The organism is Mycobacterium sp. UM_CSW, assembly GCF_000455205.1.
Taxonomy (GTDB): domain Bacteria; phylum Actinomycetota; class Actinomycetes; order Mycobacteriales; family Mycobacteriaceae; genus Mycobacterium.
Map to the genome: position 1 here is coordinate 1 of NZ_AUWQ01000081.1, position 57,671 is coordinate 57,671.

Sequence of the window (57,671 nt, forward strand, 5' to 3'; positions counted from 1 at the left end):
GCAACCTCAACCTCGGCGCCGGAAACGCGGGGAACGCCAACGTGGGCGCCGGCAACGTCGGCAACACGAACGTGGGCATGGGGAACCTCGGCAACGGAAACGTGGGCAACGGCAACGCCGGCAACAACAACTTCGGCAGCGGCAACAGCGGCGCCGGCAATCTCGGCAACGGCAATCTCGGCAGCGGAAACGTCGGCAGCGGGAACCGCGGCCAGGCCAACATGGGCTTCGGGAACCGGGGAAACAACAACGTCGGCGCCGCCAACACCGGCAACCACGACTTCGGCTTCGGCAACACCGGAAGCAACGACATCGGCTTCGGGCTGACGGGCGACAACCAGATCGGCTTCGGCGCGCTCAACTCCGGCAGCGGCAATCTCGGCTTCGGCAACTCCGGGACGGGAAACGTCGGGTTCTTCAACTCGGGAACCGGGAACATTGGCTTCTTCAACTCGGGCAGCGGCAATTTCGGCTTCGGCAACGCGGGCGACACCAACACCGGGTTCTGGAACTCGGGCGTCACGAATACCGGATTCGGCAACGCCGGCGAGGTGAACCTCGGCTTCGGCAACGGGGCATCCTTCAACTTCGGCGCCGGGAATGCCGGCAACTCCAACTTCGGCTTCGGAAATTCCGGCGGCAACAACACCGGCAGCTTCAACACGGGTTTGGACAACACCGGCGACTTCAACACCGGCATGTTGAACACGGGATGGGCGAACGCGGGGAACACCAACACGGGCGCCTTCAACACCGGCGACCTCAACACCGGCTTCTTCAGCGCGATTACCCCGGCCGGCATCACCAGCTCCGGCTTCGGTAACACCGGCGCGGGAAGTTCAGGGTTCTTCAACGGGGGTTTCGACAACTCCGGCTTCATGAACACTGGCGCGGGCTTCAACTCCGGCATCCACAACACCGGCGGCGGCGTCGACGCGGGCATCAACAACTCGGGCGTCTTCGCCGTGGGCATCGGCAACGCGGGCGCCGACGTCACCGGCATCGGGCTGGCGGGCCTGCTCTCCTCGGGCATCGCGAACCTGGGCAACTTCAGCTCCGGCGGCTTCAACCACGGCAGCTCCCAGGCCGGGTTCTTCCACTAGAGGCGTTCCGGCAAATGACGATCTACGACCCCGCACTTCGCGGATCTACGAGTTTTGACCGACGTAGTTCCGTTCACCGCTTCGCATAGTTGGGACCGTGATGTCGGACTTTTCGTTGTTGCCGCCGGAGATCAATTCGGCGCGAATGTATGCCGGCGCGGGCGCGGGTCCGCTGTTCGTGGCGGCGACGGCCTGGGATGGGCTGGCCGCCGACTTGCGGTCGTCGGCGTCGTCGTTCGCCTCCGTTGTCTCGGCGCTGATCGGCGGCCCGTGGATGGGCCCTGCGTCGCAGGCGATGGCGGGCTCGGCCGCGCCCTATGTGTCGTGGTTGGCCGGGTCGGCGGTGCAGGCGGAGGGCGCGGCGGCGCAGGCACGGGTCGCGGCGACGGCGTTCGAGGCGGCGCAGACGGCCACCGTGCATCCGGTCGCCGTCGCGGCGAACCGCGCGCAGCTGATGACGTTGGTGGCCACCAACTTTCTGGGCCAGAACTTCCCGGCGATCGCGGCCACGGAGTTCCACTACATGGAGATGTGGGCCCAGGACGTCGCCGCGATGGCCGGCTACCACGCCGGCGCGATGTCGGTGGCGTCGTCGTTGACGCCGTTCGCGGCGCCGCCGGTGGACCTGGCCGGAATGGCGGCGCAGGGCGGCGGGGCGGCGGATCCCCTTTCGGCTCTGGTGGCCGCGCTGCAATCACTGGTGTCCGGGGCGCCGCTGTCGTCGTTGTCGTCGCTGGCCCAGGTCGCGACCTTGCCCGTCAGCATGCTGATGTCGCCGATCATGTCGCTCGCGCAGGGGGCGAACGCCGGCACCGCGGGATTGGCCAACGCCGCGGCGGTGGGGGCCGACGTCCCGAAGTTCGTCGGGAGCACCGCTCCGACGGCGACCCCACTTGGCGGCGGGGGCGCGGGTTCTGCGATGGCGGCGGGTTTGGGCAAGGCGCGGCTGGTGGGGTCGATGTCGGTGCCTCCGACGTGGCAGGGGTCGATGCCGGCGCGGATGGTCAGCGCGGCCATGTCGGGGCTGGGCGGCGAAATCCCCGGTGGCGCTGGGGGAGTCGGTTCTGCGGCGGGCGGCATGCCGATGATGCCGATGCCGATGGGCGGCATGGGCGGCGGAGCGGCGGGTGGGATGTTGGGCCGCGGCGGGGCCAGTCCGCATGTGGTGCAGTCGCGGCCCAGCGTGGTGCCGCGGGTCGGGGTCGGATAGGGCGGGGGTGAGCGGTAAGGCTGTCGAGATCCGCCACCGCGTGTGACGCGGCGGCACAAAGAGATTGATCACTTCTTGAAAGGAGCAAACCGGTGGCTACTCGGTTTATGACCGATCCGTATGCGATGCGGGAAATGGCGAGCCGTTTCTCGGTGCACGCGCAGACGGTCGAGGACGAGGCGCGACGCATGTGGGCGTCGTCGCAAGACATTTCGGGCACGAGCTGGAGTGGGGCGGCCCAAGCGACGTCCTACGACACGATGGGACAGATGAATCAGGCGTTTCGCAACATCGTGAGCATGCTGCAGGGCGTGCGCGACGGGCTGGTCCGCGACGCCAACAACTACGAGCAGCAAGAGCAGGCTTCGCAGCAAGCGTTGAGCAGCTAGGAGATTTGGCAATGACGATCAATTACCAATTCGGTGATGTGGATTCGCACGGGGCGCTGATCCGGGCCCAGGCGGCGTCGCTGGAGGCCGAACACCAGGCGATCGTGCGAGACGTGTTGGCGGCGGGGGATTTCTGGGGCGGCGCCGGATCGGTGGCCTGCCAGGAATTCATCACGCAGCTGGGTCGCAACTTCCAGGTGATCTACGAGCAGGCCAATGCCCACGGCGCCAAGGTTCAGTCCGCGGGCAGCAACATGGCCAGCACCGATTCGGCAGTGGGATCCGGCTGGGCGTGACCGGTGCCCCCAGGCGCGGGTAGCACAACGGCGTGCTGCCCGCGTCCTGTCGCAGGCCTAAGTGACTGCGGCCGCGGCGGTTTCGGTTGCCATCACCTCGGCGGCCGCGCGCTCGCCCGAGCGGATCGCGCCGTCTATCCACCCGCACATGACTGCCGAGCTCTCGGTGCCGGCCCAGTGCACGCGGCCGCAGGGCTCCCGCAGGGTGTAGCCGAATTCGGTCAGCACGCCGGTCGGGGCGTGGCTGATCATGCCGCCACCGGAGTAGCGTTCGGTGGTCCAGTTCTGTTCGTGGAATTCCAGCGGCGATTTGGCCTTGCCGCCGAACCGATCGACCAGCTCGGCGATCACCGCCGCTTTGCGATCGGACTCGTCCATTTTTGTCAGCCGACGCGCGGCTGGCCCCTCGGTGATCACGCACATGATGCCGGGGTCAGCGGTGTTCGTGCAGGCGTCGATGGTGAGCGTGGCCGGCGACCCGGGCGCGGCCGACTGGCCGCATAATCCGTCGGCACGCCAGAACGGCTCGTCGTAGATGATTGAGATCTTGATGACGGCGCCACTTGGCATGCGCTGGTGTAGAAGTGCCCGGTCCACCGGCAACATCGGTTCGTACACAATCGAACTGGCGATGGCAAGCGGGATCGCGACAATGGCCCGCCGCGCCCGCACCGTCAAGCCGTCGGCCGCGACCGTCACGCCGCCGTCGTCCTGGGTGATCTGCCGGACGGGGCGCGAAAGGTGCAGCGCGTCACCGAGTTCGGCGGCGATCTGCCGGTAGATGGCACCCATCCCGCCGACGGGCCGGGCGTCCTGGGCGCCGCCCTTGCCCGAGATGACGAAGGTGGGCCCGCCACCCGAGCCCATCTGTAGCAGCGCCCACAGCAGCGACGTCTCCGAACCGGCCGAGGTGTACACGCCGGACAGCGCCATGTCCAGCATCTCGCGGGCCTGCTGGGACATGGTGTTCTTGTCGATCCATTCGCCCAGGCTGATGCGGTCCCACTCGGCGGCGTTCTTCGCCTCCCACGGCGCTTCGCGCGGAATCGATTTGCACATGTTCTCGATCGAGAGCAGACCGACGCCGAGGTTGGCGACCGCCCACGGGCTCATCGACCAGGGGATGGTGCCACCGTAGCGGTGCTTCTTGCCGTCGAGGACCATCATCGCGTCGCCGTCGTTGTGTTGTTTGTATTCGGGCACGCCGAACTCGTCCATCATCGCGTAGATGCGGTCCTGGCCCGGCCCTACCCAGGCGCCGCCGCGGTCGATCCAGGTGCCGTCGTCGCGGGTGACCGTGAACGTGCGACCGCCGACTCGGTCACGCGCCTCTAGCAAGGCCACCGAGCGACCGGCTTGCTTCAGCCGCAGGGCGGCCGTCAAACCCGCGAACCCGGCTCCGACCACGCAGTAATCGACGTCCGACACGACTGGCTCCTTCACCTGGCCCGCCCCAGCAGCAAACTACACCGATAGCCGTGCCGGCAGTAGCGTGTTCACCCCGATTTCTCGGGCGATTCAGCGGCTGCTGACCGGTCCGGGCCCGGGGTCTGACCGAGGCGGCTCGGCAAAGCCCTTGTCGCGCTTGGTGGTTGGCGTCAAAGATGATGGGCCTGATTGCCGCCGCGGCGTTTGGCGGTGTACATCGCGCTGTCCGCGACGTCGATGAGTTTTTCGATGAGCCCGGGAATGTCGGACGTTCCCATCGGGGACAGCTCGGCGGTGGCCGTGCCGATGCTGGCGGTCAGCCCCTGCGGAAGGGCGGCGATGGCGCCGCCCAATCCCGCCGAGATCGCCTCCGCGTCCGGCGACGGGCCGATGGTGGCGATGAGAAACTCTTCGCCGCCCGCGCGGCACAGCACCGCGGTCGGCGCCGCCTGCTGTTGCAGCACCTCGGCGACGGCGACCAGCGCGCGGTCGCCCGCCGCGTGGCCGAGGGTGTCGTTGATGCGCTTGAACGCATCCAGGTCGACCATGGTGATGGTCAGATGGGTGTCGTCGGCGTGCGGATCGCGGAGTCTGCGGGTGAGGGCGGCGATGAACGCCCGGCGGTTGAACAGCCCGGTCAGCGAGTCTTCGTCGGCGAGTTCGGCATAGGTTCCCATGGCCCGCGACATCCCTCGCATCGCCACGGGGAACGACACATTGAGCATCGCGATCACCCAGAACGCGGCAAGCCCGGTTCCGACGTCCACCTCGCGGGCCAGGTGCACCGCGGTCGCGACGGTGACGATGCCCGCCAGGCCCGCGCTGAACGCCAGCAATCTGTTGTTGTGGAAAAGGGCGACGTACCCGCTGTTCATGGCCATGGCGCAGCAGCCGACGGCCGCCAGGGCGGCGGTTGGCTGGGTCAGGCTCCACCCCGCGATGCATGTCGCCGCGATAACCCCGAAAATCTCCGATTGGACCCGCGTGGGCCAGCGCGTCAACCAGTAGACGCTCAGCGCGACGACGAAGACCGCCGCGCCGGCGTCGACGAGCACCACCTCGGCCGTCGGGCGACGGGTGCTGAGCATGGTGGCCACCGGTACCAGCGCCGATATCGAGGAGATGACAGCCAGGGTCACCTGTGCCGCGCGAAGCAGTCCGCGCTCGCGCAACGTGGCCGTGATCCAATCGTAGTGATCGGGCTCGCCGAGCCATGACGTGAACCGGGACACGCTGCACCTCCCTTCAGGGGATAGCTCAGCACCAAACCGCGCGCAGCGTTGCAAATCTGACGAAACGGCGACCGCGACCCGTCAACCCGATCGATCTTGGCGTAGCAACGCCGCGAGCTCGTCGCGGCTGGTCACGCCCGTTTTTGCCATCGCCCGGTAGATGTGCCCCTCGACCGTACGGACGGACAGTGTCAGCCGCTCGGCAACCGCTCGGCTGGACAGCCCCTGCCCGAGCAGCATCACGATTTCACGCTCGCGATCGGTGAAGGGCAACCGTTCGGTGCCCTGGCGTTGCGCCGGAGTGCGGGCGCCGCCGCACCGGTCGGCCAGCGCGTCCGCTCGAGCCGAGCACTTCAACGCCGATCCCCGCAAGTCGCCCTTGCGATAGGCGATGGCCGCGTGCGCGGCCGCGTCAACCGCGGCGACCAAGTCCCCTATTTGTTCGAATTGTTCTGACACCGCCAATAGCTCGGCCCCGTCGCCGGTCCGAAGGGCGTCCGCGAACCGCGCCGCGACGCCGACGCGCGGGCCCTCCACGATCGCCTCCAGGTCGCGTAGCCGAGACGCACACCTGGTGTCACCGAACTGGGTGGCGGTCTGCAGACACACCACTTCCGCGGCGAATTGCCCATTGACACACGCTATTTCGGCCGCGGACCGCGCGCCCTTGATCGCTGCACTGACCTCGCCCTGGCATGCGGCCACCCAGGCGTGCGCCAGTTGGCGCTCGTATTCGACGAATCCATAGCTCCGGTGGTGTTCGGCTTCGACGGCGCCGAGCGCGGCCACCGCGTCGGCGGTCGAGCCGCGCATTGCCAGCGCCGTGGTGAGCGGGACCAGGTATCGGTACCGAAGACCGTTGGAATCGCCGGCAAAGAACTCGACTACGGTCGTCAACAGTGGCGTGGCTTCGTCGAGTCGGCCCGATCCGACCGCGACCCGGCCCGCGATCGCCGTGCTGATCAGCTGAGCGACGCCGGGAATGTCCACCGTCTCCGCGAGCGCCCGCTGCGCCAACGAATTCGCCTCACCCAACCGGCCGCACTGCAGAAGCGCGCCGACATGGCGGTCGACGATGAGGAGTCGCATGTGAGCGGCGACCCCGCTGCGCTGCGCGTATGCATAACCGATTTCGGCGGTCCTGTCCGCCTCGGCGGCGCGCCCCGCATCCCCGTTGGCCACGACCAGCGCCCACGCTGCCGCCGAGCTGATGATCCCGGGCAGCCGCTCGAGATCGACGCGATCGCCCGAATTCCGTGCCTTTTCCGGCTGGCCCATGGATGCCCAGTAGACGGTCAGGTAGGCGTCGCTCCAGCTGCGGGTGGACGTCGTTGCGATGCGCGCGGCTTCGTCGAGAAGCTCCTTCGCCCCCTCGGGATCGGCGAGCCCCCACAGCTTGTTGAACCCGCGATTGCCGAGCAGGTACACCCGGTCGGCCTCGGTCAGACCCTCGGTGGGCGTCGCGGCGACCATGGCGTCGGCCTCCTCACCGCGGCCCTGCCATGCCAGCGCGAACGAACGGATGTTGTACGCCGGCGCGCCCGCGCCCGCCCGAATGGCGTCGGCCGCGAGCCGATCTGCCAACGGGGCGTCCGCCAGGAACATGGCGCCTTCGGCGGCTCTGACCAACAAGTCCGGGTCTGGTCTGAGATCGGAATCAACGGTTAATACCGCTCGTCGCACCAGTGTTCGCACCTCGTCGCGATCTTCCGACGCGGCCAGCTCCTCGGCTACCCGGCCCCGTAACCGGCGCAGCCTGGTCGAGGGAACCCGATACCGGCGCAGCTCGCCGTACAGGGGATGAGCGAGCCGAACTTCCAGACGTCCGTCGACCTTGCCGAGCGCGATCAAGCCACGCACGTCAGCGTCCTCGATCGCCGCCGGGTCGGCGATTCGCGCCAACGACGCCAGTTCGATCGGCTCCCCAACCGCGAGCGCGTCCACAACATCGCCGACCGCGTCGGGAAGCGTTCCGATCCGCGACTCGATCAGTTCGGCCAGGCTGGGCGGCACGATGGGATCGCCACTCCATCGCCAGTAGCCGTGCCGTTGCGCCAGCCTTCCGTCGGACACCTCCTGCTCGACGATGTTGCACAGATACAGCGCGTTGCCGCGAGTGAGCTTCCACAGGCGCTGGACGGCGTCTGGATCCACCGGGCCATCCAGCGCCGCTGACAACAGGGTTGCCGTCTCATCGGCCGAAAGGGGCTGCAAGTCAAGGCGTTCGAACTGGGCGCTGCGCCACACATCTTGCACCGCGGCGGGAACGGGCTCGCCGCTGCGAATCGTCAATACCACCGTGGCCGCTTGCCGCTGGACGATCTGATGGAGGACGAAGGCCGATAAGTCATCGAGCAAATGCGCGTCGTCGATGGCGACGGCCACCGGGGCGTGCGGTGGTGCGGCGGTCACCGACTCGATCACGTCGCGGACGAGATGAACCAACTGGCTGTTGTCGGGAGGCGGCGAGTTCGTCCATGCGGCGAACGATCCCAGCGGCAGTGACTGCGCCGACGAAGTGCCTACCGCCCAACGAGTTTCACACCCGCGCGAGGCCGCGGCCTCCAGTGCCTCCCGCGCCACCCTGCTCTTTCCGACGCCGGCCGCGCCGGAAACGATGATCCCGGCAGTCGTCGACTCGGCGATGGCGGCTTCGATGACCGCCATTTCCTGCGCCCGGCCGATCAGCGGCCACGTCAAACGCAACTGTCAACTCGATCGATCTGGGCGCAGCAGTCCCGCGAGTTCGTCGCGGCTGGCGGCGCCCGTCTTGGCCATGGCGCGGTAGATGTGGCCCTCGACGGTACGAACGGACAAGGTCAGCCGCTCGGCAATCGCTCGGCCGGACAACCCTTGTCCGAGCAGCATCACGATTTCGCGCTCGCGATCGGTGAGCGGCAGCCGCTCACTGGCTTGGCGCAGTGCCGGAGTGTGGGCGCCGCCGCACTTTTCGGCCAGCGCGTCCGCTCGGGTCGAGCACTTCAACGCCGATCCCCGCAAGTCGCCGCGGCGATAGGCGATTGCCGCGTGTGCGGCGGCGTCGAGGGCCGCCACGACGTCCCCGATCTCCTCGAAGTCCGATGACACCTTTTCCAATTCGGCTCCGTCGCCGGCGTGCAAGGCGGCCGCGAACCGCGCCGCGATACCCGCGCGCGGACCTTCCACGACGGTTTCCAGCTCTCGCAGTCGGGGCGCGCGCCGAGTGTCACCAAACTGGGTAGCGGTCTGTAGGCACACCACTTCCGCCGCGAATTGCCCATTAGCACAGGCAGTTTCGGCCGCCGACACCGCAATGTCGATCGCTTCACTGACCGCGCCCTGACACGCGGCCACCCAGGCCTTGGCGAGGCCGCGCTCGTAGTCCAAGTACCGCCAGCTGGGGTGGCGGTGTTGCTCCAGCGTGGCGAGCGCGGCGGCGGCGTCGTCGCCGAGCCCTTGAATGGCCAGTGCGGTGACGATCGGCAACCGGTACCGGTAGGTGAAGCCGTTTTGTTCGCCGACGGCGACCAAGGTGTCGACGACCGGCGGCAGCAGCCCGCTCGCCTCGACGAGGCGGCCGGCGCCGAGGGCGGCGCGGCCCGCCAACGCGGTGCTGATCAGCGACGCGGCGCCAGGCAGGTTGGCGGCCTCCTGACCCAGGTGTTCGGCCAGGCACGTTGCCTCGTTTATCCGGCCGGCAAGCAGGAGTGCTCCCAGGTGCGCATCGGCGATCACGAACCGCATGTGGGCGGCGTCGAACGAGCGGACCGCAATGGTGTACGCGCGCTCCGCGCCGGCCACCGCCTCGGAGACGCGACCGATGTCGCCCGCGGCGGCGACAATCCCCCAACTTGCCACTGCCCCAACGACCGCGGGCAGGAGATCGATATCGAGGTTCCGCGCCGATGCCATGGCCCTGTCCGGCTGGCCCATCGCCGCCCAGTACATGGTGCAGGCCGCGTCAAGATTTCCCTGGGCGCGCGGGGAGGTAGTGGCCCTGGCGTCGTCGATGTGCTGTTTGGCGCCGCCGCCGTCCGCCAGTGACCACAACATGTTGACGGCGCGCAGGCACGCGCGGCGAGACCGGTTCACGTCATCGAGCTGCGCCAGCGGTATGTTGGCAAGGACATCGTCGGCTTCCTGGCCGCGACTGAGCCACGAAAGCGCGTGCGCACGAACGAAGTTCGCTTCCGCCCCCGCGCCGGAGCGGATGGCGGCCTCCGCCAGCCTGTCCGCCAGCGGCAGGTCCGCGAGCCACACGGCACCCTGTGCCGCGCGGAGGAGCAGATCGGCGTCGGGCGGCAGATCGGAGTCCAGGCTTAACGCCGCCCGGCGCACCACCGTTCGCATGTCATCGCACCACTCCGATGAACCGAGTTCGGCGGCGACGAGACCCCGCAAGCGGCGGAGCCTCGTCGGGGCGGTGCGTTGCCGCCGCACCTCGGCGTAAAGGGGATGAGCGAGCCGCACCTGTGTCCGGTCTTCGACGGTTTCCAGGGTGACGAGGCTGCGCAGGTCGGCCTCCTCGACCGCCGCGGCATCGGTGATTCGCGCTAGTGAACCCAACTCGATTGGTTCACCGACGGCGAGCAGGTCGACGACGTCGCTGACGGCGGGCGGGACCGCGCCGATCCGGGAGTCGACCAACTCGAGCAGGCTCGGCGGCAGCACCGGTTCGCCGGTCCAGTGCCAGCAACCGCGCTCGGCCACCAGTCGGCCGTCGGCGAGTTCTCGTTCGACGATGTTGCGCAGATACAACGGATTACCGCGGGTCAGCCTCCACAACCATTCGGCCGCATGCGGATCCAGCGGACCGCCGAGGGCGGTCGACACCAGCGCGGTGGTCTCATCCTCCGACAACGGCTGGACGTCGAGCCGGTCGAACGCGCTTCCCGTCCACAGTTCTTGCGTCGCCGGGGGGATCGGTTCACCGCTGCGAGCCGTCAGGACGAGTTTCGCGGCGGCCCGCTGGACGATCTGCTGCAACGCGAATGTCGAAAGGTCATCGAGCAGATGCGCGTCGTCGACACCGATGACCACCGGAGCGCCGTTCGGGGAGGTGGTGAGCTCCTCGATCACCGCGCGGACCAGTTGGAGGCTGTCGACGCCGGCCGGCGTCGTCCACGACGAGAGTGCGCCGAAGGGCAATAACCGGCCCGCGGTGGTGCCCACTACCCAACGGACGACGCAGCCCTGCGACGTAGCCCCGGCAAGCGCCTCCCCGGCGACTCGGCTCTTGCCGACGCCCGCCGCGCCGCATACGAGGATGCCTGCAGAGTCAGGATCCGCAATCGCGGTCCCGATGCTCCGCAACTCCTCGGCGCGCCCAGTTAGGGGCCAGGACAAACGCATCGGGACAGCATAGGAACACCGGGCCAAGGCCGCGGCGAATTTCAACCATTTGCTTTAAAACATGAGTAATAGGTGACGGCGGTCAGCGAAGCGGCCGTGAACTACTCCGGGTGGATTCGTGTCACGGCAGACGGATCCCAGTCAGGAGCCAGTTAAACCCTGCCCCATTGAGTAGCTGGACTATCAGCACGGCCGCCACGATTATCGCGATAATCGCGATGAATGCGGTGATCGCCAAAACGGGCGTCAATGCCGTGACCAACGCACCTCGGAAGGTGCCGATCGTATTGAGTAGCTGGCTCCCGACGGTATTGAACAAGCCGATCGCCTGGCCCGGCAAACCCCCGACGGCACCGATAGACCCCGCAACATCGGTGATTGGCGCTAACAACGCGACGTTGGCGGCCTCGCCGGTGGCGTACGCGCCCGCGCCCGCGGTCAGGTGCTGCACGAACTGATCATGGAATGCCGCGGCCTGCCCGGCCAGCGCCTGATAGCCCTGTGCGTGCTGGGCGAACAGCTGCGCGACACCCGTCGAGATTTCGTCCGCGGCGGGCGGCAGCACCGCCAGGGTCGGCGTCGCCGCCACCGCATGGGCCGCGTTGAGATTCAAACCAATGTTTACCAGATCCGTTGCGGCCGAGGACATTGCCTCGGGAACGGCGATTACGGCCGACATCGCTATCCTCCTTTTTGCTTTCCCGCTGCTACTCAGCTGAATTCAGGTAGCACACCGATCTGCGTCAACAGCGTGGCGAAGTCCATGTAGACCTTTTCGCACAGCAGTTTGTCGCCGTCGAACTCGAAGATTCCGGCGACCGGAATTTCTACGCGGCGTCCGGTGGCCGGGATGCCCGCCCATTCCCCGTCGTGGGTGCCGGTGATCAGCGTCTCGCCGAATACGGCGTCGTCGGCGTGGCGCAGCCTGCCGACTTCCGCGTGCAGATCCGGCAACGCGGTCATCAAGCCCTGCAGCAGTTCTCGGACGGCGGACTCGCCATCGCTGGCTTGCCCGTTCACCTCGTAACGCGGGTGGTGGAATGTGGCGATTGTCGCCTCGATGTCGTGCCGGTTTTCCGCCTCGGCGTGCCGCATGACGATTTCTTCGCGGCGCTGACGAAGGCTCGTGATTTCGTCGATCGCGGTCATGGGGGCGCTCCTATTCCTGGATACTTGCGAATGGGGTATCGGTGCGGTCGACAACGGCGGATCGCGAATGTCGTTGTGCGCCGCGCCGATTGACGGTTGCGACCCGGTAGAGGAACGACGGACGAAGCAGGCGGGTTGGGGGATCGAGAAGCCCGGTGACTCTGAAGAACTGGGTGCCGACCATGGTGTCGGATTCGGACGCCGCCAGCACGCTTTCCACTAGCCGGTTGGTGATGCGCATCGACGGCGTCCTGCGCCCTTGGACCTCCGGGAACGTCAGGTCGGAGGTAGCCCCGGTGCGCCAGGCCTGGCCGATTGTTTTGGCCGTGTCGCGAAAGTACCGGCGGGGCAGGTCCCTAACGCCGCGCCGCAGGCAGTCCCGCAGCGCCACGGCATCCAGCGCCGCCACCGTCATTCCCTGCCCGTAGATCGGGTTGAAGCTGCATATCGCGTCACCGCAGGCCAGCAGGCCGTCGGGGAGTCGCCGCATTTTGTCGTAGCGCCGCCACTGGCTGGACGGCATCCGATGCTGCACCACCGGCCCCAGCGGTTCGCCGGCGCGCACCGCCGCGAGCAAGTGAGCCGGGCCGTAATCCTCGGCGTACGAGAGCATCCCGGGCAGGTCGTGCGGCGGCTCATGCCCGGCCAGCGCGTAGACCGTGAATATCCAGGTGTCGCGCTCGTAGCCGACCAAGAACATGCCCCTTGGCCGGCCCGGCGCGGGGCTGATGACGGCCATCTTTTCCCTCAGGGTGCCGGGCGGGATCCGCAGCGGTTGGCTGACGTAGGTCGTATGCATGGTGATGTGGTCCTCGGCCGGTCGCCCGTAGCCGAGGTTCTCGAGCAGAGCCGGCGTGTGGGCCCCGCGCCCCATGGCGTCCATGACCAGGTCTGCCGCAAATTCCTGTGGGGCACCGCCGGCGCGGTCCACCACCCGCACCCCGGTGATGCGACTGCGGTCCGCGGCCGCCGTCAGTTCGCTGACGTCGTGGCCGGCGTGGATCGTCACGTTGCCGAGCCGCCGCAGGCGCCGCCGAACGTGGCACTCCAAGAGCGGCCGGCTCGGCATGTACAGGGCCATTTCCGCGTAATCGCCGGTTACGACTCCAGACGACAACATCCGGTGGCCGCTGTAGGACAGGTACGCCTTGGACAGGTCGCCGTCGTTCCAAACGGGCGCGCCCGCCGCAAGCAGCTCGTCGAGGAGCCCGGGGAAGAGCTCGTCCAGGACACGAGCGCCGCGCGGCAGGAGCGCGTGAACGTGCCGACCCTGCGGCACCCCCCGCCTGTTGACGGGATCGTTGGTTAGCTCGTCCCGCTCGAACACCGTGACGGTCTCGAAGAAATCGGCCAGCACCCTCGCGGCGAGCAGTCCGCCCATGCTCGCCCCCAAAACGACCGCGCGCTCACCCAATACCTGCATTGCGGATCCCTTTCTCGAGTGCGGGCTCGCGTTGCTGTTGCAGCGCGGTGAGTTTCTGTTCGGCGATCCGGTAGAAGCCGTCCAAGGAAGAGTCATCGACGCCGACGTATTCGCCGATGACCTCGCGCGCCACGCCCGCCTCACGCAGTCGCAGTGCCAGCGAGTACGGCACCGGCAATCGACGCAGCGCGGCTTCGCGGTCGCTGAGATCATCGGTCACCCGATCAGCATCCGATGATGCGGCGGGTCGGGATTGAGTACCGGAGTACTCCATTTGTCGTGGACTGCGCCGTCACGTACTCATTGGTCATGCTGGTGCACACGGTCCGGGCGCGGCTCAGCTCCGACGACTTCCCGCGCGGGGAACACCTGGCCGCCAAGATCGCGGAGGTCGCGGCCGACCCGGTGGCCGTCGAACCGGCGCCGGCGCAGATGTGGCCAACCGGATCATCGACAACGCCGCCGTCAGCGCTGCAGCCGTGCTCCGGCGGCCGGTCACCGTGGCCCGCCGGCAGGCGCTGGCGCATCGCACCCAACGGGGGGCGCGTGTCTTCGGTGTCGCCGGCGCCTATTCGGCGGAATGGGCGGCGTGGGCCAACGGCGTCGCGGTTCGCGAGCTCGACTTCCACGACACGTTTCTGGCGGCCGAGTATTCCCATCCCGGCGACAACATCCCCCCGCTCGTCGCCGTGGCGCAGCAGCTCGGCGTGGGTGGCGCCGACCTGATCCGCGCGGTGGCCACCGCGTACGAGGTGCAGATCGACCTGGCCCGCGGAATCTGCCTGCACGAGTACAAGATTGACCACGTCGCGCATCTGGGACCCGCGGTGGCCGCCGGCCTCGGCACCATGCTGGGCCTGGACACCGAGACCATCTACCAGGCGATCGGGCAGGCTCTGCACCTGACCACCAGTACTCGCCAATCGCGCAAGGGCACGATTTCCACTTGGAAGGCGTTCGCGCCGGCGCATGCGGGGAAGGTCGCCATCGAGGCGGTCGACCGGGCGATGCGCGGCGAGCGGTCGCCGGCCCCGATCTGGGAGGGCGAGGACGGGGTGATCGCCCGGCTGCTGGGCGGGTTCGAGCGCGAGTACCGGGTGCCGTTGCCGGCCCCCGGCGAACCCAAGCGCGCCATCCTCGACAGCTACACCAAGGAGCACTCGGCGGAATACCAGAGCCAGGCACCGATCGACCTGGCCCGGCGGATGCGTTCCCGGATCGGCGACCTGGACCAGGTCGCGGCGATCGTGCTGCGCACGAGCCACCACACCCACGTGGTGATCGGGACGGGATCCGGCGATCCCCAGAAGTTCGACCCCGACGCGTCGCGGGAGACGCTCGACCACTCGCTGCCCTATATCTTTGCCGTCGCGTTGCAGGACGGCACGTGGCACCACGAGCGCTCCTACGCCCCGGAACGGTCCCACCGGCGCGACACGGTCGAACTGTGGCGCAAGATCTCCACCGTCGAGGACCCGGAATGGACCCGCCGCTACCACTCGACCGACCCGGCCGAGCAGGCGTTCGGGGCCCGCGCGGAGGTGACGCTCAAGACCGGCGAGGTGATCTGCGACGAGCTGGCCGTGGCCGATGCCCACCCGTTGGGCTCCCGGCCGTTTCGGCGCCCGCAGTACGTGGGCAAGTTCACCGAGCTCGCCGACGGGATCGTCGATCCGGCCGAGCAGCGCAGGTTCCTGTCCGCCGCGGAATCGCTGGCCGACCTCGAGTCGGTGGATGCGCTGAATATCGTGATCGACCCAGCCGTGCTGGATGCAGCGCCGGACACTCCGCCGGGGATCTTCGGCTGAGTTGCATTGCGGCGTAACCGCCCGGCGTGTCGTCGCCGTGAGTGCACACGCAAAAGCCGTCAGCTCACACGCGCACCCGGCTAAGGCGTGGCGGGCCCACCGTACTGCCACACCAGAGAATGGACGCCAGTCATGGTGGGGTTGCACCACATCGTGCGGCCGTTGGCGTCGGTGGTGGTGGCGTGCAACACGGTGCAGGAATCACCCGGCGCGGGCGCGTCGGCCCGGGCCACACCGACGCCGGCGATCGGTGCGGAGGCAGCCATCAACGCCGCGACGAGGTATCGAAGTCTGCTCATGGTGGAGTTCTCCTAGCGACTTCACGGTATCCGCCGGTTAACTTGCGGGCAAAAGATTCTTTGCCCCTACCCAAGCCATACGCCTAGAACGCGTTCTAACCTGTCAAACCATGGGATTTCTCAAGCCCGAGCTGCCCCAGCTCGACATGGAGGAATGGAACAAAGGCACCCGCAGCGAGAAGATCCGTCCGATGGCCCGGCACTGGGCCGAGGTGGGCTTCGGCACGCCGGTCGCGCTGCACCTGTTCTACGTGCTCAAGATCCTGCTCTACATCCTCTTCGGATGGCTGTTCGCCTCGGCCACCAAGGGACTCGGCGGGTTCACCAACGTCGCGCACTGGTGGTCCGAGCCGATCGTCTTCGAGAAGGTCGTGCTCTACACGATGCTGTTCGAGGTGATCGGGCTGGGCTGCGGCTTCGGGCCGTTGAACAACCGGTTCTTCCCGCCCATGGGCTCGATCCTGTACTGGATGCGGTTCGGCACCATCCGGCTGCCACCGTGGCCGGATCGCGTCCCGCTGACCCGCGGCACCACCCGCAAGCCGGTGGACGTCTTCCTCTATGCGGCGCTGCTGGTGATGACGCTGTGGACGCTGTTCGTCGACGGGACCGGCCCGGTGCCGGAATTGGGCACCAGCGTCGGGCTGCTGCCGACCTGGCGCATCGTGGTGATCCTGCTGATCCTCGCGGCGGCGGGCCTGCGCGACAAGGTCATCTTCCTGGCCGCCCGCGGCGAGGTGTACGCGGCGATGACCGTGACCTTCCTCTTCGGCGGGGCCGACATGATCGTCGGGTCCAAGGTGGTGTTCCTGGTCATCTGGATGGGCGCGGCGACGTCGAAGCTCAACAAGCACTTCCCGTTCGTGATCTCCACAATGATGTCCAACAACCCGCTGGTGCGGCCCCGCTGGCTGAAGCGGCAGTTCTTCGAGAAGTTCCCCGAGGACCTCCGGCCAGGGCGGCTGTCCCGGTTCCTGGCCCACGTGAGCACGGCGATCGAGATGTTGGTGCCGCTGCCGCTGTTCTTCTGCCACGGCGGCTGGCCGACGACCGTGGCGGCGTTCGTCATGGTCTGCTTCCATCTGGGGATCCTGTTGTCCATACCGATGGGCGTGCCGCTGGAGTGGAACGTCTTCATGATCTTCGGTGTGCTGTCGTTGTTCGTCGCGCACGCCCGGCTGGGGTTGGCGGACCTGAAGCATCCCGTGGTGGTGGCGATCCTGTTCGTCGTCATCGCGGGAATCGTGGTGCTGGGCAACCTGTTCCCGCGCAAGATCTCGTTCCTGCCGGGCATGCGCTACTACGCCGGCAACTGGGACACCACGCTGTGGTGCATGAAACCGTCGGCCAACGACAAGATCGGCCGTGGCATCGTGGCGATCGCCAGCATGCCGCAGGCCCAGCTGGAGCGGTTCTACGGCAGCCCGGAAGCGGCCCAGATCCCCATCTACATGGGGTACGCGTTCCGCGGGTTCAACACGCACGGCCGGGCCCTGTTCACGCTGGCGCATCGCGCCATGGCGGGCCACAACGAGGACGACTACATCATCACCGACGGCGAGCGGATCTGCAGCACCGCCATCGGCTGGAACTTCGGTGACGGCCACATGCACAACGAGCAGCTCATCACCGCCATGCAGCAGCGCTGCCACTTCGCGCCCGGTGAGGTGCGGGTCGTGCTGCTCGACGCGCAGCCGATCCACAAGCAGACCCAGGCCTACCGGTTGGTGGACGCGGCCACCGGCGAGTTCGAGCGCGGCTTCGTGCGGGTCGCCGACATGGTGACCCGCCAGCCCTGGGCCGACGACGTGCCGGTCCAGGTGCTGTCGGATGAGGCGCCGAGCGTCACGCCAGAGTGACGCTCGGCCTCGAGCGCCACGCCAGCGTGACGTTCGCGCGTAGACCCGCGGCCTAGGCGCCCGCCCGGACCTCCCGCGCCGCGGCGACCATGTTCCGCAGCGACGCGGTCACCTCGTCGGGGTTGCGGGTCTTCAGCCCGCAGTCCGGGTTGACCCAAAGCCGTTGCGGCGGTACCGCTCTCAGCGCCGCCCGCAGCGACTCGGCCATCTCGCCCGCGCTCGGCACCCGCGGTGAGTGGATGTCGTACACGCCCGGGCCCACGCTGTTGGCGAAGCCGACCGAGTTCAGGTCGTCCAGCACCTCCATGTGCGAGCGGGCCGCCTCGAGCGACGTGACGTCGGCGTCCAGGTCGGCGATGGCGCCGATCACCTCGCCGAATTCCGAGTAGCACAGGTGGGTGTGGATCTGCGTCGAGTCGGCCACGCCGGAGGTCGCCAGCCGGAAAGCCGCCACCGCCCAACGCAAGTAGTCCTCCTGCTGGGCGCGGCGCAGCGGCAGCAGCTCGCGCAGCGCCGGCTCGTCGACCTGGATCACCGCGATGCCCGCGTCCTGCAGGTCCACCGTCTCGTCGCGGATGGCCAGCGCCACCTGGTTGGCGGTGTCGGCCAACGGCTGGTCGCCGCGCACGAACGACCAGGCCAAGATCGTGACCGGCCCGGTCAACATGCCCTTCACCGGCTTGTCGGTGAGTGACTGGGCGTAGCGGATCCAGTCGACGGTCATCGGGTGGGTCCGCGCGACGTCGCCGTACAGGATCGGCGGCCGCACGCAGCGGCTGCCGTAGGACTGTACCCAGCCGTTCTGCGTCGCGAAGAAGCCCTCCAGCTGCTCTGCGAAGTACTGCACCATGTCGTTGCGCTCCGGCTCGCCGTGCACTAGCACGTCCAGGCCCAGTTGTTCCTGCAGCGCGATGACGTCGGCGATCTCCTTGCGCATCTTGGCGACGTACTCGGCCTCGTCGATCTCGCCGACCCGAAAGGCCGCGCGCGCCTTGCGGATCGCCGACGTCTGCGGGTACGAGCCGATCGTCGTGGTCGGCAGCGGCGGCAGGTGCAGCCGCGCCTCCTGGCTGGCGCGGCGTTCGGCCGCGTCGCCGCGGTGCGTGCCCGAGGCGATGATCTCGTCGATCCGGGCGCGGACCCCGGCGTTGTGCAGCCGCGGATCGCTGCGACGGGAGGCGACGGCGGCGTTGGACGCCGCGATCTCGTCCGCCACGGCGTCGCGCCCGTCACACAGGGCGCGCGCGAGAGTGACCACCTCGCTTACCTTTTCGGCCCCGAACGCCAGCCAGCTGCGCAGGTTGTCGTCCAGCCCCGTTTCGGGCTCCAGCGAATACGGCACGTGCATGGTGGAGCACGACGTCGAAACCGCCACGCTGCCAGCCGAACCCAGCAGGGTCGTCAGCTTGGCCAGCGCCGACTCCAGGTCCGTGCGCCAGACGTTGCGTCCGTCGACGACGCCGGCCACCAGCAGTTTGCCGGACAGTTCCGGAATGCCCGCCATCGCGGTGCCGGCACCGGCCACCAGGTCGACGCCGATGGCTTCGACGGGCGTGCGGGCCAGCCCCGCCAGGGCCGCGCCGGGGTCGCCGAAGTAGGTGGCGACGTGGATCGCGGGCCGGTCGCTCACCGAGCCGAGCGCGGCGTAGACGGCCTCAGCCAACGCGGGCGCGTCGGGGGAGATGTCGGTCACCAGGGCCGGCTCGTCGAACTGCACCCACTGGGCGCCGTGCTCGGCGAGCAGCGAGAGCAGCTCGGAGTAGATCGGCAGCAGCTCCCGCAGCCGCTCGATCGGCGCGCCGCCGCCGTTGATGCCCTTGCTCAACAGCAGGAAGGTGATCGGACCGATGATCACCGGCCGCGCGGGGATGCCTTGCGCAAACGCCTCTTTCAGCTCCGAGAGCACCTTGTCGGGGTTCAGCGCGAACCGGGTCGCGGGCTCGATCTCGGGGACCAGGTAGTGGTAGTTGGTGTCGAACCACTTCGTCATCTCCAGCGGCGTGATGTCGTCGTTGCCGCGCGCGAGGGCGAAATAGCGGTCCAGTTCGTCGGGGACTTCGCCGGCCCGCACCGGCAGCGCGCCGAGCATGACGGCCGTGTCGAGCATCTGGTCGTAGTAGGAGAAGGTGTTCACCGGCACCGAGTCCAGGCCGGCGGACGCGAGCTGGGACCACATATCGCGGCGCAGGGAAGCGGCGACGGATTCCAAGTCCGATCGGCTGGTGCGTCCGGCCCAGTAACCCTCGGTCGCGCGTTTGAGTTCCCGTTTCGGGCCGATGCGCGGGGAGCCGGTAACCGTTGCGGTGAAGGGTTGCGAGGTCACGATTTCGTCCTATCGATCGACGGGTGGATCACCGCCGGCGGACGCAACAGCCGAGTCCGTCACGGCACACAAGCCGCAACGGCAACGACCAAACGCCCATTCCACGAGGCGATGAGCCGCCGGACGCGGCGCGCCCGGCACCGCTGGCAGGTCTTCGGACTCGCAGGCGCGCACCGGGCGGTGCTCCTAGTGGCCGTCGCTTCCCAGTCGTGAGACCAGTGCGTGTGACGGCGGTCGTTCCTGCTCACCGCTGCGGGACAGTCCCGGACTCCCACCGGGTTCCCTCTCGCGAGGCGCGTCTAACGTTGCCTCGCTCGATGCCGGCGCCGCGGTCGCGGCGACGGCAGACCAGCTGCGCAGCGGAGTCTACCGCGTCGACGGTTCAGGCCCTCGCCACCAGCGGCAGCTTCGGCAGCCACAAAGAGTTCTCGGTGTTCGGGAACCCGGCCACCGGCCAAAAACCGGGAGCCGGCCCAACATCCCCGGCCCGGTCGAGCCACTCCTCGACCAGCACCCGCAACACCTGTCGGACGATGTGCCCGCCACGGCAACGCATCGACCCCGCACCTAGACTCCAATGCCGGTGCGCCCTAACGCCGATCACCAGATCATCGGTGGACATGGCGTCGCTGCCGTCGCGCTGCACCGCGGCGATGCACAACATCACCACCACGCCGGGCGGCATGTCCACCCCGGCGACGGTCATCGGCTGGGTGACGAAACGTTGGCAGCCCTGCACCATCGGTTCCAACCGCAGGATCTCTTCGACGAACTCGCGGATCAGCTCGGGCTGACGTCGAAGCGTGTCGCGCAATTCGGGGCCGCGCGCCAACGTCAACAGGTGCCAGCCGGCGTGTTTGAACAGGTTGCGGCACGCCTCGGCAAAGACGTGGCCGGACTGCCCGGCCAGGTGTTCGGCGGGCAACAGCCGCAGGCGCGACACGACGTCGAACAGGGCGCCGGCCATCGGCGCGGTCACATCGGCCACCGCGTCACCGCCGCCGGCGGCGGCGAAACGATCGATCAGCTCGGCGGCGATCGGACGGAACACCGCCGCGATCTCGTGCGCTGATTTCGGCGCGAACAGCCGGTCGTGCACCTCGAGATCGCTTTCCGGAAGAGCCCGGGCGCGATCCAACCGCGGATCGTCCAGGTTCGCCAACACCTGCTCCCGCCCGACGACGAACACCCAGCCGCCCCCGGGGTCTCGCAAAACGGGGCCGGCCTCTCGCGCCAGGCGCCAACCCAAGCCGCGGTCCGTGCTCAGGGCGGCTGCCGCCTCGGGCGGAAAGACCGGGCAGTCGCCAAGCTTCACGTGCCCTGTCCTTCCATCCCTACGGAAGCCTCCGTGCGCAGCGGAGTTTACTGGTCAGCCAGTGCTTCGGCGATGGGGACGCCGTTCCCCTCGGCGCCGTTGTTGAATTCGATGGTGCGGCCGATGGTCGAGTCGTCGTGCAGCGACGCGGCCACCGCGAGGGCGACGTCGGCCCGGGAGACCTCGCCTTTCCCCTTGCCGATGACGATGCGTCCGGTCGGCGGTTCCAGGGTGAGGTGGCCCGGCCCCAGCACCGTCCAGTCCAGGTCGCTGGCGCGCAGGTGCGCGTCCGCGGCGGCCTTGGCCTCCGCGTACGGGAAAAACGAATTCTCGCTCGGCACACCGTGATCCGGGCCCGCGCCGAAGTAGGACACCATCACGAACCGCCTGACGCCGGCCCGCGCGGCGGCATCGATCACCCGGATCGCGGCGTCGCGATCGACGGCGTAGGTGCGGGCCGGGTTGCCGCCGCCCGCGCCGGCGGAGAACACGACGGCGTCGTGACCCGCCAGCAGGCGGGCCAGCGCGTCGGTGTCGAGTTGCTCGATGTCGGCAACCACCGGGGTGGCGCCGGTCGCGGCGACGTCGTCGGAATGGTCGGGGTTTCGGAAGACCGCGGTCACCTCGTCCCCACGCTCGGTCAGGATGGGGGCCAGCCGCAACGCGACTTTGCCGTGGCCGCCGAAGACGATGACTCGTGCCATGCCCTGACGGTACCCGCGCTAACGCGGGCTATCTGCGACGCAGTCCCTCGATCGCGAGCTCCATTGTTCGTTTCGCCTGTCGCCTGCCCGCTGCCCCTTCGCCGACCCGCCATAGCGAACTCATGAGCAGCAGGACATCCGCCGGGTCGAGATCGGGTCGCAAGGATCCGTCCCGCGCGCAGGCATCGAGCAACTGGCCGACCGCGGCGACGACGGGTGCGTATGTCTCATTGATCGCGTCCTGGGCCGCCGCGCTGTGCAGGGCGTCGCCCAGGCCGTGTTTGACGCGGACGTAGTCGGCGGCCTTGAAGAACCACATGCGATACGCGTCCAAGGGCGGATGGGCTCGCAATAGCCTGGGCACCGAATCCACCAGTCGCTGCACGTCGTGGCGGTATACGGCGAGGATCAAGGCTTCGCGGGTGGGGAAGTGGCGATACAGCGTCCCCGCCCCGACCCCCGCGCGCTTGGCGATCTCGTTGAGAGACGCCGTGCCCGACTGGGCGAAGGCGTCGTGCGCCACCTCGATGATGTGCTCTCGGTTGCGCAGGGCGTCGGAGCGAATCCGGGCGACACCGTCGTCTGCCACAGGCCGCCACCTCCTCGTTCTGGTCAAAACCCCTTTGCCGCAGCACGAGGATAAGGGGAGATGGCTAACTGGCCGTGGACAACTGGGGTATCCGCTCCGCCACCGCCTGCAGCAGGGTGTCGTCGGAGACGCCCTGGAAGTCGTAGCGCGGTCTGTAGGGGGCTTCCAGCCTGTGCGTTTCGGCTTCGCTGAGCTCGAGGTGAAGCGAGGCGATCGCCTCGTCGATCTGGCCGATGCTGCTGGCCCCGACGATGGGCGCGGTCACCACGGGTTTGGAGCGCAACCAGGCGAGCGCCACCTGGGCCCGGCTCACGCCGCGCCCCTGGGCGACGGCGCCGACCGCATCGACGATGGCCTTGTCGGAGTCGTCACCGACACCGGCGTACAGCATGTCGGCAAATCCGTCGTTCGATGCCCGCGCAGTGACTTTGGCGTCCGCCCACGATCGCGCGAGCCTTCCGCGCGCCAACGGGCTCCAGACGATGGTGCCCACGCCCTCGTCGAGGCATAGCGGGATCATCTCGCGTTCCTCCTCGCGGGCCAGCAGGTTGTAGTGATCCTGCATCGAGACAAACCTCGTCCAGTTGTTCGCGCGCTGCAGGTGAAGGGCCTTGGAAAACTCCCATGCCGGCATCGACGACGCCCCCAGGTAGCGGACCTTGCCGGCCTTCACCAGGTCGTGCAACGCCTCGAGGGTTTCCTCCAGCGGGGTCGTGTGATCGTTGCGGTGAATCTGGTAAAGGTCGACGTAGTCGGTGCCGAGCCTGCGCAACGAATGGTCGATCTCGGTCATGATCACCTTGCGGCTCAGTCCCTTTCCGTTGGGCCCAGTACGCATCGGATGCCTCAGTTTGGTGGCGATGACCACGTCGTCGCGGTTGGCGTAGTCGCGCAGCGCGCGTCCGAGAATCTCTTCGCTGCTGCCCTGCGAGTAGATGTTGGCGGTGTCGAAGAAATTGATCCCGGCCTCGACCGCATGCTTGATCAGGGGCCGCGATTCGTCTTCGGGCAGCGACCACACGGGATGTCCGCGCTCCGGATCCCCGTAGGTCATGGCTCCGATCGCCAGGGGGGACACGTCCAATCCCGAGTTGCCGAGCTTGATGTAGCGCAATGGTCTCTCCTTCGGGGCAACGTAGCGGAGAATTCTCCGGTACGATCGTGAAAGATATCGGAGAGTTCTCCGGTTAGCAAGAGCGGAGGAAGATCGAACCCGCTGGACGTTGATGACGTCTACTATGTGTGGCCCGACCAGGGCACCAGACGATTGGCACCTACCGAACGGGACTCGATGACCGTCATGGCGGACAACTGGTTTCGCACGCGATCGCCGGAGCAGGCTATCCACCTTTGCGAGTCGGCTTTTCACTCACACAAGCTCGCACTGCTCGGCCCGCCCGACGGCTTTGGCTTCAGCCAGCGCCTGATCCACGCCGGGCCGATCACGCTGGCCGATCTGAGCTACGACACCGATGTGTCACTTCGCTTTTCGGAGGGTCGCGACAGTTACTACGTGCACGTCCCGATCGAGGGCCGGCTGGAGTCGCGATACCTGGGGCAACGGTGGGTTTCGACTCCCGCGACGGCCACGATCTACGGGCCCGAGGCCGAGATGAGCGTGACTCGCTGGCCCGGGGCGAGCCGACACCTGGGGGTCAAGATCGACCAACTCGTTGTCGATACCGCACTCGAAACGCTGTTGGGCCACCCGGCAAGATCATCGGTTCCCTTCACCGTAACGCTGCCGCTGGCCGAGCATGCCGCGCGGAGCTGGGTGGCCCAGGCGCATTGGCTCAATCGGGAGCTCGCCCGTTCGGACAGCCCGATGCGGCATCCGGCGGTGCTGGATCCGTTGGTGGAGAGCCTGGTGTACGGCCTGCTTCTGGTGGCCGACCATCCCCATCGCGAGGTCCTTTCATCGTCGGTCCGGCCCATCGCCCCGGCAGCTGTCCGCGAGGCGATGGACATCATCGAGAGCACGCCGCAATCCGCGCTGACGACATCGCGATTGGCGCTCGACTGCCACGTCAGCGTTCGCGCATTGCAGGAGGGTTTTCGCCGGCACGTCGGGATGTCACCCATGGCATACCTGCGCGTGGTCCGGCTCCGTCGTGCGCGCGGTGAGCTGCGCTCCGCCGACCCCTCCCACACCGGCGTCGCCGTGATTGCGCATCGCTGGGGATTCGCGCACCTCGGCCGGTTCGCGGCCGCCTACAAGGCGATGTACGGAGAGTCGCCGCAGCAGACCCTGCGCGGGGCACGATAACGCTGTCCGGACAGCGCGGACGGATAGCCGAAAACCGCGCACCGAGGCTCCGCAGGTCGCTCGAGCGGCACGGCCGCCGTAACCATGGAGTATCCGTGGCCGGCCATTTGAGTCGCCAGCTCTACCTGGAAGCGAGAACCTAGATGACATCAACCTCGGTCGAGATCGGCCGTTCCACAGCAGAATTCGCCGAACGCGTTCGCCGCAACCAGCGGCGGCTTGGCGCGGAGTTGAAGCCGCAATACGACTTCGTCGTGTGCGGATCGGGATCGAGCGGTTCGGTCGTAGCCCGGCGCCTCGCCGAAAATCCCAACGTGAACGTGCTGGTGCTCGAGGCCGGCGGCGCCGACGAAGGCCCCGAGATCAGTGAGCCGGGAATGTGGCTGGCGAACCTCGGCAGCGAGCGCGACTGGAACTTCACCACCGAGCGCAATTGCCACCTCAACGGACGATCAATCCCGTACGCGATGGCCAAGGTCCTCGGCGGGGGCTCGAGCATCAACGTCATGGTGTGGGCGCGCGGTCACAAAAGCGACTGGGACTACTTCGCGGCCGAGGCCAAAGACCAACGGTGGAGCTACGATTCGGTACTCGCGATCTACCGGGCGATCGAGGACTGGCACGGGGATCCCGATCCCCGGCATCGCGGCATCGGTGGACCCGTTTACGTCGAACCCGCCGCCGAACCGAGCCCGATCGCGCGTGCCGGGCTCGAAGCAGGTAAATCGCTTGGCATTCCAGCCTTCGCAAGCCCAAACGGCAGCCTCATGGAGGCCGCGGGCGGCGGGTCAATAGTCGATCTGCGCATTCGTAACGGACGGCGCGAATCGGTCTTTCGCTCTTACCTTTTCCCGCTGATGGACCGACCCAATGTGACCGTCCTGACGGGCGCGTTGGTGACCCGCGTGACGTTCAACGGGTCGCGGGCCACCGGGGTGGAGTTCCTGCACGACGGTGAACTGCGGCGCGTCGGTGCGGGATCCGAGGTCGTGCTGTCCCTCGGCGCGATTCACACCCCGAAGGTGCTCATGCAATCGGGCGTCGGCGATCAGACTCACCTGAGATCACACGGCATTGGGATCGTGCAGCATTTGCCCGGCGTCGGCCGAAACCTTCAGGACCACCCTGGCTTTTCGTGCGTCTGGGAATATCGCGAACCCCTGCCCTGGCGCAACAGCGGCGGCGAGGTGACTTTTTTCGCCAAGAGCGATCCGAGTCTTCCGGCCCCGGATTTGCAGGCTTATCAGCTCGAGTTCCCGTTCTCCAGCGCGGAGAACGCGCGGGCGTTCGGTGTGCCCGAGGAGGGCTGGGCCATGTATGGCGCGGTGGTGCGACCGAAGAGCCGCGGGCACATCACTCTTACCGGGCCAAATCCCTGCGACCCCGTGAGAATCCATGACGGTCTGATGTCGCGCCCTGAGGACATCAAGGCCGCGATCGCGTGCATCGAACTGTGCCGTGAAATCGGCAATGCACCAGCCCTTCGTCCCTTCAGCAAGCGAGAGGTCATGCCGGGCAAGCTCGACAACGCCGACCTGGTGCGCTTCATCCGCAACGAGGTCACCACCTATCACCACCAGACGTGCACGGCGAAGATGGGCCACGACAAGATGTCGGTGGTCGACGGTTCGCTGAAAGTTTATGGGGTAGAAGGCCTTCGAATCGCGGACGGATCCATCATGCCGCGGGTTACCACGGGGAACACCATGGCTCCCTGCGTCATCATCGGCGAGCGCGCTGGGCAGATTCTGCGCCACCACCACGCCCTGTGAGCCGGGTAGGAGGAGATATGCGGGCGAAACCCTCGGTGGACCTGACCGGTAGCTTCACCACACGGATGCACGACGTGCTTGCCGAGGCCGCACGACGCGGCCCGCTGGCCACCGACGAGATCACGGGCGCAACCGTGGTGTTGCGCCACCACGACGTCGAAACACTGGCCCGCGACGAGCGGCTGAACGGAATCGGGCTGGCGCTGTTCGACGTCATGGGCATCACCGACGGTCCGTTGCGCGACTGGTACAGCAAGCTGATGTTCACCACCGAGGGTGGCTATCATCGCCGCCTTCGGTCGCTGGTTTCCCGCGCCTTCACCCCGCGCTCGGTCGAGGAGCTGAGGCCGACCGCAGCGGACATGGCCGCCGCCGCCATCGCTTCGGCAACGCGGGACGGGGGAGACCTGGTGGCTGCCTGCGCCGGACTGTCAACCCGGTTGATCTGCCGCCTCCTCGGCGTCTCGGACGGCGACGTCGGCGTCTTCTCGCGATGGGCGGACGCCCTGAGCCCGGTGTTCTACGTGATGACTCCCGACCAGATCGCAAAGGCGACCACGGCGATCGTCGAATTGCAGCAGTATGTTGAGGCGTTGGCGCAGCGTCGGACCGAAGACCCCGGCCCCGATCTCATCACCGGCCTGCTGACCGCCGAGGCCGACGGCGAGCGGCTCACCCGCGACGAGACCGTGGCGATGATCGCGAACCTCCTTGTCGCCGGCCATGACACGATGGGCAGCCAGATACCCTGCAGCCTGCTGGTGACGCTGCAGTACCGCGACCGCCTCGCCGGGGTAGCCGACGATGACGTGCGGCTTGCGAGCGCTGCCGCCGAGACCATTCGCCTCGAGCCCAGCATCCCGCTCATTCCGCGCACTGCCGTCGCGCCAATCGACCTGCATGACACGACCATTCCGGCGGGGGCGATGGTGCTGCTGTGCATCGCCTCGGCATGCCGGGACGCCTCGGCATGGCCGTCGCCGGACCGCTTCGATCCCGAGCGGTTCATGCGTGCGGATACGCCCCGGCTGATGAACTTCGGGGCCGGAGCGCACTACTGCCTGGGTACCTCGCTCGCCAAGGTCGCCGTGGAGGAGTGCGTGCGCGCCGCGCTCGCCGCACGGCCCGCCCTGCACTTGGGGCAGGACCCCGCCAACATTGCGTGGCGTCGCGTCCTGGGCCGCAGCCCGGAACGCCTGCTCATCGGTGTCGACGAGACCTAGAGCTTCACCCGGCCCATGATCAGGTCGATGATCGGCTTGCCGGGCGGGTAGGCACCGGTCAGCGACGCCATGGTGTGCCCGTAGTCCACCAGCAGCGTGATGCCGTTGACGCCGAACGCGGCGGCGCTGTTCAGGAACGCCATCACGTCGCCCATCTGTTCGGGGGTGTGCACCTTCGAGCCGGTCTCGTCGCGGTAGTCCTGCGCGAACGTCAGCCACAGGTCGGCGTTGGCCTGGGCAAGCGGGGTGTCGGTGGGACCCGGGCAGATCGCGTTGATGCGGATGCCCTTCTTCAAAAGGCGAATGCCCTGCGTTGCCACGTAGGCGTTGACGATCTTCTTGCTGGTGCCGTAGTGGATGATGCCCTCAGACTCGTGCGCCTTCACCCACTCGACGGCCGCATCGAAGTCGGGCGTCTCGAGGAATTCCAGCAGCAGGTCCAGGTCGTTTTCCCAGCCCATGCCGGCGACCGAGGAGATGAAGCAGATTGCTGAGCCGGACGGCAGCTGGTTCTTTTCCAGCAGGCGGTCGATGACGTAGCGGTGGCCGATGAAGTTGATCTTCATCAGGTCTACCGTTCCGTCGGCGATGCCGGCGGCCGAGAACAGTGCGTGGATCGGACCGTCCACCTGGGCGAGCGCGGCGTCGATCGACGCCGGGTCACGCAGGTCGACCTGCACGGACTGGGCGACGTCGTAGTTCACCGGCGCGTAGTCCAGCACGATGACCTCGGCGCCGAGTTCGGCCGCCGACTTGGCCGCCGCGGCGCCCATGCCGGTCGCGCCGCCAACAACGAGTGCGCGCTTGCCGTCGTAGCGCAACCGATCGACGATAGTCATGGAAATCCTCTTCTCGCTCACTGCCAACCCGGTTCTAACTGCCCAACTGTATGGGTAACAGTTATTGGGTTTCAATACCTACTTGCCGCGGACCGCGACTCCGCGCAGGACGGTGTCGCGGGCATGCACCAGCGCGGCGCGTTTGCCGACGGCGCGCAGGATGTTCTCCGGTATCCACTGCAGGCCGATGACGCATCGCGCCAGCATCGCGGTGGACGGCGCGTCGATCTGGATTTGCCCCGCCCGGATGCCCTCGGACAGCAGCGATTTCATCTGGCGAAGCCGGGTGGCGTACAGCCAGCCCGGGTTGGGCGTGTTCGGTGGCGATTGGCGCATCCACGCGAGCTGAATCCTGAACTCGTCGGAGAACCGATCGAGCGCGTTGACGTTGACCCAGCTGAGCGCGTCCAGCTTCTCGACCGCGGTGGCGTCCGCCTGCAGGACGCTCACCCAACCGGCCTCCACCTTCCTGCCGAAGGACTCCATGATCGAGGCGAGGAGTTCGTCCTTGGACCCGATCACCCGGTAGACGGTCCCGGTGCCCAGCCCGGCCGCGGACGCGATGTCCCGGATGGTGGTGACCTCATATCCCTTGCGGCCGAACTCCGTTCGCGCCACCGCGAGGACGTGGGCCGCCTTGTCGTCGGGATCCGCGTCGCCGTCGTCGGCCCAGGTGTCGATGACGGCGTTTGCGGCCGCGAAGGCCTTGGACCGATTCAACGCCGCGTCGCTGGGCGGCCGGGCCGCCAATCCCGCCAAGATGATTCGGCACAGCAGCCCGGCGACCTGGTCGGGCGGGGAGTTGTGGCGCATGACGGCCAGCCCGACCTGCAGCATGGTCTGGCAGATGCGGTCGGCCAACGTGGGCAGGTCGATGTCGGGCTTGATGTAGCCGCTCCACCTGCCGGCGCGCAGCGTCTGCAGCATCGCCTGCTGGACAGCGGTGGGTGCCTGCTGCGTCAGCTTCATCAGCTCGGGGTCGTCGCCGGGGCCCTCGTAGAACGACATCTGCAACGCGGCGCCGTGTCGGACGGCGCAGTTCGCGATCGCCGATCCCAGCTCGACGATCTGCTCCGAGGCCGGTCGCGAGTCGGGCTCGTCCAGCCGGGCCTGGGCCTCCTGCCCGATCCGGGTCAGGTCCTCCTGATAGCGGCGGGTCAGCTCGACCAGGATCGCCTCTTTGGACTCGAAATGGTGATACAGGCTGCCGGGCAGGATGCCGGCCGCGTCCGCGATCTCCTGCAGCGACGTCCGCAAGCCCGACGACGCGATCAACGACGCCGCGGTCTGCAGGATTTCGGTTCGACGGGTGCCGGAGTCGTCAGCGTTGTTTGCCGGGTCGGTCGACGGATTCGCGACCTTACGCATTCGTCCTCCCGGCCGAACCAAATCTTTGTTAGAGGCTATCAGACCGTGCCGGAACAAATGCGCTGCACAAAAGCGCCGACGGTGCCCATTCTAGAGCGGCGGGCCGTCCCAGGCGTCGCGCGCAACCACTTCGTCGACGGGCCGCCGAGGAGCCGGCCGGAAAGTGTGCCCGGCGCGTAGCCGGCCCACCGGCAGCAGGCATCCCTGCGCGTAGCTCGGGGGAATACCAAGCAACCGGCCGATCTCCCCCTCGCGGTGCAGGTGCAGCGTCGTGATGCAGGTTCCGTAACCGCGGGTGTGCAGGGCGAGCTGAAAGTTCCACACGGCCGGGAAGATCGAGCCGTACAGCGTGGCCTGATGGAACGACTCGTCGCCGTCGACGCGGGGCAGGTAGGGCTCGTAGCACGGGATCACCAACGCGGGGACCCGGGCCATGTTCTCGACGAGCCACTCCGTCGACGACATGATCCGTCCCTGCGGCGTGCCGGCGGGAAGCAAATCGGCCAGTAGCTGCCCGCCGACGCGAAGCAGATACGACTCGCGGTACAGCTCGGCGATCTGGTCGCGCAGCGCCGGGTCGGTCACCACGAGCCACCGCCAGGACTGCTGATTGGAGCCGTTGGCGGCGTGCAAACCGATGCGCAGGCACTCCCGGATGTCGGCGATGTCGACCGGCGCATCGAGGTCGAGCGACTTGCGGGCCGAACGGGTCGCGGTAAGGAGGTACTCGATGTCCATCAAGCGCCCCTCTTGCCCAGGCGCGCACCGATTTCGGTGAGGTAGCGGTCGGGCCTACCCAGAAGTTCGCTCCAGCTCAGCAAGCGCTTGAGGTACAGATGGGCATCGTGCTCCCAGGTGTAACCGATGCCGCCGAAAACCTGGATGGCGGTGTCGCCCACGGTCGCCAGCCGCCCTGCGAACGCCTTCGCCCGCAGCGCGGCAAGATGGCGTTCGTCGGACGACGGTTCGTTGTCGGCGGCCCACAGCGCGTGGATCACACCGCTGCGGGCCAGCTCGACGGTCTCGTACATGTCGACGCACAGGTGTTGGACGGCCTGAAACGAGCCGATAACCTGGCCGAACTGCTTTCTGACCTTTGCGTATTCGATGGCCAGGTGCATGACGGCGCGCGCGGCGCCCAGCGCGTCGGCGGCGGTGGCGATGAGGATGTCGTCGATCACGGCGGCAACGTCGTCCGGCGAGGCCGTGGCCAGCCGGTGCGCGGCCGCGCCGTCGAGCTCGACGCGAAAGCGCTTGCGGGTCTGGTCGATACCGCGCTCGGGTGCGACAGCCACGCCGGACGAGTCGGTCTTCAACGCGTAAAGCCCGATGCCGGACGGGTCAGGCGCGAGCACCAGCAAGGTGTCGGCCGCGGCGGCGTCGGGCACGCCGGCGATCTCGCCCCGCATCGCGATCTCATCACCGCGGCCGGACACCTCGACGGCGGCGTTCTCCGCGTCCAGGAAGCCCACGGTGGCGATGGTGCTGCCGTCGGCGATCCCGGCCAAAATCGTTGCGCCAGGAGCATTGTCGGCTAAACGGGTCAGCGCACGCGCCGCGGCGACCGCGCTCGACAACCAGGGGCCCGGATGCAGGGCGGCGCCGAGTTCCTCGGCGACCACCCCCGCCTCGACCATCGTCATCCCGGCCCCGCCGTGTTCCTCGGGCACCAGCAGCCCGGTCACGCCGAGGTCGGCCAGACCCCGCCAGACCGCCTCGTCTTTACCGCCCATGCCGGTCGGATCGTCGAGCAGCGCGCGCACATGCCCCGAAATGGGCGCCTTCTCGGCGAGAAAGCGCCGCGTCGTGTCGCGCAGCGCGCCCTGTTCGTCGGTAAGTTCGAGGTTCATCGGCGGGGCAATCCCAGCACGCGCTGCGCGGTGATGTTCTTGTTGATCTGGGTCGTTCCCCCCGCGATGGTCAGCGATCGTGACGTGAGGCGGTAGCTCGCCCACGGGGCGCTGGTGCCGTGGCTGCCTAGCACGTCGAACGCGAGCGCGGCCATGTCCTGTCCGATCTCACCCCATACGGTCTTGGCCAGGCTGGCCGACGCGAACGGGTCGCCGCCGTGCAGCGTGGCGGAGATCGACCGCTGGCACAGCACCTCGAGATACTTGATGCGGACGGCGATTTCGCCGAGACGCCGCAGTATCACCGGGTCGTCCAGCGCGTCGCTTTGGGCGGCGAAGTCGTCCACCAGCTCTTCCAGCCGCACCTGCATCTCGGCGTACAGCCGCGCCGCGCCGGCACGCTCGTGGCTCAGGGTGGTGGTGGCCACCTGCCAGCCGGCGTTCAGCGGCCCGAGCAACGCATCGGCAGGCACCCGGACGTCGTGAAAGAACACCTCGGCGAAATCGGTGTCGCCGTTGAGCGTTACGAGTGGGCGCACCTCGATGCCGGGCAGCGACATGTCCACGATGAGGCAGGAGATCCCGTTGTGCTTCGGGGCGTCGGGATCGGTCCGCACGTACAGCTGACACCAGTCCGCGCGGTGCCCGAGCGAGGTCCAGATCTTCTGGCCGGTGATGACGAAGTCGTCCCCGTCACGCGCCGCCCGCGTGCGCAGCGCGGCGAGATCGGATCCGGCCTCGGGCTCCGACATTCCCTGGCACCAGATGTCGTCGGCGCGCATCATCCGGGGGAGCAGCGTCGTCTTCTGCTCTTCGGTGCCGTACTGCATGATCGCGGGCGCGATGTTGTTCATCCCAATGACGTTGAGCGGCATGGGCGCCCGTGCGCGAGTGGTTTCCTCGGTGTAGACCAGTTGCTCGAGCACGGTCGCCCCGCGGCCACCGTATTCGCGTGGCCAGGACACGGCGGCCCATCCCGCGTCGGCCATCGTCGCGCTCCACGTCCGCAGCAACTCGATCCCCGCGTCGTCCCGCCCGGCGGGCCGGCGGGCGGCCACCAGCTCCTCGGTCAGGTTCGCCGACAGCCAGTCGCGCAGCTCGGTGCGGAACTGTTCGGCTTCCGCGGGGTAGGAGAAGTCCATTTTTCCGGACACTACGTTGGAGCAGATATTAGGTCAACTAGGCGTTGGCGAGCATCGCCCTGATGCCTCGGCCCTCACGGGTCCAGCGCGTACGGGTGGCCGGAGCTCGCGGCCGGCGCCGGTGACGAAGGCGACCCGGTCGGCGAAGTCAATCATGTTGCGCTCCTTGGCAAGTGCGACCGATGCGCGGGCCGTGATTGACCGTAGGCGGGACCGGGCCCTACGCTGGAACAGATATTTGGTCAACAAAGCGCACCGATAGGGGGTCGATGGCAAACGACGCGCATGGCGACCGATTGCAGGCCCTCGGCATGTTCGCGTCCGCGCTCGCGGGCCGGCTCGTCGCGGTCGCCGAATTGCGGCCGGGTGAGCCCCCGTGGACGGACGGCCAGACGATCCACGTCACTGCCGCCGGGGCCCGCACGGCGATCGCCGTGCAGGCCTCGATGATCGCGGCGGGCAGCCTGGACGCCGGCGTCGTGCGTTGCCTGGTGCGCCGTCCCCGGCTGGCCAGGCGCTACCTGGCGGTCGAGGGCCACCGCGCGCTCGTCGCCAACGGTGCGCTGTTGCCGGCCAGCCTGGCGTTGGGAGACCGCGACATCGCAAGCCGCAGCGACTCGCCCGCCGCGTCGCTGCGGATCGCCGGGGGGAGGGCGGCGATCGACCACCCGGCGCCGGAATTCGGCGTGATCCGCCCGGCCAAGGTGTTGGCGGCCGCCGGCCGGGCGGGCACAGGGGAGGACGCGAACGCGCGACACGTGCCGCGGGGACAGCCGCGGCAACTCGCCGAACTGGACGACGGGCAGGTCGACGATTCCGACGACCCGGACATGTTCACCAGCCCGGTCGGCGGGGGCGGCTTCATCGGCAAGTGGCTGAAGAAGATGCTGTCGTCCGCGCGCAAGACAGGCAGCGGCGGTGGACCTCCCGGCGCGGATCTCCCGACCCACCGGACGAATTCGGCGAACCGCGGCCTGCACGCGGTCGCGTCGCTGGCGTCGGCGTCGGGCGATGAGGTCGACGACGAGCAAGCCAGACCCCCCGACGGCGTGACGTATCCCGAATGGGACGTCACCCGCAAGAGCTACCGGCCCGCGTGGTGCACCGTGCGCGAGGTAGAGCCGACCATCAAGACACAGGCGACGCAGGCCATAGCCGGAGACATTGGCGTCCGCCGCCCGCTGTCCCGCCTCGGCATGGGACTGCACCGCCGCCACCGCCAGCCGCAGGGCGACGACATCGACATCGACGCCGCGGTGGAGGCCCGGGTGGAGGTGCTGGCCGGGTCGGTGCCCGACGAGGCGGTGTACCTGGACAGCCTGCGCCGCCGGCGCGACCTGTCGGTGCTGCTCCTGCTCGACGTCTCGGGGTCGGCGGCCGAACCCGGCACGGTCGGGCGGACGGTGCACGAGCAACAGCGTGCGGCGGTCGCCAACCTCGCCGTCGCGCTGCACGACCTGGGCGACCGTGTCGCGCTGTACGCCTATTACTCGCAGGGCCGGCGCGCGGTGAGCATGGTGCCCGTCAAACGATTCGACGAGCACCTCGACTCCCTGGTCATGAGGCGGCTCAACAGCCTGGAGCCCGGCGCCTACTCCCGCCTGGGTGCGGCCATCCGGCACGGTGCGGCGGTTCTCAAGGCACGCGGGGGTACGTCACGGCGGCTGCTGGTGGTGCTGTCCGACGGGCTCGCCTACGACCACGGATACGAGCGCCCCTACGGCGCCGCGGACGCGCGCCGCGCCTTGGCCGAAGCCCGCCGCCGCGGCACCGGCTGCGTGTGCCTGACCATCGGCGCCGGCACCGATATCCAATCGCTGCGCAGGGTCTTCGGCAGCACCGCGCACGCGACGATCGCGCGCCCGGATCAACTCGCCGGCGTCATCGGGCCGCTGTTCCGGTCGGCGCTGCGCTCGGCCGAGGTCCGCCGCCGGGCGGCCGCGACCGCGCGCCCGTTCGTTGAAACAAACATCTGTTCCGGATAGGCTCCGGTCGAGGAGAAGGGAAGCTATGGCCAACGAGCCCGGTGTTGGTTACCGGAACGGCGCGACCCCCGAGGCTGAGATGGCACGGCCCTACTACCAGGCGATCGGCGGCGAAGAGGCCGTCTTCAAGGCGGCGTACCGCCAAGGGCTGTCGCTCCTCCTGAAGGGGCCGACGGGTTGCGGCAAGACACGATTCGTCGAGGCGATGGCCTACGACCTCGGCCGGCCGCTGATCACCGTCGCCTGTCATGACGACCTCACCACCGCGGACCTCGTCGGCCGCTACCTGTTGAAGGGCGACGAGACGGTGTGGGTGGACGGGCCGCTGACCCGCGCGGTGCGCGAGGGGGCGATCTGCTATCTCGACGAGGTGGTAGAGGCGCGGCAGGACACCACCGTGGTGCTGCACCCGCTCGCCGACCACCGCCGCCAGCTGCCCATCGAGCGTCTCGGGGTCACGCTGGACGCGGCGCCCGGCTTCGGCCTGGTGGTGTCGTACAACCCCGGCTATCAAAGCGTGCTCAAGGACCTCAAGGACTCGACACGTCAGCGGATGGTCGCCATCGAATTCGGCTTCCCCGCAGCCGATGTCGAGGAGTCGATCGTCGCGCACGAGGCCGGCGTCGACGGTGCCACGGCGGCCGAACTGGTGCGTTTCGGGCAGGCCATCCGCCGGCTGGAAACCGGCGGGCTGCGCGAGGTCGCGTCGACGCGCGTGCTGATCGCGGCGGCCCGGCTGGTGGCAGAGGGTCTGACGACACGCGAGGCGGCCCGGGCCGCGATCGCCGGGCCGCTGACCGACGACGCCGCGGTGGGGCAGGGCCTCGGCGAGATGATCGACATCTATCTGGGTGGGCCCGACGGGCGCCATGATTGACGCTGCCCACGGCCATGACTAGGGTTCAGAACAAATATTAGGTTTGCCGTCGCGCGCGCAATTTTGACGTCCTGGAGGTCAGATGTCCTACGAAAGCAGCGCAGAACCGATCAAGGTCGGCTACCTGATGGACTTCACGCTGCCACCGGGATTCCCCGAGGAGTTGTTGGCCAGTTTCACGCGGTGCTTCGACCTCGTCTTCGAGGAGGCCAGGGAACAGGGCCTGATCGATCGGCCGGTGCAAATGATCTACCGCGAGGTAGAGGGGTTGCCCAAGGGATCGGTCAAGTCGGTGATCGATGCCTTCGGGGAGCTCGTCGACCAAGGCTGCCTGGTGGTGTTCGGGCCGCACATCACCGACAACTGCGTGCCCACCCGCGAGGCGATCGAGGAGCGGTTCAAGGTGCCCGCGATCAGCGTCACCGGCACCGACGACTGGTTGGGCGAGTGGACCTTCTCCTTCCCGCAGGGATCGTTGACCGACGAGCCGATCTTCATCGCGGACCTCGTCGCTAAACGAGGGCTCGCCGAGATCGGGGTCCTCGTCGAGCAGAACCTGATCGGCGAGAGCTATCTGAGGAACCTGCGAAGCGCATGCCGGCGCAAGGGCATTCGCATCGTCGCGGAGGCGGCGATCGCGCAGACCGCTCAGGACATCAATGGGGCCGTGCGCACCCTGCACGACGCGAAGGCCGAAGCGATCGTGCACCTCGGCTTCGGCTTCGGGATCGTGTTCATCAACCCTGCGCTCGAGGCCGTCGATTGGGACCCGCCGCGCTTCACCACCACCGCCTTCCAGAACGCGTGGGTGAACCCGATCATGTGGAACGCCTTCATGGGTTGGATCGGGGTCGACCAGTACGACGAGGCGAATCGCGTCGGCCAGGACTTCCTCGACCGCTACGCCGCCAGGTACGAGGGCAGCCGTCCCGAGTATTGCGTGCCCGTGGTCAACCGTGACGTCGCCGCCACGCTCGTGCGCGCATTTGCCGACGCCCACCCGCTCAGCCCGCGCGGGGTCAAGGAGGCGCTGGAGCGGGTGAAGATGATGCCCGCCGCCTCGGGCGCGCCCGGCACCCGGGTGTCGTTCGGCAAGTGGACGCGGCGGGCGTGGATGGGCGCGGGCTACCTGGTGGCGCGGACGCTAGACGCCGACGGCGTCAACTCGCGCCTGGTCGACCGCTTCGGGGAGGACGGCTGATGTCGACGGAACAGTCCATACCGCTTGTCGCGGAGGAGAAGTCGGCGGCCCGACCTGACAAGCGCGGCTGGGGCGGCTGGATCGCCGGCGCCGCCTTGGCGGCGTTCACGCTGTTCTTCATCGCGAACTGTCGCGTAGCCCTCGACCCGCGCGTCGCCAACCCAAACGTGCAAGGTCGGCCGCGTCCGGTGAAATTCACGTTCGGGCTGGACTACATCGGATTCCTGGACTGGGCCACCGTGGTGGCGTTGATCGTGCTGCTTTTGGTGTTCATCAGGGGCTGGCGGCGCAATCCGGGCAGCCCGGTGATGTTGATGTTCCTGTGCACCACGCTGATCGTGTGGCAGGACCCGATCATGAACTGGTCGCCGTTCGCGGTGTACAACCCCGACCTCGTTCACTGGCCGGAGTCGTGGCCGCTCGTCTCGTTGTCGCCAACGGTCGAGCCGTTCGTGGTGTTCGGCTACGTCATGTTCTATTTCGGCCCTTACTTCCCGGCGGTCTGGATTCTGCGGAAGCTACAGGCCAAATACGGGCCCGAGGCTTTTGTGTCGCGACACCCCTTGGTTTGCCTCGGCCTGGTCACCATGGTGATCGGCTTTGTCATGGATGCGTTTTTGGAGAACACCCTCATCCACTGGGGCATGTACATCTACTCGCAGGTGATTCCGTGGGGCTCGGTGTTCACCGGGACGACCTTCCAGTTCCCGCTGATCTGGGAGTCGTTCTCGGTGACGTTCGTGATGGTGCCCGCGGCGATCCTCTGCTATCGCGACGACACCGGGAAATCGGTGGCCGAGAAGCTGGCCGCCAAGGCCAGGATCTTCCCCGGCCGCCCGGTGCTCGGCACGTTCCTGGTGATGTTCGCCATCATCAACGTGTCCTACTTCGCCTATGGCGCGTGGTTCTGGGCGATCAAGGCCAGCCACGCGGCGACCTCGGTGGCCTGCCCGTGGCCGTATCCGGAAGCCAAAGTATATGATCCGCAAGGCTTTTACGAGAAGGCGGGCGCTCAGGGCCCATACTCCGTCGGCATCTGGTCGACCTGGGCGAGCGGGGAGCCGAACGGGCGCCCGCACGTAGACCCGCCACCGCCCGGTCAAGGCGCCTGCGCCACCGCGGGCAAGAATGGCTGAGCCCCGCAGCGTCGTCATCACCGGCGCGTCCCGCGGGCTGGGGTTCGCCTCCGCGGTGCGCCTGTACCGCGAGGGGTGGCGCGTGGTCGCGGCCATGCGCAACCCCGACAAGGGAATGCCGTTGCTGCGCAGGGAAACCGGCGCGTCGGCCGGTGACGACCGGCTGATCGGTGTGCAGCTCGACCTGTTGGACGCGGCGTCGGTCTCGGCGGCCGCCAAGGCGATCGAGGAAGCCGTCGGCACCCCCTACGCGCTCGTGCACAACGCCGGCATCTCCGCCGCGGGAGTCGTCGAGGAAACCGATATGGCGTTATGGCAGAGGATGTTCGGGACCACCGTCATGGGTCCCGTCGCGCTCACCCAGGCGCTGCTGCCGTCGATGCGGGCGGCGGGGGAGGGGCGCATCGTCCTGGTATCCAGCGCGGCCGGCGTCCGCGGTCAACCGGGCACCGCGCCGTACGCCGCGGCCAAGGGAGCGTTGGAGCGGTGGGGCGAGTCGATGGCGGGCGAGATCGCTCCGTTCGGTCTCGGAGTCACCGTCTTGGTGGCCGGCATGTACGACACCGAGATCATCACAGACGCGGGCACCACCGACAATCGCGACTTCGGCGGCCCGTACGCCCGGTTGCACAACACGATGAACACTCGCGGGCGGTTCGCGATCAGTTTCGCCCGACCACCCGAGCGCTTCACCGACGGACTGCTCAAGGCGCTGGCCGACCGGGGTGCGTTCCGGCGCCGCGGTGTGGGCGCTGACTCCTCGATGCTTTTGGCGGCCAACAGGATCCTTCCGGATTCCGGCATGCACCACCTTTCGCGGATCGTGCTGGGCCTTCCCAGACAGGGCGCGATGCGGGGCGGGGCCTGGCCGTTGACTTGGCCCCAGCGAGCGATGGTGTTGGCGGCGCGCGTTCTTCCGCAGCCGGTGCTGCAGCGCCTTGCCGCGAGACGACAACGAACAGGGGACCAGTAATGGAACAGCTTTTCGACGACCTGGAGGACTTCGGTGCCTTCGACGACGCGATCTCCGGTGACGTGCGCGATCCGTACACCGAGCTGGCGCGGCTGCGCCGCGAGGAACCGGTGCAGCGGCTCGAGACGTCGGGAGCGCTTCCGCACGAGGAAGGCCTGCCGATGTTCATCGTGTATCGCCACGAGGACATCCAGCAGATGCTGCGCGACAACGAGACGTTCTCCTCGGCCGCCGTCATCGCTGCGTTCGGCCCGGTGCTGGGTGAAGGCGTGATGCTCGGCATGGACGAGCCGATCCACGGCCGGCTGCGGTCATTGGTGTCGAAGGCCTTCTCGCAGAAGTCATTGGCGCGCTGGCAGGACGAGTTGGTCGGCCGCGTGGCGAACGGCCTGATCGACAACTTCGCGCCGAACGGCAAGGCGGATCTGGTCAAGGAGTTCACTTTCGACTATCCGAGCCAGATCATCGCGGGCCTGCTGGGCTTGCCGGAGACGGATTACCCGCAGTTCCAGCGGTGGTCGATTTCGCTGCTGAGTTGGCTGATGAACCCGGAACGCGGGCTTGCGGCCTCGGCCGCGCTGTGCGATTACTTCGCGCCGATACTGCAGGCCCGGCGTGCCGAACCGCGCGACGACCTGATCAGCGCCCTGGCCCAGGCCGAAATCGACGGCGAGAAGCTCGACGACGAGGAGATCTACTCGTTCCTGCGCCTGCTGCTGCCCGCCGGGGTGGAGACGACGTACCGGGCCCTGGGCAGCCTGCTGTTGGCGCTGCTGTCGGACCCTGCGCAACTGGATGCCATCCGCGCGGACCGGTCGCTGCTGCCGCAGGCGATCGAGGAGGGGGTGCGGTGGGAATCACCGTTGCTGACCATCACCCGGGTGGCGACTCGCGACACCGAACTCGGCGGCGTGGCGATACCGGCGGGGGCGACGGTCATGCCGATGCTGGGTTCGGCGAACCGGCAAGAGGACCGCTATCCCGATCCGAACAGGTTCGACATCCACCGCGAGGCCCGGGCGCATCTGGGCTGGGGGCACGGCGTGCACGTCTGCCTCGGCATGCACCTGGCCCGGCTGGAGATGCGCACCGCCATCAACCTGCTGCTGGATCGGCTGCCGAATCTTCGGCTGGATCCCGACGCGGACGACCCGCACATCCGGGGCCAAGTCTTCCGGTCGCCGACGTCGGTACCGGTGCTGTTCGACCCCAGCTAGACAGCCCTCGCGAAGGTTGGATATTGCCAATCGGCTACTTTCCAGTAAGGCTCTCTGTAGCCCCTCAACGATTCAGAAGAGAGTGACAAACATGACTGAGGCTGTAAAGGTCCGTTTCGAGCCGAAGATGATGATCGACGGCAAGCTCGTCGAGGGCCAGGCCGGCACCTTCACCAACATCAACCCCGCGACCGAGGAGCCGCTCGGTGAGGTCGCGGACGCGTCGAAGGAAGACATGCACCGCGCCATCGACGCCGCGCGGCGCGCCTTCGACGAGACGGACTGGTCGACCAACCGGGAGCTGCGCAAGCGCTGCCTGCTGCAACTGCACGAGGCGATCGAATCGGAGAAGGAAGAGCTGCGCGAGGAGCTCATCCTCGAGGTCGGCTCGCCGCGGGCCATCACCTTCGGCCCCCAGCTGGACGCCCCACTCGAAGACGGACTGAAGTACCCGGCCAGGTTGATCGACGAGTACGCCTGGGAAACCGACCTCGGCGACAAGGTGATCAGCCTGACCGGCACGCTGACCACCCGCAAGGTCTGGCGCGAACCCGTGGGCGTGGTCGGCGCGATCGTGCCATGGAACTTCCCGTTCGAGGTCACCCTCAACAAGCTCGGCCAGGCGCTGGGCACCGGCAACACCGTGGTGCTCAAGCCGGCGCCCAACACGCCGTTCAACGCGACCCGGCTCGGCAGGCTGATCGCCGAGAAGACCGACATTCCTGCGGGCGTCGTCAACGTCGTGACGGCGTCGGATCACTTTGTCGGCGAGGAACTTACGCTGTCGCCGAAGGTCGACCTGATCTCCTTCACCGGTTCCACCGTGGTCGGCCAGCGGATCATGGAAAAGGGCGCCGCGACGATGAAGCGGCTGTTTTTGGAGCTCGGCGGCAAGTCGGCGACGATCGTCTTGGAGGACGCCGACTTCGGCGCGGCCTGCGCGATCGGCATCGCGCCGTGCATGCATGCCGGGCAGGGCTGCGCCAACCCCACCCGGATGCTGTTGCCGCGGTCCCGCTACGACGAGGGTGTCGCGATCCTCAAGAGCATCTACGAGAACGTCACGTGCGGCGACCCGCAGGATCCCGGAACCCTGTGCGGGCCGGTGATTTCGGAGGTGCAGCGCAACCGCGTGATGGGCTACATCCGCAAGGGCGTCGAGGAGGGCGCCACCGCGTTGGTCGGCGGCCCGGACGCGCCCACCGGCTTCGACAAGGGATTCTACGTCAGGCCAACGCTTTTCACCGACGTCGACAACTCCATGACGATCGCCCAGGAGGAGATCTTCGGTCCCGTGCTTGCGGTCATTCCGTACGACGACGAGGAGGACGCGATCCGGATCGCCAACGACAGCAAGTACGGGCTGGCGGGCAACGTGATGTCGGGCTCGCTGGAGCGTTCGCTGGCGGTGGCCCGCCGGATCCGGGCCGGGTTCATGGGCGTCAACGGCGGCGCTCCCTACGGCGCCGACACGCCGTTCGGCGGTTACAAGTACAGCGGGGTGGGCCGGCAGAACGGCGTCGCCGGGTTCGACCAGTACACCGAGATCAAGTCGGTGGCTTACCCCGCCGGGTGATGGCCGCGAAGCCAAGTGCGCGGAAAGGAGCGGCCCTCGAATCCTCTCCGAGGGCCGCTCCCTTGAGCACCTGCTACAGAACCGGATTCAGCGGACCGGTGTAGCGCCAGATCATGCCGGTGCTGTGCAGCTGGTACAGGCTGTTGCCCGACGCGGCGATCGAGACGGAAGCCGCGTTGCCGTCGAGCTGCTGCCAACCGGTGTTAGGCGGGCCGACATATGCCCATATCGCACCGGTGTTGTGAATCTGGAACAGGTTTCCCGAGGCGGCGGCGATCTGCTTGGTTGCCGGATTCTGATCCAGCTGCTGCCAGCCGGTCATCGGTGTTCCGGTGTAGCGCCAGATCTTTCCCGTGTTGTGCAACTGATACAGGCGGCCCGCGTCGGCCACGATCGACACGGACGCGGAATTCTGGTCCAGCATTTGCCAGCCGGTTATTGGTGTTCCGGTGTAGCGGAAGATCTTTCCGGTGTTGTGCAGCTGGTAGAGGTTGCCTCCGCTGGCGGCGATCTGCTTCGTCGCGGTGTTCTGGTCCAGCATTTGCCAGCCGGTTATCGGTGTTCCGGTGTAGCGGAAGATCTTTCCGGTGTCGTGCAGCTGGTTGAGGTTGGACCCGTCGGCCACGATTGACACGGTGGCGGGGTTTTGGTCCAGCAGTTGCCAGCCGGTTATTGGTGTTCCGGTGTAGCGGAAGATCTTTCCGGTGTTGTGCAGCTGGTAGAGGTTGCCGCCGCTGGCGGCGATCATCTTGGTGTCGGGATTCTGGTCTAGCATTTCCCAGCCGGTGATCGGTGTTCCGATGTAGCGAAAGATCTTTCCGGTGTCGTGCAACTGGTAGAGATCCGCGCCGTCAGCCACGATGGCTATGGTCGCCGGATTGTGGTCGAGCTGCAGCCAATCCGGCCAGTGGGCGACGGAGACGGTTGTCGGGGTGCGCAACCACGCCTCATAGGTGATTGCCCGCATGGATGGTTCGTCGATGATGCCGATCGAGTCCCAGGTGAACAGCGCGTAGCCGACCCTCGTGCCGTCCACCCCACTGGGCACCGAGACTTGAAGCTGCTCGGCTAGCCAACTCATCGTGCCGTAGCCGCACAAACTGACGCAGTGGTTTTCGTTCTTGTCGACGTTGTAGCTCGTCGCAAACCAACCGCTCTTCCCGTCGTTGGCGCGCCAGGTGTTGAGCAGCTGCTCTCCGGCGACGCCGATCTTCACCGGGCCTTGTGAAATCGCGTTCTGCAAGGTGTCGGAGTTGCTCCAGTCGACCGAGACGTACTTTCCGTCGTCGTAGGTCGCGGACGGGCCGGAGAACCCGTCGGACTGCATGAAGTCCAACACCTCGACCAGTGTTGCGCCCTCGAGAACCCCGTGCCGGGTGGCCCATGCGATGACATCGGCTTCGCTGATGAAGATTTCGGGGTTGTTGCACGACTTGGCGAAGGCTTCTTCGGCGGTGACGCAGTCGCCGTGGACGTCGTTGCCCCAGATGGACAATTGCGACGGCACGACGATGCTGTTCGGCGGTGTCAGCGCCGTCGCCACGTGAGGCGTCGCGGCTGCCAGGGCATGCCGTGGTGACGGAATTGCACCAAACTTCGGATCTGTGGTCATTGGTCGCTCCTCGGACCTGGTTGGGTATTGCTCTCCTGGCTGGATTCGGGAGGTCGCTTTGCCCGTAGGACCACCCACTCACAGATGGTGTCCAACGCGATCCGGTCTTGGCGTGCGTAGTGGGCTACTCCAATGCTTCTTCGGGGTGCTACTCGAATTCATCTTGAACTCGGTCGTTCGTCTTTTCGGCTAGGTCGGCGAGGAAAACCACCCCGCCCCACTCCCTCCCAACCGCCTGGTTGACAATCGACGCAGACCCCAAGTCAAAGGAGACACCACCATGGCTGAAGCCGTCATCGTCGAGGCCGTCCGATCCCCGCTCGGGAAGCGCAACGGCGGGCTGTCCGGCGTGCACTCGGCCGACCTGTCCGCGCAGGTCCTCAATGGGTTGGTCGACAAGGCCGGCATCGACCCCGGGCTCGTCGACGACGTCATCTGGGGCTGCGTCAGCCAGGCCGGCGAACAGGCCATCGACATCGCCCGCACCGCGGTGCTGGCGGCCGGCTGGCCCGAGACCGTCCCTGGCGTGACCGTCGACCGCCAATGCGGGTCGAGCCAGCAGTCCATCCATTTCGCCGCGGCCGGCGTGGTGGCCGGGCACTACGACGTCGTCGTCGCCGGCGGTGTCGAGTCGATGTCGCGCACTCCGATGGGGTCGTCGCTCGCCAACGGCGGCAACCCGTACCCGCAGGCCTTCAAGGACCGCTACCACCGCACGCCGAATCAGGGCATCGGCGCGGAGATGATCGCCGAGCAGTGGGGCTTCGACCGGCTCGCGCTCGACGAGTTCTCCCTGGGATCGCACGAAAAGGCTGCCGCCGCACAGGATTCCGGCGCGTTCGACGACCAGATCGTGGGCATCAACGTGGCCGACGGCCACGAAAAATCAACAGTCTTGAAGGACGAGGGCATCCGCCGCGGCACCCCGATGGAAAAGATGGCGTCGCTGAAGCCCGCGTTCAAGGAGGACGGCGTGATCCACGCCGGCAACTCCTCGCAGATCACCGACGGCTCGGCCGCGATCCTGTTCATGTCCGCCGAGAAGGCCAAGGAACTGGGCCTCACCCCGATCGCCAAGGTGCACACCGCCGTACTGGCCGGCGCCGACCCGGTGATCATGCTGACCGCGCCCATCCCGGCGACCCAGAAGGCGCTGAAGAAATCCGGGCTCTCGATCGGCGACATCGGGGCCTATGAGGTCAACGAGGCGTTCGCGCCCGTCCCGCTGGCGTGGCTAAGGGACATCGGGGCCGACGAAAAGAAGCTCAACCCCAACGGCGGTGCCATCGCGCTGGGCCACCCGCTCGGCGGCTCGGGGGCGCGACTGATGACCACGCTGCTGTACCACATGCGCGACAAGGGAATTCGCTACGGACTGCAGACGATGTGTGAGGGCGGCGGTCAGGCCAACGCCACGATCGTGGAACTGCTGTGACCGAAGCTGGCAACGGCCAGCCGGGAGCCCTCGTCGAGCACCGCGGCAACGTGATGGTCATAACCATCAACCGGCCGGAGGCCCGCAACGCGGTCAACGCGGCCGTCAGCATCGGCGTCGGGGATGCGCTGGAGCAGGCGCAACACGACCTCGACGTGCGGGCGGTGGTGATCACCGGCGCCGGGGACAAGTCGTTCTGCGCCGGCGCGGACCTCAAGGCGATCTCGCGTCGGGAGAACCTGTATCACCCCGAGCACGGCGAGTGGGGCTTCGCGGGTTACGTGCACCACTTCATCGACAAGCCGACGATCGCCGCGGTCAACGGCACCGCACTGGGCGGCGGCACCGAACTCGCGCTGGCCAGCGACCTGGTGGTCGCCGACGAGCGCGCCACGTTCGGGCTGCCGGAGGTGAAGCGGGGGCTGATCGCGGCCGCCGGCGGCGTCTTCCGGATCATGGACCAGCTGCCCCGCAAGGTGGCCATGGAATTGCTGTTCACCGGCGAGCCGATCACCGCGTCCGACGCCCTGGAATGGGGGCTGATCAACCAGGTGGTCAGCGAGGGTTCGGTGCTGGACGCCGCGCTGGCCCTGGCGGCGCGGGTGACCGCCAACGCGCCGCTGTCGGTGCAGGCCAGCAAGCGCATCGCCTACGGCGTCGACGACGGCGTCATCGTCGGCGACGAACCCGGTTGGGAGCGCACCATGCGCGAGATGCGGACCCTGATCCGATCCGAGGACGCCAAGGAAGGACCCTTGGCGTTCGCCGAGAAGCGGGAACCCGTCTGGAAGGCCCGCTAGCCCGGTGACGATGCACGCCGGAACGGCGGGCTGAGGAGGCGGGCAATCGAGCTAGCGCGCGAGCGTGTTCACCGCGCGGTCGAACACGCCCGGTAGCAGCGTGCACGCCGGGACGATGGCGCGGCGGGCCACGCGCGGCGCGCTACCCAGCACCAGCGCCCGGGTGAGCAGCCGGTAGTTGCGGGTGACCCGGTGCCATGCGGCCTCGTACGACGACGGGGCGTCGTTGGCGATGGCGTCGACCGCCGCGGCCGCCTGCTTGACCGCGAGGCTGATGCCCTCGCCGGTCAGGGCGTCCTCGTAGCCGGCCGCGTCTCCCACCAGCAGCACCCGGCCCGCGACGCGGCGGGAGACCACCTGGCGCAGCGGGCCGCAGCCGCGGGGGTGCCCGCGCTCCGCGCCCTGCAGGTGGCGGGCCAGCCAGGGGAACCAAGCCAGGTCGGGTCGCCCGCCGGAGAGGATCGCCACGCCGACCAGGTCCGGCTCCACCGGGGTCACGTAGGCCTCACCCCAGCGGGACCAGTGCACCTCCACGAACTCCGACCACGCCGGCACCTTGAAGTGCCACCGCACGCCGTGGCGCCGGGGCGTTCCGGCCTTGGCCTGGATTCCGACGGCGCGGCGCACCGGCGAGTGCAGCCCGTCGGCCGCCACCAACCATTTCGCGCGCACCCCCGCGGCGGTCACGCCGTGCGCGTCCTGCTGGACGCTGGTCACGCGGGCCCGGATCCACTCGGTGTCTTCCTCTTTGGCGCGCGCCGCCAGCGCCGCGTGCAGCGTCGTGCGTCGCACGCCCCGGCCCGGCCCGCTGCGGAACCGCGCCTCCGCCCGGCGTTGTTCGTTCACGTAGGCGATCCCGCGGAAGGCCATCCCGGCCGGATCGACGCCGAGCGAGGTCAGCTCGGCCAGACCGCCGGGCATCAGGCCCTCGCCGCAGGCCTTGTCGATCGGGCCCTCGCGGGACTCGGCCACGATCACCGAAAGCCCTTGGCGGCGAGCGTGTAACGCCGTGGCGAGGCCGCCTGGGCCGCCGCCGACGATCAGCAGGTCGGAGTCGTAGGCGCTCATGCGTATCCCAGGGCCGAGTTCTCCACCCGCAGCCGCACGCGCAGCAACAGCGCGTTGGCCAGCGTGAAGATGATCGCCGTCAGCCACGCGGTGTGCACCAAGGGCAGCGCGAACCCCTCGGCCACCACGGCGACATAGTTCGGGTGGTGCAGCCAGCGGTAGGGGCCCCGGACCACCAGCGGCGCGTAGGGCAACACGATCACCCGGGTGTTCCACCTCCGGCCCAGCGTCCGGATGCACCACCAGCGCAGCCCCTGGCTGGCCGCCAGCACGACCACCATCGGCCAGCCCAGCCAGGGGATGAACGGGCGGTGCAGCGCCCAGGGTTCGATGAGGCAACCGAACAGCAGCGCGGTGTGCAGCGCGACCATCACCGGGTAGTGGTTCTGGCCAAACTCCTTGCCGCCCTGGGCAAAAGACCATCGCGCGTTCCGTTGGGCGACCACCAGCTCGGCGAGCCGTTCGACGCCCACCGCGAGAATCAGCAAGTAATACATAGCTGTATCGCGCCCTACCAGCTCAGCAGGACGAGTTCGGCGGAAAAGCCCGGTCCCATCGCGATCATCAGCCCGATGGAGCCCGGCGACGGTGGGTCGGCCATGGTGGCGTGCAGTATATCAAGCACCGAGACCGACGAAAGGTTTCCGTTGTTGCGCAACGAGTTTCTGGTGTGCGCGAACGCATCCGGGGGCAACTCCAACACGTCTTGGACCGCGTCGATCACCTTCGGACCGGCGGCGTGCAACAGCCACGTCGACACGTCGGTTGTGCTCAGCCCGTGGTCGGCGAGGAAGTCGCGGATGTCGTCGCCCAGGTACTTCTCGACGATGGTCGCAATCTCCACGGACAGCACGATCTGAAACCCGCTGCTGCCGATGTTCCAGCCCAACACGTCCTCGGTGTCCGGGTAGGTCCGGCTGCGGGTGGCCAGCAGCTTGGGCCCGGCCCCCGATCTGGACGCGCGGTCGGCGCCCACGGCGACGACGACGCCGGCACCATCGCCAAACAGGCTGGAAGCCACCAGATTTGGGAGCGAATGGTCCTGGCGCTGCACGGTCAGCGAGCAGAGCTCGACCGCCAGCAGCACCGCCACGTCAGTGGGGAATGCGCGCAGGTAGTCGTGCACCCGGGCCATGCCGGCCGCGCCGGCGACGCAACCCAGGCCGAACAGCGGAACCCGCTTGACGTCCTGCCGAAATCCGAGTCGTGTGGCCAGCCGCGCCTCCAGCGACGGGACCGCTAACCCGGTCACCGTGGTCGAAAAGATGGCGTCGACCTCCGACGGCTTGACATTGGCCTGGTCAAGCGCGGTGAGCATCGCCTCCTCGGCCAGGTCGAGCGCTATTTCGATGTAGGCATCGTTGGCCTCGGTGAAGCCGCTCAGCTCTCCGTATCGCGACAGTGGTAGGGCGATGTTTCGGAACTCAACGCCGCTGCTCCGGGCGAACTTCCGAAATTCCGGACCCGCGAACTCGGTCAACGCGCCGATGGTCTCATCCTGCGTGTATCGATTGGGTGGGAACTTTACTGAAACTCCTGCGACGGACGGAACCGCCTCGGCTGTGAGCGTCCTCGATCTTGGCCGAACCGAATTACCCCCGATTATCTCCTCCATGTAGGGGGTCACGTTACCGCCGTCCGACAGGTTCAATGTGCGCTACGCCACAGCGTTGGGAATGCGAATTCCGGGCAGGCTGATGCGGCCCGCGCCGACAGCGCCGATGGCACCGGCATTCAACGAGACCCCAAAAAGCCTGGCCCGCAACGATTCTTCAATGCCGCATAACGGAGAGGACGTCGCGCTTGTTTCGCTGCGAGAGGCCATCGGAATCATCGTTGCCCGCGTTGTGTATTTCCCGATTTGATGCACACGAGTTCAATATGCTGCGTTTTAGCCTTTTGCACTCGAGTTGAATAAGCACGCCTTACGCGGCCCACGTTGCCGATGCCGGTATTGGTAATTCCGCGATATAAACCGCTCTAACTTTTCCGGATCAGCGAAGCGATCGGCATGCGCCCGCATCGTCGGTAGGGTCGGGAGTATGCGGATTCTGGTCACCGGCGCCACCGGTTATGTCGGTTCGCGCCTGGTCACAGCGCTGCTGGAGGAGGGGCATCAGGTCGTGACCGCCACCCGAAACCCGGAGCGGCTCAAACGATTAGGGTGGTTTGACGACGTGTTACCCGTCACCCTTGACGCGTCCAATCCAACATCTGTACAGCAAGCGATGGACGCCGCCGGCCCGATCGACGTGCTGTATTACCTGGTGCACGCGATCGGCCAGCCCGGCTTCCGCGACGCCGACCGGGCCGCGGCCACCAACGTCGCGGTGGCGGCCGGGGACGCCGGCGTGCGGCGCATCGTCTACCTCGGCGGCTTCGTGCCGGCCGACGAGGCCCTGTCCGAGCACCTGACCAGTAGGGCCGAGGTGGCCGAGGCCCTCACGGTCGAAGGCGGCCCCGAGCTGGTGTGGCTGGGCGCGGCGATGATCATCGGAGCCGGCTCGACGTCGTTCGAGATGATGCGCTACGTGGGCGACCGGTTCCCGCTCATCCCGATACCGAACTGGATGGACAACCCGATCGACCCGATCTCCATCCGCGACGTCCTGCACTATCTCGTCGCCGCGGCGGACCCGGAGCGGGTGCCCGCGGGTGCGTACGACATCTCCGGGCCCAGCACGACCTCCTACCGTGAGCTGCTCAAGACATATGCGCGGATCTCCGGCAGGTGGCACGCCGCCCTCCCGGTCGGCCGGGTCGACACCGGCCTGGCATCGCTGGTCACCGGGGTGGCGCTGCCGGTGCCCCCGGGACTGGCCGCGGATTTGGTCGAATCGCTGGACCATCCGATGGTCGCGTCCGTCAGCGGCCTGCGCGATCGGGTGCCCGACCCGCCGGGGGGCCTGCTCGGCGTCGAGGACGCCATCACCCTGGCCTTGGCGGACCGGTCGGGCCGCCGCCCCAGGCCCGTCAACGCCTTGACCGATCCCCACCAGCTGGCCGACAGCGACCCCGCGTGGGCCGGCGGCGACGCCCTGCGCATCCGCCGCCTGGCCCGCGCGATCACCCCGCGCGTCGCGCGGCCCACGCTGCGGCTGGTCAACAATGTCCCCGGACCGCTGGCCGGCGCGGTGCGCACCGGCCTCGACATCGTGCTCGCCCTCAACGCGAAAGTACGCCCGGCATGACCCAGTCGACCACCCCGTATCGCGCCAGCGTCACCTCGGAATTGCGCCGTGCCCTCACCAATGTCGCTGTGCCCCACAACGAACCGCCCGGCGTGGTGCGACGCCGGCGCGTCGTCGTCGCCATCACGCTCGCGATCGGCGCGGCGGTGCTCGGGTTCTCGTTGCGCCGCCACCCGGGCGACTCGAGTTTCTATTGGCTGACACTGGTGCTGGCGGCGGTGTGGCTCACCGGCGGATTCCTCTCGGGCCCTTTGCATCTGGGAGGAATCTGTTGGCGCGGGCGCAACCAACGGCCCGTCATCACGGGCACGATCGTCGGCCTGCTCCTCGGCGGCGCCTTCCTGGTGGGCGGACTGATCGCCCGCGAGATCCCCGCGGTCGCCGCATTGATCACGCGGGTGCTGCTGTACGCCCATCACGGGTATCTGCCGTTCATCGTGGCGATCACGGTGATCAACGGTGTGGCCGAGGAGATCTTCTTCCGCGGCGCGCTCTACACCGCGCTGGGCCGGCGCCGTCCGGTGGTGATTTCGACGCTGCTGTACGTCTGCGCGACCCTGGTCAGCGGGAACCCGATGCTCGGGTTCGCCGCTGTCATCCTGGGAACGGTGTGCGCGCTGGAACGCCGGGCGAGCGGCGGGGTGCTGGCACCGGTGCTGACGCATTTCGTGTGGGGCCTGATCATGGTGCTCGCACTGCCCCCGCTGTTCGGTGTCTGACCGGCGCCACCGCGGCGCGCGCCAGCGCGCGCAACGCGGTAGTCCGTAAGGGCCGCAACATAACCCAGTGCAGCTGACCCGGCAGGCCGCACGGCACGAAGATCATCCGCTGCGTGTAGTCGCTTCCCCCGTCGTCCCGGGGCGTGACGCTGATCTCGAGCCACCGCTGGCCCACCGAGCGCGACCGGGCGCGCAACAGCAGCCGGCTGCCCGGCTCACGCTCCTGCACGCTCCAGCCGCGAAACGGGCTGCGGGCGAGCGCATTCTCGGTCGACTGCCAGACCTCGCCGGGTTGCGCGGCGGTCTGCGCGGTCCGCACGTCGCTGTGGATGATCTCGCCGGCCCAGTCCGGGTCGCTCGGCAGCGGCTCGGCGGGGTCCGACCGCAGGGACGCCCAGGTGGCCCCGTCGAGCCCGCGCGTCGCGCGGTCGAGCGCGAGTTCGACGGCGCGGCGGTAGCCCGTGAGGCCGCCCGCCGGCGGCACGATGATGCCGTCGACGTCCGAATTGCGCATCACCGCATCGCATTCCAGGGATTCGATCAGCGGTCGCGCCAGGCCGGGCGGGATGGGGGTGACGGCCCCGATCCAGAGGCTCGCGATGGTCGGTGTCAGAAACGGCAGCACGATCAGACGCCGCTTCCCCAGCCCCGCGACCTCGGCGTAGCCGCGCATCATGTCGCCGTACTCCAGTACGTCGGGTCCGCCGATGTCCCACGTCCGCGACGCCGGGACGGCCGCCGTCGCCGCGGCGGCGAGGTAGTGCAGCACGTCGCGTACCGCGATGGGCTGAATCCTGTTGCGCACCCACTTCGGCGTGGTCATCACGGGCAACCGGTCGCTGAGGTGCCGGATCAATTCGAACGACGCCGAGCCCGACCCGATAACAACGCCGGCCTGCAGCACGACCGTCTCGATGCCCGAGTCGATCAAGGCCCGGCCGACGGCCGCGCGCGACTCGAGGTGTGCGGAGAGCTTGGTGCCCTCGGGATGCAGCCCGCTGAGGTACACCACCCGTCGCACCCCGGTGCGGCGAGCGGCCGCCACCACGTTGCGCACGGCGCGGTCTTCCTCGGCGGCGAAATCCTTGGCCGAGCCCATCGAATGGACCAGGTAATAGACGACGTCAATGCCATCGAACGCCGCCGTCAGCGAGTCGGCGTCGCCGAGGTCGCCCCGGGCCACCTCCACCCGATCGCGCCACGGCACGCCGGCCAACTTGCCGGGGTCGCGCGCCAAGGCGCGAACCTCGTGGCCCTCGTCCAGCAAGCGAGGCACCAGCCGGGCACCTATGTAGCCGGTCGCTCCGGTCACCAGGCAGCGAACCATGCGACCTCCTTCCCTCGTGTGGGTATTCGGACCCGACGCGAGGAAGGATTACCGGTTCTGGGGGGAAGTAAGCCCTTTAGCGGTCGGTGAAGGTGGCGGCGCGGCGCTCCTGGAAAGCCGTTGTGCCTTCCTTGAAGTCGTGCGACACCAGCAGGCGCGACTGTCCCTCGTATTCACGGTCCAGGGCGGCGTCCAGCTCGGTAAGGGTGGCCGCGTTGATCGCCTGCTTGGTCTTGGCGAACGCCACGGCCGGGCCCGCCAACAGCCTCTCGATCACCTTGTCCGCCTCGGCCTCGAACTCGTCCGCCGGATAGACCGCGGTGACCAGTCCCCAGGACAGGGCCTCGGTGGCCGGCAATCGCTCGGGCAGCAACGCCATCTGCATCGCCCGGATCCGGCCGATCGCGGCGGCGATCAACGCCGACGCGCCGCCGTCGGGCATCAACCCGATCTTGGTGAAGGCGAGCATGAAAAACGCTTTGTCGGAAGCCAATACGACGTCACTGGCCAGCGCGAGGGACACGCCTACGCCGGCCGCCGGGCCCTGCACGACCGCGACCACCGGGTGCGGCACCGCGGCGATGGCCCGCACCAGCCGGTTGATCTCCAGGACGATGTCGTCCGGCGGGACGCCGCCGCTGCCGGACATGTCGTCGGCGCTGATGCCCGCCCCGGAGCAGAAGCCGCGGCCGGCCCCGCCGAGGCGCACCACCCTGACGTCGGGGTCGGTGGCCGCCCGTTCCATCGCGTCGGCGATGCCGGTGATGACCGGGATCGTCAGGGAATTCAGGCTGTCGGGGCGGTTGATGGTCACCGACAGCACGCCGTCGGTCAGCGTGACGTCGAGGCCCGCGACGGGTGCGAGCGTGGCGATCCCAGATTCCGGCATGCGGCTCACCATATGTGACCGGAGTGCGCGGCCGCAGGGCGCGGCTGCGAAGATGCGATGGACGTCAGAGCGGACGAAAGGTCGGGTGCACCAATGGCGGGACCGCTGCAGGGATTGCGTGTTGTCGAGTTGTCCGGCATCGGGCCCGGCCCGCACGCCGCGATGATCCTCGGGGACCTCGGCGCGGACGTGGTCCGCGTCGATCGGCCCTCCGGGGCGCCGGGCGGGGTCGTGAAGGATTCCATGAGCCGAAATCGGCGCGTGGTGACCGCCGACCTCAAGTCCGACGAGGGGCGCGACCTGGTGCTCCAGCTCGTCGCCAAGGCCGACGTGTTGATCGAGGGCTACCGGCCCGGCGTCACCGAGCGGCTCGGCCTGGGCCCCGAGGACTGCGCGAAGGTCAACGAGCGCCTGGTCTATGCCCGCATGACCGGCTGGGGCCAGACCGGCCCGCGCAGCCAGCAGGCGGGCCACGACATCAACTACATCTCGCTGAACGGGATCCTGCACGCCATCGGGCGGGCCAACGAGCGGCCGGTGCCGCCGCTGAACCTGGTCGGTGACTTCGGCGGCGGCTCGATGTTCTTGCTGGTCGGCATCCTGTCCGCGCTGTGGGAGCGGCAGACCTCCGGCAAGGGACAGGTCGTCGACGCCGCCATGGTCGACGGGTCCAGCGTGCTGATCCAGATGATGTGGCAGATGCGGTCGTCCGGCATGTGGACGGACGTGCGCGGGACCAACATGCTCGACGGCGGCGCCCCCTACTACGACACCTACGAGTGCGCCGACGGGCGCTACGTCGCCGTCGGCGCCATCGAGCCCCAGTTCTACGCGGCGATGCTGGCCGGGCTGGGCCTGGACGCCGCCAACCTGCCGCCGCAGAATGACGCTGCCCGCTGGCCCGAGCTGCGGGCGGTGCTGACCGAGACGTTCGCCAGCCGCGACCGCGACCACTGGGCCAAGGTGTTCGCCGACTCGGACGCCTGCGTGACGCCGGTGCTCGCGTTCGGGGAGGTGCAGACCGAGCCGCACATCACCGAGCGCAACACCTTCTACGAGGTGAACGGCGGCCTGCAGCCGTTGCCGGCGCCGCGGTTCTCCCGCACCGCACCGGACATTCCCCGCCCGGCGGAGCCGACGCCCGACATCCAATCGGTCCTCGCGGACTGGGTATAGTCGCCAACCAACTGGTTGGCTGGACGAGAGGAAAAGAACCCGCATGGAGATCAAGGACGCCGTAGCCGTCGTCACCGGGGGAGCGTCGGGCCTGGGCCTGGCCACCACCAAGCGGCTCCTCGACGCCGGCGCGCAGGTCGTGGTGCTGGACCTGCGGGGCGAGGAGGCGGTCCGCGAGCTGGGGGAGCGCGCCCGCTTCGTCGAGGCCGACGTCACCGACGAGGCCGCCGTCTCCAAGGCGCTGGATGTGGCCGAATCGCTTGGCCCGCTGCGCGTCGACGTCAACTGTGCCGGCATCGGCAACGCCATCAAGACGCTGTCCAAGGACGGCCCCTTCCCGCTGAACGGCTTCAAGAAGGTGGTCGAGGTCAACCTGATCGGCACGTTCAACGTGCTCCGGCTGGCCGCGGAGCGCATCGCCAAGACCGAGCCGCTCGGTGAGGAGCGCGGCGTCATCATCAACACCGCCTCCGTCGCGGCGTTCGAGGGCCAGGTTGGCCAGGCCGCCTACTCGGCGTCCAAGGGCGGCGTGGTCGGCATGACGCTGCCGATCGCCCGCGACCTGTCGCGCGAGCTGATCCGGGTGGTGACGATCGCGCCGGGGCTGTTCAAGACCCCGCTGCTGGGTTCGCTGCCCGAGGAGGCGCAAAAGTCGCTGGGCAAGCAGGTGCCGCACCCGGCCCGGCTCGGTGACCCCGACGAGTACGGCGCGCTCGCGGTGCACATCGTCGAAAACCCGATGCTCAACGGCGAAGTCATCCGCCTGGACGGCGCCATTCGGATGGCCCCCCGCTAAGCGGGTGAAACGAAAACCCCCCGCGATGCGCGGGGGGTTTTCGTCTTAAGCAAGATCAGTCGCTATCGACGGAACCATCGGGTGATGGCGGGTTCGGCCATCAGCAGCCGTGCTAGCACGCTCATGGCGGTCAGCTTGCCGTAGGCAGCGTGTGCTGGTCTTCGAACTGCTCGGAGGTCTCGCCTTCCACCAGCACGTCGCCGTGGTAGAGAGCCTCGAAGTCAGCCTTGATGACGTCGGCACTCGAGTCGTCGATCCACATGACTATGAGCGTATGGGCCGCCTCTAAGGAATCGATGAGTCACGATTCGGAAAATAATGGCAATTTACCGGCGGGTAGGTTTCCGGCGGGTAGGCCGGTGGCCGCCGGGCGGGATTGCCGCCGTGACCGGCACGGATCCCGGCCATTTTCTGGGCCGAACCAATAGCCGCCGCACCGAAAACGAAGGGTTTCGGCCCGTTTGAACCATCCGACCGCGGGGAGCCGTGTTTATGGATAGTGTTGTTTGACACCTGTCAGTTATCGCTGATAAGTTACCGCCCAGTCAGTGGCGGCCCAGCGAGACCGGCACGGCGGCGGGAGGACCGGGGACATGCTTCAAGCGATCGCTCGACTGGCTATTGCTGCGCCACGACGGATAATTGCGATCGCGATCCTGGTCTTCATCGGCGCAGCCGTCTTCGGCATCCCCGTCGCCAAGAGCCTGTCGCCTGGGGGCTTCCAAGACCCCAACTCGGAATCGGCGCACGCCATCCAGATCCTCACCGACAAGTTCGGGCAGAGCGGACAGCAGATGCTGGTCATGGTGACCTCGCCGGCGGGCGCCCAGAGCGACCAGGCGCGCAAGGTGGGCATCGACCTCGTCCGCGACCTGCAAGGGTCGTCGTTGGTCTACAACGTGACCTCAGCCTGGACCGCACCACCGCAGGCCGCCGCCGACCTGATCAGCAAGGACGGCAAGTCGGGGATGATCGTCATCAACCTCAAAGGCGGCGAGAACTTCGCGCAGAGCAACGCCCAAACCCTGGCGGACCAATTCGTCCACGACCGCGACGGTGTCGCCGTCCGCGCCGGCGGCCCGGCGATGCAGTACGCGCAGATCAACAAACAGAACCAGGAAGACCTGGTGGTCATGGAGATGATCGCGCTTCCGCTGAGCTTCCTGGTGCTGATCTGGGTGTTCGGTGGGCTGCTGGCGGCCGCGCTGCCGATGGGCCTCGGCGCGCTGGCCGTGGTCGGTTCGATGACGGTGCTGCGGCTGATCACGTTCACCACCGAGGTGTCGATCTTCGCGCTCAACCTCAGCACCGCCCTGGGCCTGGCGCTGGCGATCGACTACACCTTGCTGATCGTCAGCCGATACCGCGACGAGCTGGCCGAGGGCAGCGACCGGAACGAGGCGCTGATCCGGACCATGGCCACGTCCGGGCGCACCGTGCTGTTCTCCGCCGTCACCGTGGCGTTGTCGATGTCGGCGACGGTGGCGTTCCCCATGTACTTCCTGAAGTCCTTCGCCTATGCCGGTGTGGCCACCGTGGCCTTCGTCGCCACCGCATCCATCGTGGTGACCCCGGCCGCGATCGTGCTGCTGGGGGACCGGCTGGACTCGCTGGACGTGCGCCGGCTGATCCGCCACGCCCTGCGCCGGCCCGATCCGCTGCACCGGCCGGTCGAGCAGTGGTTCTGGTACCGGTCGAGCAAGTTCGTGATGCGGCGCTGGGCGCCGATCGGCCTGGCCGTCATGGCGCTGCTGCTGTTGCTGGGGCTGCCGTTCTTCTCGGTCAAGTGGGGCTTCCCCGACGACCGGGTGCTGCCGCGTTCCGCGTCGTCGCATCAGGTCGGCGACGAGTTGCGCACCGGGTTTGCGCACGACTCCGCCACCGCGGTGCCCGTGGTCGTCCGAGACGTCCGCGGACTGAACCCGGGGGATCTGGACAAGTACGCTGCCGCCCTGTCCCGCGTTCCCGACGTCTCGGGCGTCTCGGCGCCGGGCGGGACCTTCGTGAACGGAAACCCGGTGGGCGCGCCCGCCGCTGCCACGGGGTTGGTCGACGGCAGCGCGTTCTTGACGGTCAACAGCACGGCGCCGCTGTTCACCCAGGCCAATGACACGCAGCTCAAGCGGTTGCACGGGGTGCCGGGGCCCGGCGGCCGACCCGTCGAAATGGGCGGCGTCGCGCAGGTCAACCGGGACAGCGTCGACGCGGTGACCGACCGCCTTCCGCTCGTGCTGGGGCTGATGGCCGCCGTCACGTTCGTGTTGCTGTTCCTGCTCACCGGCAGCGTGGTGCTGCCGCTGAAGGCGTTGGTGTGCAACGTGCTGTCGCTCAGCGCGGCGTTCGGGGCGCTGGTATGGATTTTCCAGGACGGCCACCTCGGCGCGCTCGGCACCACGCCCAGCGGGACGCTGGTGGCGAACATGCCAGTGTTGTTGTTCTGCATAGCCTTTGGGCTGTCGATGGACTACGAGGTGTTCCTGATCTCCCGCATCCGGGAGTACTGGCTGGAGTACCGACCGGCGAACCCGACCGGAAAAGACGCGCACGCCGCCAACGACGAAGCGGTGGCGCACGGCGTCGCGCGCACCGGACGGGTGATCACCGCGGCCGCGTTGGTGATGTCGATGTCGTTCGCCGCGCTGATCGCCGCGCACGTGTCCTTCATGCGGATGTTCGGCCTCGGCCTGGTGCTCGCCGTGTTCGCGGACGCCACCCTGGTCCGCATGGTTTTGGTCCCGGCCTTCATGCACGTGATGGGCCGCTGGAACTGGTGGG

General features: G+C 67.9%; 47 protein-coding genes, 2 pseudogenes and 1 riboswitch (1 of these 50 running past the window's edge). Of the genes and pseudogenes, 23 read left to right on the forward strand and 26 right to left on the reverse strand.

Annotated elements, in window-relative coordinates; genetic code table 11:
• The 4 genes and pseudogenes from N415_RS24025 to N415_RS24040 all read left to right on the forward strand — a co-directional run.
• Window positions 1–1,103: pseudogene (locus N415_RS24025) on the forward strand (hypothetical protein); the annotation flags it as partial.
• A 97-nt stretch (window positions 1,104–1,200) separates the two neighbouring features.
• A complete protein-coding gene (locus tag N415_RS24030) occupies window positions 1,201–2,313 on the forward strand; it encodes a PPE family protein (protein WP_068187405.1) in 1,113 nt (370 codons plus the stop codon).
• Between the two features lie 92 nt (window positions 2,314–2,405).
• A complete protein-coding gene (locus N415_RS24035) occupies window positions 2,406–2,702 on the forward strand; it encodes a WXG100 family type VII secretion target (RefSeq protein ID WP_068108169.1) in 297 nt (98 codons plus the stop codon).
• Between the two features lie 11 nt (window positions 2,703–2,713).
• On the forward strand, window positions 2,714–2,998 hold the full coding sequence (locus tag N415_RS24040; RefSeq protein WP_068108167.1) for a WXG100 family type VII secretion target: 285 nt from the start codon (window positions 2,714–2,716) through the stop codon (window positions 2,996–2,998).
• A gap of 57 nt (window positions 2,999–3,055) precedes the next feature.
• Here N415_RS24040 and N415_RS24045 read toward each other — a convergent pair whose 3' ends face one another.
• The 8 genes from N415_RS24045 to N415_RS24080 form a co-directional block, all read right to left on the reverse strand.
• Window positions 3,056–4,426 carry an NAD(P)/FAD-dependent oxidoreductase gene (locus N415_RS24045; protein ID WP_068187458.1) on the reverse strand — a complete coding sequence of 457 codons (1,371 nt, stop codon included), beginning with the start codon at window positions 4,424–4,426 and terminating at the stop codon, window positions 3,056–3,058.
• 170 nt (window positions 4,427–4,596) lie between these two features.
• Window positions 4,597–5,658 (reverse strand): sensor domain-containing diguanylate cyclase, encoded by a 1,062-nt coding sequence (locus N415_RS24050; protein ID WP_068187406.1) that lies wholly within the window; start codon window positions 5,656–5,658, stop codon window positions 4,597–4,599.
• Window positions 5,659–5,739: 81 nt separating this feature from the next.
• On the reverse strand, window positions 5,740–8,364 hold the full coding sequence (locus tag N415_RS24055; RefSeq protein ID WP_068187407.1) for a LuxR family transcriptional regulator: 2,625 nt from the start codon (window positions 8,362–8,364) through the stop codon (window positions 5,740–5,742).
• A gap of 3 nt (window positions 8,365–8,367) precedes the next feature.
• The gene (locus N415_RS24060; RefSeq protein WP_068187409.1) at window positions 8,368–10,989 is read right to left on the reverse strand and encodes a LuxR family transcriptional regulator; all 2,622 of its coding nucleotides are present in this window, start codon (window positions 10,987–10,989) and stop codon (window positions 8,368–8,370) included.
• Window positions 10,990–11,110: 121 nt separating this feature from the next.
• Window positions 11,111–11,668: a PE family protein gene (locus tag N415_RS33300; RefSeq protein ID WP_068187411.1), complete on the reverse strand. Its 558-nt coding sequence runs from the start codon at window positions 11,666–11,668 to the stop codon at window positions 11,111–11,113.
• A gap of 32 nt (window positions 11,669–11,700) precedes the next feature.
• The gene (locus N415_RS24070; RefSeq protein WP_068187413.1) at window positions 11,701–12,138 is read right to left on the reverse strand and encodes an ester cyclase; all 438 of its coding nucleotides are present in this window, start codon (window positions 12,136–12,138) and stop codon (window positions 11,701–11,703) included.
• A gap of 10 nt (window positions 12,139–12,148) precedes the next feature.
• On the reverse strand, window positions 12,149–13,561 hold the full coding sequence (locus N415_RS24075) for a 2-polyprenyl-6-methoxyphenol hydroxylase-like oxidoreductase (RefSeq protein ID WP_068187415.1): 1,413 nt from the start codon (window positions 13,559–13,561) through the stop codon (window positions 12,149–12,151).
• Window positions 13,545–13,781, reverse strand: a complete 237-nt coding sequence (locus N415_RS24080; protein ID WP_068108157.1) for a hypothetical protein — start codon at window positions 13,779–13,781, stop codon at window positions 13,545–13,547. The genes N415_RS24075 and N415_RS24080 overlap by 17 nt, the downstream gene beginning before the upstream one ends.
• Before the next feature lie 89 nt (window positions 13,782–13,870).
• On the opposite strand from N415_RS24080, the pseudogene prpD reads away from it, so the two are divergent.
• A pseudogene (gene prpD / locus N415_RS24085) lies at window positions 13,871–15,369 on the forward strand (2-methylcitrate dehydratase PrpD).
• Window positions 15,370–15,449: 80 nt separating this feature from the next.
• Here prpD and N415_RS30995 read toward each other — a convergent pair.
• Window positions 15,450–15,668, reverse strand: coding sequence for a hypothetical protein (locus tag N415_RS30995; RefSeq protein ID WP_081665473.1), 219 nt, complete (start codon window positions 15,666–15,668; stop codon window positions 15,450–15,452).
• A gap of 110 nt (window positions 15,669–15,778) precedes the next feature.
• Between N415_RS30995 and N415_RS24095 the strand changes: the two genes are divergently transcribed.
• The gene (locus N415_RS24095; protein ID WP_068187419.1) at window positions 15,779–17,527 is read left to right on the forward strand and encodes a DUF3556 domain-containing protein; all 1,749 of its coding nucleotides are present in this window, start codon (window positions 15,779–15,781) and stop codon (window positions 17,525–17,527) included.
• A 52-nt stretch (window positions 17,528–17,579) separates the two neighbouring features.
• Here N415_RS24095 and metE read toward each other — a convergent pair whose 3' ends face one another.
• The 5 genes from metE to N415_RS24120 form a co-directional block, all read right to left on the reverse strand.
• Entirely contained in the window at window positions 17,580–19,850 is a 2,271-nt protein-coding gene (gene metE, locus N415_RS24100) for a 5-methyltetrahydropteroyltriglutamate--homocysteine S-methyltransferase (RefSeq protein ID WP_068187420.1), read from the reverse strand.
• A 127-nt stretch (window positions 19,851–19,977) separates the two neighbouring features.
• Window positions 19,978–20,169: riboswitch (cobalamin riboswitch) on the reverse strand.
• A gap of 63 nt (window positions 20,170–20,232) precedes the next feature.
• Window positions 20,233–21,165 carry a cytochrome P450 gene (locus tag N415_RS24105; protein WP_068187421.1) on the reverse strand — a complete coding sequence of 311 codons (933 nt, stop codon included), beginning with the start codon at window positions 21,163–21,165 and terminating at the stop codon, window positions 20,233–20,235.
• Window positions 21,166–21,212: 47 nt separating this feature from the next.
• A complete protein-coding gene (locus N415_RS24110) occupies window positions 21,213–21,869 on the reverse strand; it encodes an SDR family oxidoreductase (protein WP_068187422.1) in 657 nt (218 codons plus the stop codon).
• A gap of 28 nt (window positions 21,870–21,897) precedes the next feature.
• On the reverse strand, window positions 21,898–22,458 hold the full coding sequence (locus N415_RS24115) for a TetR/AcrR family transcriptional regulator (protein ID WP_068187423.1): 561 nt from the start codon (window positions 22,456–22,458) through the stop codon (window positions 21,898–21,900).
• A 64-nt stretch (window positions 22,459–22,522) separates the two neighbouring features.
• Complete coding sequence (locus N415_RS24120) at window positions 22,523–23,572, reverse strand: aldo/keto reductase (RefSeq protein ID WP_068187424.1); 1,050 nt, start codon at window positions 23,570–23,572, stop codon at window positions 22,523–22,525.
• 177 nt (window positions 23,573–23,749) lie between these two features.
• On the opposite strand from N415_RS24120, the gene N415_RS24125 reads away from it, so the two are divergent.
• From N415_RS24125 to N415_RS24135, 3 genes are all read left to right on the forward strand, one after another.
• Window positions 23,750–24,724: an AraC family transcriptional regulator gene (locus N415_RS24125; RefSeq protein ID WP_068187425.1), complete on the forward strand. Its 975-nt coding sequence runs from the start codon at window positions 23,750–23,752 to the stop codon at window positions 24,722–24,724.
• 143 nt (window positions 24,725–24,867) lie between these two features.
• Window positions 24,868–26,496, forward strand: a complete 1,629-nt coding sequence (locus N415_RS24130) for a GMC family oxidoreductase N-terminal domain-containing protein (RefSeq protein ID WP_081665475.1) — start codon at window positions 24,868–24,870, stop codon at window positions 26,494–26,496.
• 17 nt (window positions 26,497–26,513) lie between these two features.
• Window positions 26,514–27,719, forward strand: a complete 1,206-nt coding sequence (locus tag N415_RS24135) for a cytochrome P450 (protein WP_068187426.1) — start codon at window positions 26,514–26,516, stop codon at window positions 27,717–27,719.
• Here the strand turns inward: N415_RS24135 and N415_RS24140 are convergent.
• The 5 genes from N415_RS24140 to N415_RS24160 all read right to left on the reverse strand — a co-directional run bounded on the left by N415_RS24140 (window position 27,716) and on the right by N415_RS24160 (window position 32,918).
• Window positions 27,716–28,558 (reverse strand): SDR family oxidoreductase, encoded by an 843-nt coding sequence (locus N415_RS24140; RefSeq protein WP_068187427.1) that lies wholly within the window; start codon window positions 28,556–28,558, stop codon window positions 27,716–27,718. The genes N415_RS24135 and N415_RS24140 overlap by 4 nt on opposite strands.
• A 78-nt stretch (window positions 28,559–28,636) precedes the next feature.
• Window positions 28,637–29,926, reverse strand: coding sequence for a TetR/AcrR family transcriptional regulator (locus tag N415_RS24145; RefSeq protein ID WP_068187428.1), 1,290 nt, complete (start codon window positions 29,924–29,926; stop codon window positions 28,637–28,639).
• 90 nt (window positions 29,927–30,016) lie between these two features.
• A complete protein-coding gene (locus N415_RS24150) occupies window positions 30,017–30,664 on the reverse strand; it encodes a nitroreductase family protein (RefSeq protein ID WP_068187429.1) in 648 nt (215 codons plus the stop codon).
• Complete coding sequence (locus N415_RS24155; protein ID WP_068187430.1) at window positions 30,664–31,776, reverse strand: acyl-CoA dehydrogenase family protein; 1,113 nt, start codon at window positions 31,774–31,776, stop codon at window positions 30,664–30,666. The genes N415_RS24150 and N415_RS24155 overlap by 1 nt, the downstream gene beginning before the upstream one ends.
• Window positions 31,773–32,918, reverse strand: a complete 1,146-nt coding sequence (locus N415_RS24160; protein WP_068187431.1) for an acyl-CoA dehydrogenase family protein — start codon at window positions 32,916–32,918, stop codon at window positions 31,773–31,775. Before N415_RS24160 ends, N415_RS24155 begins: the two co-directional genes overlap by 4 nt.
• Window positions 32,919–33,187: 269 nt before the next feature.
• Here N415_RS24160 and N415_RS24165 point away from each other — a divergent pair, with 269 nt between their 5' ends.
• The 7 genes from N415_RS24165 to N415_RS24195 all read left to right on the forward strand — a co-directional run bounded on the left by N415_RS24165 (window position 33,188) and on the right by N415_RS24195 (window position 41,883).
• The gene (locus N415_RS24165; protein WP_068187432.1) at window positions 33,188–34,903 is read left to right on the forward strand and encodes a VWA domain-containing protein; all 1,716 of its coding nucleotides are present in this window, start codon (window positions 33,188–33,190) and stop codon (window positions 34,901–34,903) included.
• Between the two features lie 25 nt (window positions 34,904–34,928).
• Window positions 34,929–35,780 (forward strand): CbbQ/NirQ/NorQ/GpvN family protein, encoded by an 852-nt coding sequence (locus tag N415_RS24170; RefSeq protein ID WP_068187433.1) that lies wholly within the window; start codon window positions 34,929–34,931, stop codon window positions 35,778–35,780.
• Window positions 35,781–35,862: 82 nt separating this feature from the next.
• Complete coding sequence (locus N415_RS24175) at window positions 35,863–36,981, forward strand: ABC transporter substrate-binding protein (RefSeq protein WP_068187434.1); 1,119 nt, start codon at window positions 35,863–35,865, stop codon at window positions 36,979–36,981.
• The gene (locus tag N415_RS24180) at window positions 36,981–38,117 is read left to right on the forward strand and encodes a spirocyclase AveC family protein (protein ID WP_068187435.1); all 1,137 of its coding nucleotides are present in this window, start codon (window positions 36,981–36,983) and stop codon (window positions 38,115–38,117) included. The genes N415_RS24175 and N415_RS24180 overlap by 1 nt, the downstream gene beginning before the upstream one ends.
• Window positions 38,110–39,090, forward strand: coding sequence for an SDR family NAD(P)-dependent oxidoreductase (locus N415_RS24185; RefSeq protein WP_068187436.1), 981 nt, complete (start codon window positions 38,110–38,112; stop codon window positions 39,088–39,090). The genes N415_RS24180 and N415_RS24185 overlap by 8 nt, the downstream gene beginning before the upstream one ends.
• On the forward strand, window positions 39,090–40,307 hold the full coding sequence (locus N415_RS24190) for a cytochrome P450 (RefSeq protein WP_068187437.1): 1,218 nt from the start codon (window positions 39,090–39,092) through the stop codon (window positions 40,305–40,307). The genes N415_RS24185 and N415_RS24190 overlap by 1 nt, the downstream gene beginning before the upstream one ends.
• 91 nt (window positions 40,308–40,398) lie before the next feature.
• Complete coding sequence (locus N415_RS24195; RefSeq protein WP_068187438.1) at window positions 40,399–41,883, forward strand: aldehyde dehydrogenase family protein; 1,485 nt, start codon at window positions 40,399–40,401, stop codon at window positions 41,881–41,883.
• A gap of 73 nt (window positions 41,884–41,956) precedes the next feature.
• Here N415_RS24195 and N415_RS24200 read toward each other — a convergent pair whose 3' ends face one another.
• The gene (locus tag N415_RS24200; RefSeq protein WP_152531548.1) at window positions 41,957–43,495 is read right to left on the reverse strand and encodes a hypothetical protein; all 1,539 of its coding nucleotides are present in this window, start codon (window positions 43,493–43,495) and stop codon (window positions 41,957–41,959) included.
• Between the two features lie 280 nt (window positions 43,496–43,775).
• Between N415_RS24200 and N415_RS24205 the strand changes: the two genes are divergently transcribed.
• Window positions 43,776–44,930, forward strand: coding sequence for a thiolase family protein (locus N415_RS24205; protein WP_068187440.1), 1,155 nt, complete (start codon window positions 43,776–43,778; stop codon window positions 44,928–44,930).
• Window positions 44,927–45,730 (forward strand): crotonase/enoyl-CoA hydratase family protein, encoded by an 804-nt coding sequence (locus N415_RS24210; RefSeq protein ID WP_068187441.1) that lies wholly within the window; start codon window positions 44,927–44,929, stop codon window positions 45,728–45,730. The genes N415_RS24205 and N415_RS24210 overlap by 4 nt, the downstream gene beginning before the upstream one ends.
• Window positions 45,731–45,781: 51 nt before the next feature.
• Here the strand turns inward: N415_RS24210 and N415_RS24215 are convergent, their stop codons facing one another.
• From N415_RS24215 to N415_RS24225, 3 genes are read right to left on the reverse strand one after another with little or no spacing between them, the layout of a single operon-like run.
• Window positions 45,782–46,798, reverse strand: coding sequence for an NAD(P)/FAD-dependent oxidoreductase (locus N415_RS24215; RefSeq protein ID WP_068187442.1), 1,017 nt, complete (start codon window positions 46,796–46,798; stop codon window positions 45,782–45,784).
• Window positions 46,795–47,295: an isoprenylcysteine carboxyl methyltransferase family protein gene (locus N415_RS24220; protein WP_068103028.1), complete on the reverse strand. Its 501-nt coding sequence runs from the start codon at window positions 47,293–47,295 to the stop codon at window positions 46,795–46,797. The genes N415_RS24215 and N415_RS24220 overlap by 4 nt, the downstream gene beginning before the upstream one ends.
• A 14-nt stretch (window positions 47,296–47,309) precedes the next feature.
• Complete coding sequence (locus tag N415_RS24225) at window positions 47,310–48,413, reverse strand: 3-oxoacyl-[acyl-carrier-protein] synthase III C-terminal domain-containing protein (RefSeq protein WP_068187460.1); 1,104 nt, start codon at window positions 48,411–48,413, stop codon at window positions 47,310–47,312.
• 427 nt (window positions 48,414–48,840) lie between these two features.
• Between N415_RS24225 and N415_RS24235 the strand changes: the two genes are divergently transcribed.
• Both N415_RS24235 and N415_RS24240 read left to right on the forward strand, forming a co-directional pair.
• On the forward strand, window positions 48,841–49,989 hold the full coding sequence (locus N415_RS24235) for an NAD(P)H-binding protein (RefSeq protein WP_068187444.1): 1,149 nt from the start codon (window positions 48,841–48,843) through the stop codon (window positions 49,987–49,989).
• Window positions 49,986–50,708, forward strand: a complete 723-nt coding sequence (locus tag N415_RS24240; RefSeq protein WP_068187445.1) for a type II CAAX endopeptidase family protein — start codon at window positions 49,986–49,988, stop codon at window positions 50,706–50,708. The genes N415_RS24235 and N415_RS24240 overlap by 4 nt, the downstream gene beginning before the upstream one ends.
• On the opposite strand, the gene N415_RS24245 is transcribed toward N415_RS24240, so the two are convergent.
• Window positions 50,671–52,035, reverse strand: a complete 1,365-nt coding sequence (locus N415_RS24245) for an NAD(P)H-binding protein (RefSeq protein ID WP_068187446.1) — start codon at window positions 52,033–52,035, stop codon at window positions 50,671–50,673. The two genes, N415_RS24240 and N415_RS24245, sit on opposite strands and share 38 nt — an antisense overlap.
• Before the next feature lie 76 nt (window positions 52,036–52,111).
• A complete protein-coding gene (locus N415_RS24250; protein WP_068187461.1) occupies window positions 52,112–52,924 on the reverse strand; it encodes an enoyl-CoA hydratase in 813 nt (270 codons plus the stop codon).
• Window positions 52,925–53,017: 93 nt separating this feature from the next.
• Here N415_RS24250 and N415_RS24255 point away from each other — a divergent pair, with 93 nt between their 5' ends.
• Both N415_RS24255 and N415_RS24260 read left to right on the forward strand, forming a co-directional pair.
• Window positions 53,018–54,100 carry a CaiB/BaiF CoA-transferase family protein gene (locus N415_RS24255; RefSeq protein ID WP_068187447.1) on the forward strand — a complete coding sequence of 361 codons (1,083 nt, stop codon included), beginning with the start codon at window positions 53,018–53,020 and terminating at the stop codon, window positions 54,098–54,100.
• 43 nt (window positions 54,101–54,143) lie between these two features.
• Window positions 54,144–54,896, forward strand: coding sequence for a 3-hydroxyacyl-CoA dehydrogenase (locus N415_RS24260; protein ID WP_068187448.1), 753 nt, complete (start codon window positions 54,144–54,146; stop codon window positions 54,894–54,896).
• A gap of 130 nt (window positions 54,897–55,026) precedes the next feature.
• Here the strand turns inward: N415_RS24260 and N415_RS33140 are convergent, their stop codons facing one another.
• Window positions 55,027–55,158, reverse strand: coding sequence for a hypothetical protein (locus N415_RS33140; protein ID WP_142282293.1), 132 nt, complete (start codon window positions 55,156–55,158; stop codon window positions 55,027–55,029).
• Between the two features lie 331 nt (window positions 55,159–55,489).
• Between N415_RS33140 and N415_RS24265 the strand changes: the two genes are divergently transcribed.
• Window positions 55,490–57,671: the 5' portion of an MMPL family transporter gene (locus N415_RS24265; protein ID WP_068187449.1), read on the forward strand. It continues 143 nt past the right edge of the window; 2,182 of the gene's 2,325 nt are visible here — the first part of the coding sequence; the start codon lies at window positions 55,490–55,492; the stop codon falls past the right edge of the window.

Coding starts and splice junctions, on each gene's coding strand:
- N415_RS24040 (WP_068108167.1), top strand. CDS start 2,714: ATGACGATCAATTACCAATTCGGTGATGTGGATTCGCACGGGGCGCTG.
- N415_RS24060 (WP_068187409.1), bottom strand. CDS start 10,989: ATGCGTTTGTCCTGGCCCCTAACTGGGCGCGCCGAGGAGTTGCGGAGC.
- N415_RS33300 (WP_068187411.1), bottom strand. CDS start 11,668: ATGTCGGCCGTAATCGCCGTTCCCGAGGCAATGTCCTCGGCCGCAACG.
- N415_RS24070 (WP_068187413.1), bottom strand. CDS start 12,138: ATGACCGCGATCGACGAAATCACGAGCCTTCGTCAGCGCCGCGAAGAA.
- N415_RS24075 (WP_068187415.1), bottom strand. CDS start 13,561: ATGCAGGTATTGGGTGAGCGCGCGGTCGTTTTGGGGGCGAGCATGGGC.
- N415_RS30995 (WP_081665473.1), bottom strand. CDS start 15,668: ATGAGCAGACTTCGATACCTCGTCGCGGCGTTGATGGCTGCCTCCGCA.
- N415_RS24095 (WP_068187419.1), top strand. CDS start 15,779: ATGGGATTTCTCAAGCCCGAGCTGCCCCAGCTCGACATGGAGGAATGG.
- N415_RS24110 (WP_068187422.1), bottom strand. CDS start 21,869: ATGGCACGAGTCATCGTCTTCGGCGGCCACGGCAAAGTCGCGTTGCGG.
- N415_RS24125 (WP_068187425.1), top strand. CDS start 23,750: ATGACCGTCATGGCGGACAACTGGTTTCGCACGCGATCGCCGGAGCAG.
- N415_RS24130 (WP_081665475.1), top strand. CDS start 24,868: ATGACATCAACCTCGGTCGAGATCGGCCGTTCCACAGCAGAATTCGCC.
- N415_RS24135 (WP_068187426.1), top strand. CDS start 26,514: ATGCGGGCGAAACCCTCGGTGGACCTGACCGGTAGCTTCACCACACGG.
- N415_RS24140 (WP_068187427.1), bottom strand. CDS start 28,558: ATGACTATCGTCGATCGGTTGCGCTACGACGGCAAGCGCGCACTCGTT.
- N415_RS24145 (WP_068187428.1), bottom strand. CDS start 29,926: ATGCGTAAGGTCGCGAATCCGTCGACCGACCCGGCAAACAACGCTGAC.
- N415_RS24150 (WP_068187429.1), bottom strand. CDS start 30,664: ATGGACATCGAGTACCTCCTTACCGCGACCCGTTCGGCCCGCAAGTCG.
- N415_RS24155 (WP_068187430.1), bottom strand. CDS start 31,776: ATGAACCTCGAACTTACCGACGAACAGGGCGCGCTGCGCGACACGACG.
- N415_RS24160 (WP_068187431.1), bottom strand. CDS start 32,918: ATGGACTTCTCCTACCCCGCGGAAGCCGAACAGTTCCGCACCGAGCTG.
- N415_RS24165 (WP_068187432.1), top strand. CDS start 33,188: ATGGCAAACGACGCGCATGGCGACCGATTGCAGGCCCTCGGCATGTTC.
- N415_RS24170 (WP_068187433.1), top strand. CDS start 34,929: ATGGCCAACGAGCCCGGTGTTGGTTACCGGAACGGCGCGACCCCCGAG.
- N415_RS24175 (WP_068187434.1), top strand. CDS start 35,863: ATGTCCTACGAAAGCAGCGCAGAACCGATCAAGGTCGGCTACCTGATG.
- N415_RS24180 (WP_068187435.1), top strand. CDS start 36,981: ATGTCGACGGAACAGTCCATACCGCTTGTCGCGGAGGAGAAGTCGGCG.
- N415_RS24185 (WP_068187436.1), top strand. CDS start 38,110: ATGGCTGAGCCCCGCAGCGTCGTCATCACCGGCGCGTCCCGCGGGCTG.
- N415_RS24190 (WP_068187437.1), top strand. CDS start 39,090: ATGGAACAGCTTTTCGACGACCTGGAGGACTTCGGTGCCTTCGACGAC.
- N415_RS24195 (WP_068187438.1), top strand. CDS start 40,399: ATGACTGAGGCTGTAAAGGTCCGTTTCGAGCCGAAGATGATGATCGAC.
- N415_RS24200 (WP_152531548.1), bottom strand. CDS start 43,495: ATGACCACAGATCCGAAGTTTGGTGCAATTCCGTCACCACGGCATGCC.
- N415_RS24205 (WP_068187440.1), top strand. CDS start 43,776: ATGGCTGAAGCCGTCATCGTCGAGGCCGTCCGATCCCCGCTCGGGAAG.
- N415_RS24215 (WP_068187442.1), bottom strand. CDS start 46,798: ATGAGCGCCTACGACTCCGACCTGCTGATCGTCGGCGGCGGCCCAGGC.
- N415_RS24220 (WP_068103028.1), bottom strand. CDS start 47,295: ATGTATTACTTGCTGATTCTCGCGGTGGGCGTCGAACGGCTCGCCGAG.
- N415_RS24225 (WP_068187460.1), bottom strand. CDS start 48,413: ATGGAGGAGATAATCGGGGGTAATTCGGTTCGGCCAAGATCGAGGACG.
- N415_RS24235 (WP_068187444.1), top strand. CDS start 48,841: ATGCGGATTCTGGTCACCGGCGCCACCGGTTATGTCGGTTCGCGCCTG.
- N415_RS24240 (WP_068187445.1), top strand. CDS start 49,986: ATGACCCAGTCGACCACCCCGTATCGCGCCAGCGTCACCTCGGAATTG.
- N415_RS24245 (WP_068187446.1), bottom strand. CDS start 52,035: ATGGTTCGCTGCCTGGTGACCGGAGCGACCGGCTACATAGGTGCCCGG.
- N415_RS24250 (WP_068187461.1), bottom strand. CDS start 52,924: ATGCCGGAATCTGGGATCGCCACGCTCGCACCCGTCGCGGGCCTCGAC.
- N415_RS24255 (WP_068187447.1), top strand. CDS start 53,018: ATGGCGGGACCGCTGCAGGGATTGCGTGTTGTCGAGTTGTCCGGCATC.
- N415_RS24260 (WP_068187448.1), top strand. CDS start 54,144: ATGGAGATCAAGGACGCCGTAGCCGTCGTCACCGGGGGAGCGTCGGGC.
- N415_RS33140 (WP_142282293.1), bottom strand. CDS start 55,158: ATGTGGATCGACGACTCGAGTGCCGACGTCATCAAGGCTGACTTCGAG.